General features: G+C 51.7%; 60 protein-coding genes and 1 riboswitch (2 of these 61 cut by a window edge). Of the genes, 11 read left to right on the plus strand and 49 right to left on the minus strand.

Annotation, left to right across the window (positions count from 1 at the left end):
* Window positions 1-261: the beginning of a nucleotidyltransferase-like protein gene (locus MHI43_RS27930; RefSeq protein ID WP_015737450.1), read on the minus strand. 621 nt of this gene lie to the left of the window's left edge; only the first 261 of its 882 coding nucleotides appear in the window; it begins with the start codon at window positions 259-261; the stop codon falls past the left edge of the window.
* A 185-nt stretch (window positions 262-446) separates the two neighbouring features.
* Between MHI43_RS27930 and MHI43_RS27935 the strand changes: the two genes are divergently transcribed.
* A complete protein-coding gene (locus MHI43_RS27935) occupies window positions 447-812 on the plus strand; it encodes a YgzB family protein (protein ID WP_006212663.1) in 366 nt (121 codons plus the stop codon).
* Window positions 813-943: 131 nt separating this feature from the next.
* Here MHI43_RS27935 and MHI43_RS27940 read toward each other — a convergent pair whose 3' ends face one another.
* From MHI43_RS27940 to MHI43_RS28035, 20 genes are all read right to left on the minus strand, one after another.
* On the minus strand, window positions 944-2659 hold the full coding sequence (locus MHI43_RS27940) for a glycosyl hydrolase family 18 protein (RefSeq protein ID WP_036663887.1): 1716 nt from the start codon (window positions 2657-2659) through the stop codon (window positions 944-946).
* A 115-nt stretch (window positions 2660-2774) separates the two neighbouring features.
* Window positions 2775-3194 (minus strand): Fur family transcriptional regulator, encoded by a 420-nt coding sequence (locus MHI43_RS27945; protein WP_015737452.1) that lies wholly within the window; start codon window positions 3192-3194, stop codon window positions 2775-2777.
* A gap of 87 nt (window positions 3195-3281) precedes the next feature.
* Window positions 3282-4601, minus strand: a complete 1320-nt coding sequence (locus tag MHI43_RS27950; RefSeq protein ID WP_036663886.1) for a DUF4097 family beta strand repeat-containing protein — start codon at window positions 4599-4601, stop codon at window positions 3282-3284.
* Between the two features lie 57 nt (window positions 4602-4658).
* The gene (locus tag MHI43_RS27955; protein ID WP_015737454.1) at window positions 4659-5276 is read right to left on the minus strand and encodes a hypothetical protein; all 618 of its coding nucleotides are present in this window, start codon (window positions 5274-5276) and stop codon (window positions 4659-4661) included.
* 196 nt (window positions 5277-5472) lie between these two features.
* Window positions 5473-6186: an MgtC/SapB family protein gene (locus MHI43_RS27960; protein ID WP_015737455.1), complete on the minus strand. Its 714-nt coding sequence runs from the start codon at window positions 6184-6186 to the stop codon at window positions 5473-5475.
* A gap of 49 nt (window positions 6187-6235) precedes the next feature.
* Window positions 6236-6694, minus strand: coding sequence for a GNAT family N-acetyltransferase (locus MHI43_RS27965; RefSeq protein ID WP_015737456.1), 459 nt, complete (start codon window positions 6692-6694; stop codon window positions 6236-6238).
* Window positions 6695-6911: 217 nt separating this feature from the next.
* Window positions 6912-8351, minus strand: a complete 1440-nt coding sequence (gene gatB, locus MHI43_RS27970) for an Asp-tRNA(Asn)/Glu-tRNA(Gln) amidotransferase subunit GatB (protein ID WP_015737457.1) — start codon at window positions 8349-8351, stop codon at window positions 6912-6914.
* 30 nt (window positions 8352-8381) lie between these two features.
* The gene (gatA, locus tag MHI43_RS27975) at window positions 8382-9839 is read right to left on the minus strand and encodes an Asp-tRNA(Asn)/Glu-tRNA(Gln) amidotransferase subunit GatA (RefSeq protein WP_009594131.1); all 1458 of its coding nucleotides are present in this window, start codon (window positions 9837-9839) and stop codon (window positions 8382-8384) included.
* A gap of 20 nt (window positions 9840-9859) precedes the next feature.
* Entirely contained in the window at window positions 9860-10147 is a 288-nt protein-coding gene (gene gatC / locus MHI43_RS27980) for an Asp-tRNA(Asn)/Glu-tRNA(Gln) amidotransferase subunit GatC (RefSeq protein WP_009594109.1), read from the minus strand.
* A gap of 174 nt (window positions 10148-10321) precedes the next feature.
* On the minus strand, window positions 10322-10702 hold the full coding sequence (locus tag MHI43_RS27985) for a hypothetical protein (protein WP_009594088.1): 381 nt from the start codon (window positions 10700-10702) through the stop codon (window positions 10322-10324).
* Window positions 10703-10913: 211 nt separating this feature from the next.
* A complete protein-coding gene (locus tag MHI43_RS27990; RefSeq protein WP_015737458.1) occupies window positions 10914-11690 on the minus strand; it encodes a hypothetical protein in 777 nt (258 codons plus the stop codon).
* A complete protein-coding gene (locus tag MHI43_RS27995) occupies window positions 11687-12610 on the minus strand; it encodes an ABC transporter ATP-binding protein (RefSeq protein ID WP_015737459.1) in 924 nt (307 codons plus the stop codon). The genes MHI43_RS27990 and MHI43_RS27995 overlap by 4 nt, the downstream gene beginning before the upstream one ends.
* On the minus strand, window positions 12607-12801 hold the full coding sequence (locus tag MHI43_RS28000) for a PLDc N-terminal domain-containing protein (RefSeq protein WP_015737460.1): 195 nt from the start codon (window positions 12799-12801) through the stop codon (window positions 12607-12609). Before MHI43_RS28000 ends, MHI43_RS27995 begins: the two co-directional genes overlap by 4 nt.
* Window positions 12802-12836: 35 nt before the next feature.
* Entirely contained in the window at window positions 12837-13046 is a 210-nt protein-coding gene (locus MHI43_RS28005) for a hypothetical protein (RefSeq protein ID WP_009594077.1), read from the minus strand.
* The gene (locus MHI43_RS28010) at window positions 13043-13381 is read right to left on the minus strand and encodes a YxlC family protein (protein ID WP_015737461.1); all 339 of its coding nucleotides are present in this window, start codon (window positions 13379-13381) and stop codon (window positions 13043-13045) included. The genes MHI43_RS28005 and MHI43_RS28010 overlap by 4 nt, the downstream gene beginning before the upstream one ends.
* Window positions 13365-13910 (minus strand): RNA polymerase sigma factor SigY, encoded by a 546-nt coding sequence (sigY, locus tag MHI43_RS28015; RefSeq protein WP_175320796.1) that lies wholly within the window; start codon window positions 13908-13910, stop codon window positions 13365-13367. Before sigY ends, MHI43_RS28010 begins: the two co-directional genes overlap by 17 nt.
* Before the next feature lie 248 nt (window positions 13911-14158).
* Window positions 14159-14350, minus strand: coding sequence for a hypothetical protein (locus tag MHI43_RS28020; protein WP_015737463.1), 192 nt, complete (start codon window positions 14348-14350; stop codon window positions 14159-14161).
* Window positions 14351-14530: 180 nt separating this feature from the next.
* Window positions 14531-15169, minus strand: coding sequence for an MBL fold metallo-hydrolase (locus MHI43_RS28025; protein WP_015737464.1), 639 nt, complete (start codon window positions 15167-15169; stop codon window positions 14531-14533).
* 2 nt (window positions 15170-15171) lie between these two features.
* The gene (locus MHI43_RS28030) at window positions 15172-15738 is read right to left on the minus strand and encodes a thioredoxin family protein (RefSeq protein ID WP_015737465.1); all 567 of its coding nucleotides are present in this window, start codon (window positions 15736-15738) and stop codon (window positions 15172-15174) included.
* Window positions 15739-15741: 3 nt separating this feature from the next.
* Window positions 15742-16353 (minus strand): DedA family protein, encoded by a 612-nt coding sequence (locus tag MHI43_RS28035; protein WP_009594089.1) that lies wholly within the window; start codon window positions 16351-16353, stop codon window positions 15742-15744.
* A gap of 163 nt (window positions 16354-16516) precedes the next feature.
* Between MHI43_RS28035 and MHI43_RS28040 the strand changes: the two genes are divergently transcribed.
* Window positions 16517-16831, plus strand: a complete 315-nt coding sequence (locus tag MHI43_RS28040; RefSeq protein WP_015737466.1) for a hypothetical protein — start codon at window positions 16517-16519, stop codon at window positions 16829-16831.
* A 241-nt stretch (window positions 16832-17072) separates the two neighbouring features.
* Here MHI43_RS28040 and MHI43_RS28045 read toward each other — a convergent pair whose 3' ends face one another.
* The 5 genes from MHI43_RS28045 to yyaC form a co-directional block, all read right to left on the minus strand.
* Entirely contained in the window at window positions 17073-19232 is a 2160-nt protein-coding gene (locus tag MHI43_RS28045) for an O-antigen ligase family protein (protein WP_036663884.1), read from the minus strand.
* 366 nt (window positions 19233-19598) lie between these two features.
* On the minus strand, window positions 19599-20789 hold the full coding sequence (locus tag MHI43_RS28050) for an SAM-dependent methyltransferase (RefSeq protein WP_200868620.1): 1191 nt from the start codon (window positions 20787-20789) through the stop codon (window positions 19599-19601).
* A 27-nt stretch (window positions 20790-20816) separates the two neighbouring features.
* On the minus strand, window positions 20817-21650 hold the full coding sequence (locus MHI43_RS28055; RefSeq protein ID WP_235201828.1) for a DUF6483 family protein: 834 nt from the start codon (window positions 21648-21650) through the stop codon (window positions 20817-20819).
* Between the two features lie 199 nt (window positions 21651-21849).
* Window positions 21850-22641, minus strand: a complete 792-nt coding sequence (locus MHI43_RS28060) for an alpha/beta hydrolase (RefSeq protein WP_015737470.1) — start codon at window positions 22639-22641, stop codon at window positions 21850-21852.
* 106 nt (window positions 22642-22747) lie between these two features.
* Window positions 22748-23287: a spore protease YyaC gene (gene yyaC / locus MHI43_RS28065; RefSeq protein ID WP_036663880.1), complete on the minus strand. Its 540-nt coding sequence runs from the start codon at window positions 23285-23287 to the stop codon at window positions 22748-22750.
* A gap of 178 nt (window positions 23288-23465) precedes the next feature.
* On the opposite strand from yyaC, the gene MHI43_RS28070 reads away from it, so the two are divergent.
* Window positions 23466-23693, plus strand: coding sequence for a DUF1128 domain-containing protein (locus MHI43_RS28070; protein WP_015737472.1), 228 nt, complete (start codon window positions 23466-23468; stop codon window positions 23691-23693).
* Window positions 23694-23799: 106 nt separating this feature from the next.
* Here the strand turns inward: MHI43_RS28070 and MHI43_RS28075 are convergent, their stop codons facing one another.
* Window positions 23800-24519, minus strand: a complete 720-nt coding sequence (locus MHI43_RS28075) for a pirin family protein (RefSeq protein ID WP_036663878.1) — start codon at window positions 24517-24519, stop codon at window positions 23800-23802.
* 65 nt (window positions 24520-24584) lie between these two features.
* The gene (locus MHI43_RS28080) at window positions 24585-25589 is read right to left on the minus strand and encodes an asparaginase (RefSeq protein WP_036663877.1); all 1005 of its coding nucleotides are present in this window, start codon (window positions 25587-25589) and stop codon (window positions 24585-24587) included.
* Between the two features lie 281 nt (window positions 25590-25870).
* On the opposite strand from MHI43_RS28080, the gene MHI43_RS28085 reads away from it, so the two are divergent.
* The 3 genes from MHI43_RS28085 (at window position 25871) to MHI43_RS28095 (ending at window position 27153) form a co-directional block, all read left to right on the plus strand.
* Window positions 25871-26128 carry a GlsB/YeaQ/YmgE family stress response membrane protein gene (locus MHI43_RS28085; protein ID WP_015737475.1) on the plus strand — a complete coding sequence of 86 codons (258 nt, stop codon included), beginning with the start codon at window positions 25871-25873 and terminating at the stop codon, window positions 26126-26128.
* Window positions 26129-26176: 48 nt separating this feature from the next.
* A complete protein-coding gene (locus tag MHI43_RS28090; RefSeq protein WP_009594054.1) occupies window positions 26177-26587 on the plus strand; it encodes a YtxH domain-containing protein in 411 nt (136 codons plus the stop codon).
* A gap of 134 nt (window positions 26588-26721) precedes the next feature.
* Window positions 26722-27153, plus strand: coding sequence for a DUF5665 domain-containing protein (locus tag MHI43_RS28095; protein WP_036663874.1), 432 nt, complete (start codon window positions 26722-26724; stop codon window positions 27151-27153).
* A 99-nt stretch (window positions 27154-27252) separates the two neighbouring features.
* On the opposite strand, the gene MHI43_RS28100 is transcribed toward MHI43_RS28095, so the two are convergent.
* From MHI43_RS28100 to MHI43_RS28150, 11 genes are all read right to left on the minus strand, one after another.
* A complete protein-coding gene (locus MHI43_RS28100) occupies window positions 27253-28230 on the minus strand; it encodes a magnesium transporter CorA family protein (protein ID WP_036663872.1) in 978 nt (325 codons plus the stop codon).
* 121 nt (window positions 28231-28351) lie between these two features.
* A complete protein-coding gene (locus MHI43_RS28105; RefSeq protein WP_009594120.1) occupies window positions 28352-29122 on the minus strand; it encodes a sigma-70 family RNA polymerase sigma factor in 771 nt (256 codons plus the stop codon).
* Window positions 29119-29568 carry an anti-sigma B factor RsbW gene (gene rsbW, locus MHI43_RS28110; protein WP_015737478.1) on the minus strand — a complete coding sequence of 150 codons (450 nt, stop codon included), beginning with the start codon at window positions 29566-29568 and terminating at the stop codon, window positions 29119-29121. The genes MHI43_RS28105 and rsbW overlap by 4 nt, the downstream gene beginning before the upstream one ends.
* Before the next feature lie 32 nt (window positions 29569-29600).
* Window positions 29601-29924, minus strand: coding sequence for an STAS domain-containing protein (locus MHI43_RS28115; RefSeq protein WP_009594079.1), 324 nt, complete (start codon window positions 29922-29924; stop codon window positions 29601-29603).
* 112 nt (window positions 29925-30036) lie between these two features.
* Window positions 30037-31716, minus strand: coding sequence for a response regulator (locus MHI43_RS28120; RefSeq protein WP_036663869.1), 1680 nt, complete (start codon window positions 31714-31716; stop codon window positions 30037-30039).
* Window positions 31717-31736: 20 nt separating this feature from the next.
* Window positions 31737-32609, minus strand: coding sequence for a protein-glutamate O-methyltransferase CheR (locus tag MHI43_RS28125; protein ID WP_036663867.1), 873 nt, complete (start codon window positions 32607-32609; stop codon window positions 31737-31739).
* 60 nt (window positions 32610-32669) lie between these two features.
* Window positions 32670-36329: a response regulator gene (locus tag MHI43_RS28130; RefSeq protein WP_036663865.1), complete on the minus strand. Its 3660-nt coding sequence runs from the start codon at window positions 36327-36329 to the stop codon at window positions 32670-32672.
* Entirely contained in the window at window positions 36326-37501 is a 1176-nt protein-coding gene (locus tag MHI43_RS28135) for a SpoIIE family protein phosphatase (protein WP_015737482.1), read from the minus strand. Before MHI43_RS28135 ends, MHI43_RS28130 begins: the two co-directional genes overlap by 4 nt.
* A 251-nt stretch (window positions 37502-37752) precedes the next feature.
* Window positions 37753-38094 (minus strand): general stress protein, encoded by a 342-nt coding sequence (locus tag MHI43_RS28140; protein WP_009594092.1) that lies wholly within the window; start codon window positions 38092-38094, stop codon window positions 37753-37755.
* An 87-nt stretch (window positions 38095-38181) separates the two neighbouring features.
* Complete coding sequence (locus MHI43_RS28145; RefSeq protein ID WP_015737483.1) at window positions 38182-38715, minus strand: hypothetical protein; 534 nt, start codon at window positions 38713-38715, stop codon at window positions 38182-38184.
* 56 nt (window positions 38716-38771) lie between these two features.
* Window positions 38772-39293, minus strand: coding sequence for a DUF948 domain-containing protein (locus MHI43_RS28150; protein WP_036663863.1), 522 nt, complete (start codon window positions 39291-39293; stop codon window positions 38772-38774).
* A gap of 278 nt (window positions 39294-39571) precedes the next feature.
* Between MHI43_RS28150 and MHI43_RS28155 the strand changes: the two genes are divergently transcribed.
* Window positions 39572-39736, plus strand: coding sequence for a DUF1328 domain-containing protein (locus MHI43_RS28155; protein WP_036663891.1), 165 nt, complete (start codon window positions 39572-39574; stop codon window positions 39734-39736).
* A 122-nt stretch (window positions 39737-39858) separates the two neighbouring features.
* On the opposite strand, the gene MHI43_RS28160 is transcribed toward MHI43_RS28155, so the two are convergent.
* The 3 genes from MHI43_RS28160 to MHI43_RS28170 all read right to left on the minus strand — a co-directional run bounded on the left by MHI43_RS28160 (window position 39859) and on the right by MHI43_RS28170 (window position 42704).
* Entirely contained in the window at window positions 39859-41364 is a 1506-nt protein-coding gene (locus MHI43_RS28160; RefSeq protein WP_036663862.1) for a DHA2 family efflux MFS transporter permease subunit, read from the minus strand.
* A 56-nt stretch (window positions 41365-41420) separates the two neighbouring features.
* A complete protein-coding gene (locus MHI43_RS28165) occupies window positions 41421-41870 on the minus strand; it encodes a MarR family transcriptional regulator (protein WP_036663861.1) in 450 nt (149 codons plus the stop codon).
* 255 nt (window positions 41871-42125) lie between these two features.
* On the minus strand, window positions 42126-42704 hold the full coding sequence (locus tag MHI43_RS28170; RefSeq protein WP_015737487.1) for a hypothetical protein: 579 nt from the start codon (window positions 42702-42704) through the stop codon (window positions 42126-42128).
* A 188-nt stretch (window positions 42705-42892) separates the two neighbouring features.
* On the opposite strand from MHI43_RS28170, the gene MHI43_RS28175 reads away from it, so the two are divergent.
* On the plus strand, window positions 42893-43237 hold the full coding sequence (locus MHI43_RS28175) for a hypothetical protein (protein ID WP_009594133.1): 345 nt from the start codon (window positions 42893-42895) through the stop codon (window positions 43235-43237).
* A gap of 108 nt (window positions 43238-43345) precedes the next feature.
* Here MHI43_RS28175 and MHI43_RS28180 read toward each other — a convergent pair whose 3' ends face one another.
* Window positions 43346-44221 (minus strand): cation diffusion facilitator family transporter, encoded by an 876-nt coding sequence (locus MHI43_RS28180; RefSeq protein WP_036663860.1) that lies wholly within the window; start codon window positions 44219-44221, stop codon window positions 43346-43348.
* Window positions 44222-44443: 222 nt separating this feature from the next.
* On the opposite strand from MHI43_RS28180, the gene MHI43_RS28185 reads away from it, so the two are divergent.
* On the plus strand, window positions 44444-44632 hold the full coding sequence (locus tag MHI43_RS28185; protein ID WP_009594046.1) for a hypothetical protein: 189 nt from the start codon (window positions 44444-44446) through the stop codon (window positions 44630-44632).
* Window positions 44633-44753: 121 nt separating this feature from the next.
* On the opposite strand, the gene MHI43_RS28190 is transcribed toward MHI43_RS28185, so the two are convergent.
* From MHI43_RS28190 to MHI43_RS28205, 4 genes are all read right to left on the minus strand, one after another.
* Entirely contained in the window at window positions 44754-46379 is a 1626-nt protein-coding gene (locus MHI43_RS28190) for an ATP-binding cassette domain-containing protein (RefSeq protein ID WP_015737489.1), read from the minus strand.
* Window positions 46380-46824: 445 nt separating this feature from the next.
* The gene (locus MHI43_RS28195) at window positions 46825-47856 is read right to left on the minus strand and encodes an MBL fold metallo-hydrolase (RefSeq protein ID WP_015737490.1); all 1032 of its coding nucleotides are present in this window, start codon (window positions 47854-47856) and stop codon (window positions 46825-46827) included.
* 234 nt (window positions 47857-48090) lie between these two features.
* Complete coding sequence (locus MHI43_RS28200; protein ID WP_015737492.1) at window positions 48091-49122, minus strand: cytochrome d ubiquinol oxidase subunit II; 1032 nt, start codon at window positions 49120-49122, stop codon at window positions 48091-48093.
* Window positions 49119-50471: a cytochrome ubiquinol oxidase subunit I gene (locus MHI43_RS28205; RefSeq protein WP_015737493.1), complete on the minus strand. Its 1353-nt coding sequence runs from the start codon at window positions 50469-50471 to the stop codon at window positions 49119-49121. The genes MHI43_RS28200 and MHI43_RS28205 overlap by 4 nt, the downstream gene beginning before the upstream one ends.
* A gap of 356 nt (window positions 50472-50827) precedes the next feature.
* Here MHI43_RS28205 and MHI43_RS28210 point away from each other — a divergent pair, with 356 nt between their 5' ends.
* A complete protein-coding gene (locus tag MHI43_RS28210) occupies window positions 50828-51958 on the plus strand; it encodes a virulence factor (RefSeq protein WP_015737495.1) in 1131 nt (376 codons plus the stop codon).
* 119 nt (window positions 51959-52077) lie between these two features.
* Window positions 52078-52257: riboswitch (Lysine riboswitch) on the plus strand.
* Between the two features lie 113 nt (window positions 52258-52370).
* The gene (locus MHI43_RS28215) at window positions 52371-53822 is read left to right on the plus strand and encodes an amino acid permease (RefSeq protein ID WP_015737496.1); all 1452 of its coding nucleotides are present in this window, start codon (window positions 52371-52373) and stop codon (window positions 53820-53822) included.
* 73 nt (window positions 53823-53895) lie between these two features.
* Here MHI43_RS28215 and MHI43_RS28220 read toward each other — a convergent pair whose 3' ends face one another.
* Together MHI43_RS28220 and MHI43_RS28225 are read right to left on the minus strand one after the other, a co-directional pair.
* A complete protein-coding gene (locus MHI43_RS28220; RefSeq protein WP_015737497.1) occupies window positions 53896-55038 on the minus strand; it encodes a transglutaminase domain-containing protein in 1143 nt (380 codons plus the stop codon).
* 107 nt (window positions 55039-55145) lie between these two features.
* Window positions 55146-57274 carry the 3' portion of a YcdB/YcdC domain-containing protein gene (locus tag MHI43_RS28225; RefSeq protein ID WP_341283186.1) on the minus strand. 259 nt of this gene lie beyond the right edge of the window, so only the last 2129 of its 2388 coding nucleotides appear in the window; its start codon lies off the right edge, out of view; the stop codon is at window positions 55146-55148.

Genomic DNA, 57274 nt, shown 5'->3' on the forward strand with positions numbered 1-57274 from the left:
TACTTTGTGCGTGCCCCTCAGGAGTTCCCGATGCAATTCGTCCAAGCCGATGCTTAACACCTGACAGCGTTCCCCGCCTACGATAGAATGCTGGATGGGAGGCTCATCAGGCGTTCCGTCATACACGACAACAATATTGACCTCAAAATCGTGAACTAGTGATCCTCGCTGCATTTTGTCCGAATTACGGTATGCTATCGCTCCTACAGCTTCCTCATCAACCGTATTTCCATAATAAAAAGAAAAGTTGGTTAATTCCACGTTTCCCTCCATACATTCCTTGGCGAATTTCAGCCATTTCAGTTATAATGTAATTCTACATGTCCATGTAAGTTCCTTCTTTTAGGAGATAAGATCTTATAAGATGACAAACGGAATTCAAGATTTCATTTCTTGTTTCGCCTTATTCCATAAACAACTATTTGAATGGACAGGAGTTTTCGAGCATGATCTTTAAGAATGCAAAAATCAACGCCTTCCGCACATGGGGATTGCTGCTGACAATGCTCGGCATGGGCCTTATGGTGCTTGGCACAGCCGGTATCGTATTCTTTGGACAAGCAGGCAAAATATTTGCCGGTATCGGATTGGTGTTTGGCCTGATTATGATGCTGGGAAGTCTCGGCATTTACTTTTGGGCAGGCATGCTGTCCACGAGCGCCGTCCAAATCCAGTGCCCGGAGTGCAATAAACTGACCAAAATGCTGGGCAAAACCGACCGCTGCATGTTCTGTCATACGATTTTGACGCTGGATCCAAGCCAAGCCAACATCACAGCAGAAGAGCTTGAAGCCCAGCAGACCAAATCCTAACAAGGATTTGCAGAACCTGCTTATTATGTAGGATTCGCAACGCTTAAGACGAATAAACACAAAGAACCCGGTTATCCTCGCGATAACCGGGTTCTTTGTGTTTAGGATGAGAATGATAAGTTCATGGATCCCTAATCGTGTATCGTCTTAAGAACATGCCAGGTTTCCGGGACGGCAAAGCTTCGATTCCAGGAAGCAATGCCGCCAAGCTCCAGCTTTTTGGCCATTTTGACCCGGGATTGCAATGAAGTGCCGTCTTCCATCCATATCTTCTTAATGGACTCTCCCTCCGTGAATTGGACATAATTCTGTCCGGTCCCGGCATCCAGCGAGCCTTTCACCTTCTGCTCCTTCAGCAGGGCCTGCAGCTTCTCCATACCAATCGCTTTGGAGGACACCTTCGTCTCTCCCGCTTCGCTCGTTTCCGTCCAGACCCTTGTATATAACGGTACGCCCAACACCAGCTTGGATGGCGGTACTGCATCCTCTTCCATGATTCGCCTTACCGACTGCTCAGCCCATGGCAGTGAGGAGACCGATCCAGCTTTCGGACTGGTGGCCCAGTGCTCGTCGTAGGCCATCACCATCATGTAATCAACGGTTTCGCCGAGTCGTTTCCGGTCGAGAAAGAGCGACCACATCTCGCTGTTCGATTTGGGCGTAACATCGATGGACACAACCAAACCTCTGGCTTTGGCCAGCGGCTTCATTTCCCGCACGAATTGTACGACATGATCTTTATCCTTGGTGTAGACATTTTCAAAGTCGATATTGATACCGTCGAGATTGTATTGCTTGGCATAAGCCAGCATCTGTTCAATGATATGGGATCTTCTATCGAACGTAGACAGCGCTTCAGTTGTCAGGTCAGGGTCAAAGCTGTTGTCCATAAGACCCCAAACTTCCTTGTTCCTGTTATGCGCCCAACTCACATAATGCTTAACCGCTTTGGACTTGACTGTTCCTTCTCCGTCCACGATGCTGAACCAGGTCGGACTGACCACGTTGACACCGGGCAGTTCGCCAATGCTATCCGTGCTTGGATTCTTGGTGTAAACGGCTTCCCATACCAGGTTGACCGACTTGTCCTTCCATTCCAGCTCAGCCCGCGAAGGGGTCTGCTTCAGAGCCGGAATTTCCTTCAGTTCCCCAAGCTCGATCTGCTCTTTAAGAACATATCCGGTATACCCGTTATCCGCCTGAACGAATAACCATCCCTCCTCTTCGCGCCATACCCGAATCCGCTCACCGGCCGGCATGTCCAGTACAATCGGGGACTTCTTCTCCCCGCTCTCGCGCAGAGCCACGGTGTCCTCAGGTTTACCGGGAGCCGCCTTCGCAAGCTGAATCGCATCCCCGGCGCGCATCAAAATGATCGCGCCTGTTACCGAGTCTTCGTGAACGGCCACGCCATAATGCTGTTTGAGCGGCTTCAGCGGAACATAAGCAATGCCGTTAACCAGTTCAGGCGCATACGGCAGGGTCACCGTTTTGCCGTTCAGTTCCCCCTTCGTGCTATCCATCTTCATGCGAAAAACCGATTCGGAAGTCGTGATAATAATGGATTCCGTTTCCTGCTCGTAACGGATGTTGGCATCCACGCTCTCCTGAATCACCGTGATCGGCAGCAGCAGCTCTTCGCCAGACCCCAGAGCAGGATGCTCCTTCAATTCGCCCTGAACGAAAATCGGCTTGTCCATTCCGCGCCAGTCCGGTACGGTATAGGTCTGGTTCGGAAACAACGTGGTGACAACCCACCAAACCCCCGCCGCAATCAGCATCAGCCCCAGATAAAAAGAGCTTCTGTTTGTACGCCTCTTTTTTCCCCGATATCTTCTTCTTGCCAAACTGCTCCCCCATTTCACTTTCGCACCCAATGCCATCGCGAAAAAATAAGCCCTTAAAAATAAAAACGTGTGGAATGGTTCATTCCGCACGTTCATCATCTATAACAACCGGCGTCTATTGACAGGACTTGCAGAGCCCATACAGCTCCATTCTCAGTCCTTTTACTTCAAATCCGGTGCTTTTCTCAGCCTGCACTCCCACATCTTCGAGGGACGGATAGCTGAAATCTTCGATTTTGCCGCAACTTTGACAGATGACATGATGATGGTCGGAGACGTTGGCGTCAAAACGACTCGAATTGTCTCCGTACGTCAGCTCACGCACCATGCCGGCTTCAATAAACATTTTTAAATTGTTATATACTGTGGCTACGCTCATACTAGGAAAATTAGGTTCCAGAGCCCGATAAATTTCATCCGCTGTCGGATGGCCCATAGATTCCACCAGATACGTTAAAATCGCATGACGTTGCGGCGTGATACGGACACCGGTCGTTTTCAGTTGTTCCAGCGCATGCTGTACGGACGTTCCCATGGTTGCCCACCGCCTTCAAGGTTAACTGGTTTTTACAAAGCTTAGATCGCTCTTACGCTTTATTGTACGGCGTTTCTTGGATTGTTGTCAATCCGGCAGAGGCGTCCAGCCCCCGCTGTTCCGGCCTTCCTCCTGTTCCGGGTAGCTCCGGTAAATGTTCAGGTTACTGTTACCTTCAATCCGAATGGAATGCTCGCCGGTGCCGGATTCCCCGGAAATGGTTTTCTGCTCGATCTTAAGATTAGGCAGCGTGGTCAGAATTCTTCCATAACTAATCGTCCCTTCAAGCTTGTAATCGCCCTCTAGAGGAACGTGAAGATTCATCTCTCCAACCGCGCTATATACATTCCAATCGCCTCCGATCCGAGGGGAACGAATGGCTACTCCGCCATTAAGGGACTCGGCGCTTAATTGCGACTCCGCGCCGCTGATCAGAATATTGCCGTTCCTCGTCTGGACCCGGATATGATCCGTCGTTCGTTTTACCGTCATGTTTCCTACTTGCGTGGTCAAGTCGGTCTCGCCCGTGATGTCGACGGCCAGCATATTCCCGCGGTTGGTGGACATTTTAATATTACCGATAACGCCGCGCGCGGTTATTTCGCCGTTCAGCGTTTTGCCTGTGACATTCCCGTAGACCCGATCCATCGTGATGGGCCCATTCCCGCTCTCCAGCAAAATATTCTCAATCGCCTCCACGCGGTTTAAGGTAATCGCTCCGTTCATCGTCCGTATCTCAAAATTGAACCGGCGATCATCCGGGACCTCGATATTCAAATTCATTCGGGGCTGCCGTTTACCCGATTCTCCATAGGCTTTTCCCTTGGACCGAATCGTGATCGTCTTGCCTTCCCCGACCTCGATCGTCGACTGCTCGGCGATCGCCTCCGCTACACCGGGCTGCTCTCGGTCGACCCACACTACCGCTTTGACCCGGATATCGTCGACATCCTGTCGCGTGATGGAGATATCTCCGTTCAAGTGATCGACGATGATCTTCTCGGTGTCGAGCTCCACCGGTATATCCAGTGCCGGCTTCTGGAACCGGTTATCTTCCGCTTCGCTGTAATCCACGCCCGCTGCCGTCAAATTCAGGCTCACCCGGTTCCAGAGATGAAGGAAATGCTCCTGCTGGGAAATCACGAATACGGACGCCGTAACGGCGACTGCCAGCAGAATTCCCCGAATATCCGGCCGAAACCGAAATTCCCTGCGCCGGCCCAGGGCGCGGGACAGCGTATACCTGACTATATATTCAACGCCGAGCAGGATAAACAGCAGCGGCCACCAACGCTGGAGCATGAATATATAATCCGTCCCTCTCCACTCGTCAAGCAGCAGCAAAGCGCCCGTACTGACAAGCAGCAAGGCGGCCGTATATCGCCCAACTCTGATTTTATGTTTCATCCGTCTCCTCCCCTCGTCTGATTACGCGGCTTTCACCCATGTGCCGCTGTACGTGTACTATAGGGATTCTCTCTTGTCTTTATGATGCCTGAGAGCTTCCCGGATCCCGGCCCAAATCCCGATAACGATGAGCACGACGGCGGAGGCCTCCGCACCGTAGTCGCGAATCCCCTGCTGCAGCCAAGGCGGCTTCTGGTGAAACAAAATGAGCAGGGACCCGGTAACAACCAGCATCAAGCCAAAGGCGATTCCCCGTTCGCCGCGGAACAGATGATTCGCCCCGTTCCCTCTTCCGTCACCTCCGGAAGCAGCGGCTGCCTCGCCGCGTCTTTTTCGGGAAATAATATATTCGGCTGCCTGCAGCACGTCATACACGTTATAGAAATAACCGACCGGAATCAGAAGCCCCAGCACGACAAGCAGCGGAACGTTGATCTGCATGCCGATGGAAGAGAAATATAGAAGCGCCGATATATCCAGCAGCAGCAGCATGATGAACGTGATTCCCTTACGGTACATGCCGAGGTACAGATGACCCAAACCTGGAATGAGAGCGGCTAATAAAAGCGCGTAGAGTTTCCGTCTTTTTCGCTGAAGTCCAGGATGCCGCTTCATCCGAATCGAGCGCCTTTTTTTCTTGCGGACTGCGGTTTGCATTTCGGTGGTTGGATTCATAACCTTCTCGCCTCCTTCCAAACATCAAGGGACTGGCGTTGTTTACCGATGTTTTTCTTTGATAGTACCCCAATGCGAAGCCGAAGTAACTGGCAAAAAACTGGATAGGCCGTTCAGGAGAAGCTGATAAGCCTACAAAAAAACGGCCCTGCCGGTAATTCAGCAGATGCCGTTTGGTTATGATGATGGAAACCGGTTACTCAGCCGTTACCATCGTTACGTGGCCGATTCCCCGCAACTGCCGGGTGATCTCCATCGGTTCGAATTTGCGATCGGTCAAAACCTGCAGCGAGATTTCGAGGCCTAATACCGCAGGCTGCAGCTCCCCGTATGCCGCACTGCTTCGTTCGTTAACGATAAGCTTCTTGATCACGAATTCCTGTTCCTCCAGAACAGCGGATATGTCATCCAAAATATTCGGCGTATTCGCTGCATGGACAGTAATCAGATGCAGTTTGCTGCCGCGGATGTAACGCTGCTCCAGCTTATTGAAGACAACCAGATTAAGAAGAATCAGCACCGTCGATACGATCGAGGCAAAATAAAAGCCGGCACCAATCGCTAACCCCACGGCCCCCACAACCCAGATGGATGCAGCAGTGGTTAGTCCGGTAATGGATTTACCTGTAAACAGAATGGTACCGGCACCCAAGAAACCGATCCCTGTAATGACGGCCGTTGCCAAGCGCGCTGGATCAATCCGAACGTTAATCTCGTCTACAAAGTCGGAGAAGCCGTAAATGGATAACAGCATAATAAGCGTAGAACCCAAACATACCAATATATGCGTGCGCAGTCCTGCAGCATGGTTGGAACGTTCCCGTTCGAAACCGATCAAGCCGCCAAGCAGCATAGCCAGCAGCAATCTTAATAAAATGGATACATTATCTATCACCCAAGGATTATTCAAAAGAACGATACTCCCCTCACATCTGCTTCAATCGCTTATGCTTGATCATTCATTGTATATGAAGATGGAACTCGGTCAATTCCACACCCGGAGCTACCTCAAAAGCGTGATTTTTAACAAACCCGAATTTCTCGTACAAGGTTACCGCAGGTGTATTACGAGTCCCTGTCGAGACCACGAACATGGGCGCCTCCTTATAAGATTCCAACACGTGGCGAATTAAACTCCCCGCGATACCCTTGCGAAAATGACCGGGATGGACCATCATCCGCGATATGGTAACCTGATCCTCTTCGGGCTCTACCGCTATGGCTCCGATAAGATCCCCTTCTTCATTTATATAACCAAAAAAGGTTTCCCCGCTCGCACGGATCGTCTCAAAGGTGTCCAGCAGCGGAGGAATTTCGGAGAATCCGATCAATTCGGCTTCCAAAGGGTACGCCATGTGCTGCAGGCTCCATATCTGCTGTACGGTATCCCGATCCTCCAAGGATAGTTCCTTAATCATCCGTTCATCCCCTAACCGAGTTATTGTAAGAAAAAAGTCATCGGCGTTCTCTCAAAGAAGACAGGCCGCGTTTAACGGTATCTTTTCTGGCGATATCAGGCAGCAGCCTCTCCGAAGTTCATACTTTCTGATATCTTAAAAAGGAACTTGCCCCGATTTCGGGACAAGCTCCACATCTTCTAAAAACATGATTCGAGGAAACCCCCGGATCGTTTAATTATCCGTTCAGCACCTCAACCAGCAGTTTGTTGGCGAGGGCCGGGTTGGCTTTCCCTTTGCTCTCTTTCATCACTTGACCAACCAGGAAGCCGATCGCCTTCTGTTTGCCTGCCTTGTAATCCTCCACGGATTGCGGATTGTTCGCGACCACCTGCTCGACGATGCCTTTGATCGCACCTTCATCGCTGATTTGGACAAGTCCCTTTTCCTCAACGATTTGCGCAGGCAGCTTGCCGCTTTCCAGCATCTCCTTAAAGACGGTTTTCGCGATTTTGCTGCTGATGGTCCCCTTCTCGATCAAGCCGATCATCTCGCCCAAGCCTTGGCCCGTAATCTTCACTTCAGACAGTTCCAGATTGTTCGAGTTCAAATAACCCAGCAGATCGCCCATGATCCAGTTGGATACGGATTTGGCATCCTTCGTGTAGCTCAAGCTGTCCTCAAAAAAGTCGGCGAGCAGCTTGGATGACGTAATGACCGCAGCATCATAGTCCGGCAAGCCGTACTCGGAAGCATAGCGGGCCTTGCGAGCATCCGGAAGCTCGGGGATCGTCGCGCGAACCGCCTCTTTCCACTCTTCGCTGATATGCACCGATACCAGATCCGGGTCCGGGAAATAGCGGTAGTCGTGCGCCTGCTCCTTGCCTCGCATGGAGAAGGTCTTCGCCTGGGCTTCGTCCCAGCGCCGCGTTTCCTGTACGATCACGCCGCCTTCATCAAGGATTTCCGCTTGACGGAACTGCTCATATTCCAATCCGCGCTGCACGCCGCGGAAGGAGTTCATGTTCTTCAGCTCGGCTTTCGTTCCGAATTCCTTCTGTCCCCATGGACGAAGGCTGATGTTGGCGTCGCAGCGAAGCGAGCCCTCTTCCATCTTCACGTCGGATACGTCGCAATACTGCATAATCGCGCGCATTTTCTCCAAGTAAGCCTTGGCTTCCTCTGGCGTTGAGATCTCCGGTTCGGACACGATCTCAACGAGCGGCGTTCCGACCCGGTTAAAGTCGACCAGCGATGCATAACCTCCGTCGACATGCGTGAGCTTGCCGGCATCTTCCTCCAGGTGCAGGCGGGTAATGCCGATCCGCTTCGTCTTCCCGTCCACCTCAATATCGATCCAGCCGTTTTCGCCGATCGGCTGATCGTACTGTGAAATCTGGTATGCTTTCGGGGAATCCGGGTAGAAATAGTTCTTGCGGTCGAATTTGCTGACATCGCCGATGGTGCAGTTCAGCGCCATGGCAGCCTTTATGGCATATTCCACAGCCTGGCGGTTCAATACGGGCAGTACGCCGGGATGGCCAAGGCAGATGGGACATGTATGCGTGTTCGGCGGAGCTCCGAACGCAGTGGAGCAGCCGCAAAAAATTTTGGAATGGGTATGCAGCTCTACGTGAACTTCCAATCCGATAACCGTTTCATATTTAGATGTAGACATCGATTGTTTCCCTCCTTCTCTGCCGCCGGTTTACAGTTCAGGGCGCCGTTTATGATGATCTGTATTTTGCTCGTAGGCATGCGCGACGCGCAGCACGGTCGACTCATCAAAAGCTTTCCCGATAATTTGCATTCCTACGGGCAGTCCGTCCGCGAATCCGCAAGGGACGCTTACTGCCGGCACTCCCGCCAGGCTGACAGGAATCGTCAGGATATCGTTCAAATACATCGTCAGTGGATCATCGACTTGCGTCCCCAGCTTGAAAGCCGTAGTCGGAGCCGTAGGTCCGATGATGACATCATATTGCTCGAATACTTTATCGAAGTCCTGCTTGATGAGGGTGCGGGCTTTCTGCGCCTTCAAATAATAGGCATCGTAATAGCCCGAGCTGAGCGCGTAAGTCCCCAGCATGATGCGGCGTTTCACCTCATCCCCGAAGCCTTGGCTGCGGGATTCGTGATACAGGTCGATCAGGCTGCCTGCATTGTCGGAACGAACGCCGTAACGCACGCCGTCAAAGCGGGCCAGATTCGAGGAAGCCTCCGAAGAAGCAAGCAGATAATACGTAGCGACCGCATAATCGGTATGCGGGAGGGAAACTTCGTCCCAGGTAGCGCCCAGCGATTCAAGCACCTTCAGCGCGTTCAGGACGGTTTCCTTCACTTCGGCATCAACGCCCTCGCCCAAATATTCTTTAGGCACGGCGATGCGCAGACCGGCAACGTCTCCGGACAACGCGCTCAGATAGTCGGGCACGTCCACTTTGGCGGATGTCGAATCCATCGGGTCATAACCGGCGATGGCTTGAAGAACATAGGCAGAATCTTCTACGTTTTTCGTCAAAGGCCCGATCTGATCCAGCGATGAAGCGAAGGCGACAAGGCCAAACCGGGATACGAGTCCGTAGGTCGGCTTAAGTCCCACGACGCCGCAGTAAGAAGCCGGCTGCCGAATGGAGCCGCCGGTATCCGAGCCCAGCGCGAAGTAAGCTTCGCCGGCAGCTACGGCCGCAGCCGAGCCGCCGCTCGATCCGCCTGGTACACGGTCCAAGTCCCATGGGTTGCGTACGGGATAAAAGCTGGAGTTCTCATTGGAGCCTCCCATTGCAAATTCATCCATGTTCAGCTTGCCGATCGTTACGGTGTCCGCCGCGCGCAATTTACCGACAACCGTCGCATCGTAAACCGGCGTGAAATTAGACAGAAACTGACTTGCACATGTGGTGCGAAGCCCTTCCGTTACGATATTGTCCTTAATTCCGACAGGAAGTCCGAACAACAGTCCGCGCGTCTCCCCAGCAGCCAGCTTGTCGTCCAAAGCCTTGGCCGATGTACGCGCGCCTTCCTCGTCCAGCGTAATAAATGCCTTTACCCGATCCTCACGTTCGGAAATACGGGTAAACGCTTGGTCGACCAGATCGGTTACGGAAAGCTCCTTATTCTGCAGCTTATTATGTATCTCCGATAACTTGTAATCAAACAGACTCAAGTGTGTATCCTCCCTCCAGGCTATTCCAAAACAGCAGGTACTTTAATTTGATCGTCTTCTTCATCCGGTGCGTTGAGCAGCACTTTCTCGATCGGCAGGCTCTCGCGCACTTCGTCTTCCCGCATGACATTGCTGAGGTGCAGCACGTGCGTAGTCGGCTCAACGCCGTCTGTATCCAATTCGTTTAATTTCTCGGCATATTGTAAAATCGCATTCAGTTGGCCGGTAAACATCTGCTCTTCTTCAGGCGTCAAATTTAATCGGGCCAGCTTTGCTACATGCTGAACATCCTTATCGGTAATGCTCATGGCTTTGTGTCCTCCTTCATGCCCCTATCCAGTTAAAGGGGTAAAGTCTGTCTCGATAACTTTTCTCATTATATTGTAGAAGCATGGAAGATTCAATCCAATGGCTTGAAGCGTGGAGCTTTCTGGAACTGCTTGCCCGTCACTTCAAAAAAGAGTCGGCCTCAGCCGACTCTTCTAGATCCAAGCGCGAAGATTCACCTGTTTGATGAAGTCCGCCTGGGACATTGCTTCCTTGGTTTCCTCTTCCTCTTCAACACTTTCCAACTCGCCGTTCATCACTTGACGAAACAGCTTCTCATTATATGTCGACAGGGCGAAATCGATGAGCGCTTCCCGCTCGACCCGCTCGGCTTCCTGTTTCAACACGATTGATTCCAGCTCTACATCATCCGCCGGAACAAAAAAATTACGGTTGAGGCTCGGAATCCGAATGACGTAATCGAACGCATTGTCCGGATTTCGGTCATACGCGATGATATAACCGTATTGACCGATTGGAAGATTCTGCTCAAAGGCATCCGCAACGATTGTGATCTTTTCCCCTAAACGCAGCATCGTCTACCTCCTGAGTTGTCTATCCTTTTTCAAGCGATAAGAAAGTATAAACTTCTACAGCTAATCATCCTTATTTCCCAAGAAAACTTCCGCTATATGCGGTCTGTCTTCCGAAAAGTAAGTCGATTGCCATTTTCTTATCTTCATAGTCTACTAAAAAAAGATAGAGATGTCCATGTGATTCAGATAAAACCTGAATCTCCCATGGAAACTAGGATTGCGGGGACAATGGGCTCCGTCTGAGCAGCCTCGCGGCAACGATAATCGACAGCACCATGAGCAGTATCGCCACGATGATCGGAGACCAGACGCTGCTCACTTCGCCGACAATCCGCTCCGCGGCCATGCTGCTTAATCGGCCCGGGTTCCATTGAAGGCGGGAGGGCAGCAAACCGGACAAGAGCGAAAGCGCGCCGGCCACCGCCAAGCTGATGAAAGCAGCAGCAGGGCCGCGGAGGACGGCGCCGAGCGGCAAGGCAAGCGTTACGATCCAAGCCAGCCATACGACATACAATCCCCCGCCGCTGGCCACCGCTCCCCATTCCAAGGGACCGATGAGCAGATGCGTATAATACGCTGCGCCGCCAAGCCCAAGCGCAAAGGATGCGGCTATCAAAGTCATCATGGCGGCCCATTTGGCAGCCATCATGGGAATCGTGGATACCGAGCGGGCAAGAACAAGCTCAGCCGTGCCGGTGGCCCTTTCCCCAGCTACCGTGTTCATCCCCGCAAGCACAAGCACCAGCAGGCCGATGACGCTGAACTGGCTTAAGGCTGACGCCATCACGCTCTCGGCGGACGGGACGGTAAATAACGCCGCTGCTTCCGGCGGCACTTCTCCGGCCATGGTCAGGATTTCCGGCAAATAATAGGTCGATACCGGCTGCATAATGCCAAGCAGCAGAAAAACGGCGGGGACCCAAATCCATTTATAGGTCCGGCCGGACTCAAGCATCTCTTTTTGATAATAGATCCAGAACGGCTTCATGAGCCCACCACCTTCATAAACATATCCTCGAGCGTAGACGTGCCGGCTTCAAAACGAAGCAGCTCGATTCCGCCGTCGGCAAGCTCTTGGATTAAAGCGGCACGCGCCACCTCCATATCCGTCACCATCAGCTTGGCGCCGCGTTTGCCGAGCTCGATCTCTTGCACATAAGGACGGTTCGCGAGACTGTCGAGCCAAGCAACTTCCCGCTCCCCCGGTTCAACATCAATCGATAAGACCGGCTGGCGGTATTTCGTGCGTAGTTCGCTAAGCGCGCCCTTCTCCGCAATCTCCCCGTCTACCATCAGTATCATGTCATCGCAAATTTCTTCCGCATCATGAAGCACATGGGTCGAGAACAGAACGGTGACTTCCCCCCGCAGGCGGTCGAGCAGGTCCATAACCTCCCGGCGTCCGATTGGGTCCAGCGCCGATACCGGCTCGTCCAGCATGATCAGCTCCGGCTCGTGCACAAGCGCCTGTGCGATGCCAAGCCGCTGCTTCATTCCGCCGGAATAACCGGATATCCGGCGTTTGGCAGCCTGCTGCAGGCCCACCATCTCGATCACTTCCCGACTTCGCCGAAGGGCCTCTTTTCCGGATAATCCCGACAGCTTGGCGCTAAACGACAAATATTCCATACCTGACATCCAGCTATAAAACTTCGGATACTGCGGCAAGTAACCAATCCGGTGACGCCAACTGTCCGTATGGCCATCTCCCGATCCATATCGGATCTCGCCCCGGGTCGGAGGAATCAATCCTGCCAGCATTCGCAGCGTTGTCGTCTTCCCTGCGCCGTTCGGTCCCAGCAGTGCCGTACAGCCTCCGCGCTTCAATTCAAACGAGATGCCTTTAACCGGCATGATGCTTCCGATGCTTTTGGTCAGTTCATGAATGCTAAGAAGTTTCTCCGTCAAGCCTCTCGCCTCCCCGCAATAAAATAAGCAATGCTGCCAAGAATGTTACCCAGCAATATAATCAACACCCACATCCATCTCGGCCCACGTATGTTTGCCGGCTCTGCCCGAAACAAAGATATAAGACCCGTGACCGCAAGAATCGCTTGCAGTGCAAGAATCGGCCAGATCAATCCCCAGTTAATATCCATAACAATCCCCCATGTTCCATATTTAATGAAGAAGCTTAAGACTCGCTGCCGTCTTTACGAATGACGAATATCCAGTAAAAGAGCAGCGGCAACGGCATCGTCGTAGACCCCCATATCCCCCAGAACCAAGCCATCTTGCCAAGCCCCCGCTTCCTTGCATCCAGGAAAAGCCATGTCCCTTGGATCAGCACCAGCACAACGGCAAGGACGATCACTACCAGCGGGCTCTCGTTCACTTCATTCATCGGATTCCCTTCTTTCCGGCAGATCTCAGACTCTTGGAAAATACAAGGACGGAAATTCCCGCGACCATGCCGAACCCGTGAATAAACAGCAGGATCATCGGCGCTGCCAAGGCAGCCATCAATCCCCCACCGACGATAAAGAGCGCAACCAGAAGAAAGAGAAGCAACTCGTATTTCATCCGCTTCCGTTTGCGTTCCAAGGTATGAACGGCCAACGCATGCAGTCCTTCCAGGGATGGGGATGGCGCATCTTCAAACAATTGATCCACCCGCTTCATTTCCTGGTTCAATTCTTCAATCCATTTTTCATCCTCATGTTCAGGTCCTCTGACCATCGTCACCCATCTCCTTTCGCAGCTGTTTAATGCCGTAGGCGGTCCGCGATTTCACCGTTCCTTCGGGAATGCCGAGCATCGTTCCGATTTCCTCGTAGCTGTAGCCGTAATAGTGCTTCAGCAGGATGGCAATCCGATGATCCTCGGATAATCGGGACAATCCATCCAGCATATCCGTCCAGTCTTCTCCCCGCCGCTCCATCTGCCAGCGCATCCGCCTTGCCGACTGAACCGCCTCCTGCTCCAGCCATTTCTTCTCCCGTTTCTTTCGCCGGGTATTATCGATGAACAAACGGGTAGCAATGGTAATCATCCAAGAGGAGAAGGACGAAGTCCCGTTGTAACGGTTCATATTCTCCATGCATCGAACGATGGTATCCTGCGCGGTATCTTCGGCAAGCATCGGGTCCATCGTCACTTTCAGCAAATATTTATAAAGGAAGGAGTAATGCTGCTTGAACAGCAGCGCCATGGCAGCAGCATCTCCTAACTGCGCTTGTCGTATCAAATCCTCTTCGCCAGGGATCATGATTGAAATCATCACCTTCTTTCGCCTTCGCCTGTAGTACGAATAACTGCAGCCAATCGTTCAAACGGTTATTATATTTATCGTGTACCAAATGATGTAATTTATATAGATGCCTCCGGATGCTTCAGAAATTTCTTATGGTATCCGTAAAAAAACAAAAAAAAGCAGCCGGTTGACCCGGCTGCAGTCTCCAATCGGAGGATCATTGTTTCTCACTTCATAATGAGGGTGTCATGGTAGCGGTCCACCTATTGATTCAATCTGATACCCTGCAGCCGATGATGCCATGGCTGCTGCGCGATCCCTTCATCCTTCACCAGCCTGTCCCAGACAACGGATGAAATATCCGTCTGGCCCCGCCGGCGGAACTCCGGTTGCCGATCAATCGCTTCGCTTCTTGTAACATTCCCGTTCAGCAGCGATAGATGATCTTTTCTCACTGGCGCTTCCCCCTAATCACGTCCATGCCAAAAAAACTCCCCATAAAATAAAAGAACGCAAACCGGGATAAATTCCACAGTCTGCGTGCTTCGCAATGGGTAACATTTAATTAACCGTATTGTATCAATCTTGTCTATATTTGTCCAGACAAAGTTTCCCGATTTATGTCGGATGTTATCCTACCTGCTCGCAGGAACATAAGGATTCCGCTGCTTTTCATAGCCAATGGTTGTTCGAGGCCCGTGGCCGGAGTACACAACGACCTCATCCGCAAACGTATACAGCGTGTTCTGAATGGAATCAACCAAATCGCGTTCACGGCCGCCCGGAAGATCCGTTCGCCCAACGCCTAGACGGAACAGCACATCGCCGGAAAACAGATCATTTCCGCATTTGAAGCTCACGCTTCCCGGCGAATGGCCCGGTGTATGAAAGACCTTGAAGGTATGCCCGATCAGTTGCAGCTCCAGTCCATCGGCCAAATCGTACTCCGCCGGCTCGGTGGACAGCGGTCCGGTGACCTGAGGCCACATCAGCGAACCGTTAAGCTTTGGACTGGCCAGCCATTCGCTCTCCAAGGTGTGGAGATAAACAGGACAGTCCTTCAGCTTGCGGATCTCCTCGACGCCCCCCATGTGGTCAAAATGCGCATGGGTCAGCAGGATCGCTTCAATCTCCAAATCCGCTATTCGCTTCACGAGCGGCCCCGGGTTCATGCCAGGATCGATAATGATCGCTTTGCCTTCTACAGGCCCTGTCAGTAAATATGCATTCGTCTGAAGCGGTCCTAAATTAAAGGTCTCAATATGAAGTGTCATGATTAAAACCCTGACATCAGTTCACGCAATTCCTTAATGATGGCAGCGTGAAACTCATACCCTTCCCCGTAGGCTTGAATGATGCTTTGCCGCGTGACGGCAAGGTTGTCCTGATAGTCCGTTGCTTCACGATCCGGATTGTTCTGCTTGAACTCAATCATAAACTTCTGAACATGCGCCGGACGCGGTCCCCATGTGCCGAGGACATGTCCCCCGGTATCCGAAATGATCACAACCGGAATGGAACGGGCGCCCATGGTCAGGAACTGATCCATGACGTCCAGATTCTCTTCCATAATCAGCACTTCCGTCTCAATCCCCGCGGTCTCCATCGCACGGAATACGACAGGGATATTGCGCGCAACATCGCCGCACCAATCCGCTGCCAGAATGAGGACCCGTAGATCATCCCTGAAATTGAGGCTTTCAAAAAACGCTTTATCCTCTTCATTCTCCCATTTAAACTGCTCGTAGCCTGCCTTGAACGTATCCTGGTTCTTCTGCATGCCGTCCATGAATTGCTGCGGAGATATGCCCGTACCCAAATGATTTGCCATATTCATACTCATTCGTTATTTCGACCTCGCCTTCGCTGATTTTATCCATTTTATCAAAAAATAAAGAATCATGACGGCTAATGCGCCCAGCAGAATTTCCCGAACGTAAGGCCCTGCCTTCTCGTCGATATGCTCCCACTGGTCGCCCAGAAGCAATCCGAGGTATAAGAATAATGCCGTCCACGGAATAACCGCAAGGGTGGTCAACAGCGTAAACCTGCCCACATGCATTTTGGATATGCCCGCCGGGATGGAAATCGCATGTCTTACCACCGGTACAAACCGAGCCGTAAATATAACGCCGGTACCATACTTGCCGAACCATTCCTCGGCGTAGTCGATATGCTTCTTCTTAATCAGTATGTACTTCCCGTACTTCTCCAGAAAGGGTCTGCCCCCGTAACGGCCGATCCAATAAATGAATAATTGGGCGAGCACGCCGCCAACGGTACCAAAAATCATGGCACCGATAAAATGAACCTCACCCATGGAAACCAGATAACCGCCATAGGCGAGTACGATCTCGCTTGGGATGACCTCCACCATTAATCCGAGCATGATTCCGAAATAGCCCAGCTGCTGGATCCATTCAAACAGTCGGCCCACAGCCTCGTAAAAGAATTCCACGCTTGTCCCCCGCCTTCCTACTGCGTTGATTTCTAGTACTAGCCTATTCTAACACAGCCCGGGACATGCCTTCTACATGCCTTATAATGCGCCCAATTATGGGCGGTGCAGTGACTTTCGCCCGTTTCGGGACATATGGTGAAGCAAAGGAGTGAGTTAAAGCATGCATTCTCCCCATGCCAAACGACCGGGCAGCAAGCCCCCCTCCCCGCGCGGGATACGGCGGGCCTGCAGCAAAGAATTATACCGTACGACCAAGCGGCTCAAGCTGTACCTTCCTCCGGAAACCTTAAAGCAAGGAGAGGAATTGTATTATCGGAAGGTCATCGGAAACCTGATCTGGATTCACGAAAACTACAGCAACAAAAAACTGCTGTGCGACTGGTGGGAAAAAGACGTCTGCAGCGAGCTTGCCGAGCTCTGGCAGGTTCCGGAGCGCCAGCTGGCCTCCGCCTTTCGGGATGCCTTCGGGGGATGACATGGCCCCCCTCTTCCCCCTGTCACACCGTGAGAAATTACGACAAAAGGCTGCATTTGGATCGTCAACCGTAGATTGATAGGTCGGTCCATTCTACACCGTTCGTTCTAAGGCGAACCAGCAAAGCGTCGTCAACGCCATGCCGCCCTTCATGGTACCGCGTAATGTGGGGCAAGGTAAGTCGCCGCAATCGGTTGCGATTCGGCATGATTCGCCATAGGCTGTGCGGGGATAACGGATATCAGGGCTGCCTTGCGGCATGCTCCCGTTCTCCCCATGTCATCGTGTTATCGAAGCGGTTGGCCTGCCGAGCCGCAAGCACGGACAGATGAAAGCCACGGTCATTTCGAAAAGGATCAAGCTCATGAAGGGCAGCCGCAAGGAAGCGATAGCGCTTCAAGGTATCCCATCCGGCCCGGGCCGCCTCAACCGCTCCGGCGGAGTCTCCCGCCCTGCGGTGCCAGTCCGCAAGGGCGGCCAGCTTCAGCACGGCCCGGGTTTGCTTGACCGGATTGAAACGATCCAGTTCGATGCCCCTTTTGAACCATGCCGCCGCTTCCTCCGATTCGCCTCTTAGGGAATAACCTTCTGCCAGCTTCCAGCTTAAACCCGGGTGATTCGGCGCATGCACCATGCTTCGTTTCAGCAGCGGAATCTGCTCGCTTGGGGGAAGCCATGCCGAGAGCTTTATGGCCGCATCCGTATTGGCGGGGTTCCACTTTAACGAGGATCGGAGGAGCAGGATCTGCCGGCCTGGCGGCTCTGATACGGCCCATCGCTCTTGAAGCTCGCTGATGCCCAGCGCCGCGGCGAGAAAAGTCCAAGCCACGAGCGGGAGAATCGCCATAACCCTGAGCCGTCGCAGCAGGGAAGGGGCCCGCCCCCCTTCATAGCCGGCTTGCAGTTGATTCCATCGTTTGAACGGCCGGGTTAGCCGAGTTGCCATAGATCCATGCTGCGGCGCCTCATCGGGGGAACCCCCGGCCAAGCCCATTACCGTAAGCCACAATAGGAGCAGCCATACCAACCCGAAGCCCCAATCGAAATCCACTGACGCATGTCCGATCAGCACGAGGGCGGGGGGCATGAATCGGGAGCTTGCCGCGATGAGCCTCGCAACCATAAAGATAACCAAAATAAGGACAAGCAGCAGCCCAATGATTCCCGTATTCAACAGGATATCCATATATCCATTATGCACCTCGGCACCCACATAGGGCTGGGACTGAATGGCAAGGTAGGATTGCCGCCACGTCTCCCCTCCCCGTCCCAGCCACGGCGACGACCGGGCCAGCTGCCAGGCGTCGCTGTACATGAGGCGGCGCGCGCTGAGCGTTGCCGCGCCGCCCAGGGTCCGATCCTGCACCTGGAGCAGGATCACGACAACCGCTGCGGCTGCCAGCAAGGCCGCAGCTCCCAGGGCCCCGGGCGCGGCGTAACGCCGCCCGGGCCCCCCGCTGTGCCGCCAGCGGCACAGCAGCAGGCCGGCGAGGACGCCGCCGGCCCAAAGCCCGGCCAGCCACAGCAGGCCGGGCAGCACGGCTGGCGCCAGCCTGGCATCCGCCAGCTGGCGGTACAGCAGCGCCGCGCTCGCCACAGGCGCGGCGGCAGCCACAAGGAGCGGCGCCAAGGCACGCCGCTCCTTGGTGAAGCCGGCCGCGCACGCAAGAGCGGCCGCGAGCCAGGCGCCGCGCGACTCCGTCAGGAGCAGCGCGGCGGTATAGGGCGCAAGCGGCAGAAGCGCAGCCGCTGCGCGGAGCGTGCCCGTCCGGTTCCGCAGGACCGACGGCAGCGCGAACAGCCGCTCCAGCAAAAAGGCGGCCATCACCGCCCCGAACGTGTTCGGGTACTGAAGCAGGCCGCCAAGCCTCGCGCCGGTCGCGCTAATGTCCGCATCCGCCGTATGATAGATCCCATACGGCAGCTCCATAAGCCCGTATACGGCAAGCAAGGCGCTGCCGCACAGCACGGCGCCCAGCAGATGCCAGCCGGCATGCATGATGCGTAAGCCGGGGCCTGTACGGCACGCGCGCCAAGCAGCAATGGCAAAAGAACCATAGCTTCCCCACAGGATGATCTCCTTCATCGTGCCTTCCAGAGAGAGGGGGCGCCCTATCCCGTGAATGACGTAGATGAGAAGGATTGCGCAGATGCAGCCAAGAACCACCCGCAATTCTCTGTCCGAAGGAACCGCCTCCGGCAGTTTTCCCATGCCATGATTCTTCCAGCCTTGAACGGCACCGTGCCAAACGGCTCCCGTCATGAGCAGCAGAAGCACGCCGAAACCTGCTCCGATCCAAAATATATCCTCGTCAAAAAACATTCCGCTCCGGATACTGGCCGCAAGCCCCAGCCCGATCAGCATCATCCCGCAAACACGATGCAGGGTATTCGATGCCATTACACCACGCCCCGTTCAAGAAAGAATGCGTAACCCTTCTCCGTTTCTGCCACTTGCACGCTCCCGCTCCTCCGCGTGCCGAACATGAAACCCGCCTAATAGCCATTGTGGACAAGGACGGTCGGCGTTATTCTTGATTCAATGTTGGCGATCACATCTGTTGCTGTAAGGGCCACACGATTCCCTGGATTAAGGCTTTGATTGCCATCGCAAGAAAAACTTCTATCGACGACGCACGTTCTTAGAAAAATGACCGCGTTTAGATGTTGATTTTGTTGCGATAACCGGAAGGCCGGCTCCGAAGTTCCTATTTTCCATTAAAAAAGCGATGAACGTGCGCGCTCGCACGTTCATCGCCAATCCGGTTCAACGCGATTCCATTTCCGTATTCGGGAGCAGGTCCTTGCAAGCCCGTTCAAGGTACGGCGAGGCGCTTAAAAAATCGCGAAACGCAGTATACTCCTGCCATAGTTTATTCCGGTCTCCGGCAGAACCGCTGACCGCACGGATCAAAATATTCTTGGGCGTATGTTCCATATCGATAAACTCCAGCAGCTGCGTCTTGTATCCCATCAGGTCGAGAAGCTTGGCCCGAATGGCGTCCGTGGCCAGCGCCGAGAAGCGTTCCTTCAGTATGCCGTGGGACAGCAGCGGCTCCATGACTGGGCTCTGGACTTGGGCGAACAGCTCGTGCTGGCAGCAAGGCACCGACAGAATCACCGAAGCCCCCCAGCGGACCGCTTTTTCCAGCGCCGCATCGGTTGCGGTGTCGCATGCATGCAGCGTGACCACCATATCCACCTGCTCCAGTTCGTCATAATCCGCAATGTCGCCGACAAGAAACCGCAATTGGGTATAATTCAGTTTTTTCGCCAGCATACTGCAGTGTTCGATGACATCCGCCTTGAGATCCAATCCGACAATATTCAGCTTTCTGCGCGCGGTTACCGCCAAATAGTGATACAAGGCGAAGGTCAGATAGGATTTGCCGCAGCCGAAATCGACGATCGTAAGCGGACGGTCCTCCGGCAGATGAGGGAGGACATCCTCCACCATCTCCAAGAAGCGGTTGATCTGTTTAAATTTATCGTATCTGCGGGCAAATACTTTGCCATCCTCGCTCATGATGCCCAGCTCCACCAGAAACGGAACCGGCTCTCCCTCTTCAAGAATGTAGGTCTTTTTCCGGTTATGCGACAAATCCGTTTTGGTCTTCGAAGCGGATTTGGTCAGAATCGAAACCTTGTATTTCTTCGAAATCAGAACCTGATAATCCGCTTCCGGCGTATAGATCATCGCTTGCCGGAATACATTTTCGAACATATCCAACAGTACGGCCTCCGCCTCATTCGCCGGCACATTCTGATGGGTGACCTTGGTTGCGGAATAATAGGCGAACTGATAGTGCAGCTTGTTCTTGAGCACTACGGGCTTAACCGTTACTTTGCTGTAGGTCATGCCTTCCCGCTTGCGAAGCTGGCTTAGCGTAGCCGTAATCAATGACGCTTCTTCCATGATGTTATGAATCAATTTTCTTAATGCATCCAAAAGGTACATCTCGCTTTCTTTTATGTTATAGACAGGTTAATCGAGGCCGGGAAACGGTGTGTCTCCGTCCGCCGCCGCATGCGGAAAACGGCGGCGGAGCTCGTCCATTCCTTCCTCGACTTCCTCCAGCGGAAGCCCGCCTTTTGCCAAATCCTCGGGCCGTTTCTGCTGCAATCTTTGATAGAACCTTACGCCTTCGTCATATTCGATCTTACCGCTATCCAGCAGCTGGTACAGGGTATTTTCCGCTTCCGCGAACATCCCCTGCTGCTCCGTATAAGCATAATAATCCAGCATCGCCGTTTCGGGCCACGCGTAAGCCCTTAAACGTTCTTTCAGCAGACCGATCCGTTCCGTCAACCCGATCAGTTTCGGATCCGCCCCTTGTAGGGCTGACTTCAAATATAACTGAAAGACCTTGGTATAGAGCATAACGGCTTCTTCTTCGCGCTCAAGCTCGAGCAGCAGCGATGCTTCCTCTTCCATCAGCCTTGCGGCACTCTGCAGCTTGTCCGCTTCCAGATAACCATGATTGCGAAAGAGCTGCTCGATATCGGCTGCGGACAAGGAGCGAAGCAGCCCTGAATTCAGCCGGAACTGCCGTTTAAAAAGCTCATCCAGCTCCCATAAAGCTTCGGTGTGCTTGCGCTCCTGCTTGAGCGAAAACACTTTGGCTATCATCTGTGTCATATCCTCAATAAGCCGCACAAGATAATCCCTGCGAAACATGCACTCGCCCCCAATCTGCATCCGTGCCGGATGCAGCGAATTGTTGACCTCATCTTTAACCTTCCGGCAAATTCCCGCTGCCGAGGAACTTAGGAACGGCATGCCAGGCAGCTTCGGTGAATCCCCTGCAGGCGCATTCATGCCGGGTCTATTCCAATCCGGATCACGATTAAATTGTAGGCTATCCGGGACCAGAATTCCAGTAGCCGCCCTCCTGCCCGTTCACGCTTTGTTCAGGCGGGGTCCGGAAACGATGGAGGGTCCACTGCAACTGCAGCCCGCAATGCAATAAACGGATACCCCGCAATAGGAGTATCCGTTTATTATAAACGATATGGATTTATTCTTGCTCCAGCCGTCCCATGAAAGAGGAAATGACTTCGCCGAGCTTCTCGGGCGTCTCCATCATACTCATATGACCCGCGCCCTCGATCACGATCCGGGTTACGTTGTCATGGTCTGTGGTAAAGGTGCGCTCCGCCGGAATCAAGCCGTCCTTCTCTCCTGCTACAAGCAGGATCGGCAGCGTGGATGCCGAGAGCACATCGCGCCGGTCCGGACGCTCGCGCATGGCCAGCGCCGCCCCTATCGCACCTTGCGGCGGCGTAAGGTAACCGATCTCCTTCGCCCGCTGAATGCATTCCGGCTTGGTTTCCTTCGTATCCGGAGCAAACAGGCCCGGCACCAATCCGTCAACAAAAGCCGTAATGCCCTCCCCTTGGATGGTGCTGACCGCTTTCACCCGTTTCTCCTTCGCTTCATCCGAATCCGGATAGCCCGTAGAATGGATCAGGCCAAAGCCGTTCAATCGAGAAGCGTAACGCTGGGCGAAGGAGAGCGCTATATATCCTCCGAGGGAATGACCGAGCAACGCCGCCTTCGGAATATCGAGCTCATCCATCAATAGCAGGACGTCGTCCGCCATTTGTTCGATGGTATACGATCCCATCGGTGCATCAGACCGCCCGTGACCCCGGAGATCCGGTACAATGACTCTGAAACCTTGAAGATATGGCAGTACCTGTTCCCAATAGGCGGAGCTTCCGCAGAAACCGTGAAGCAGAATGACCGGCTCACCTTGTCCCTGATCCACGTAGCAAATCGTGCTGCCGTTGCATTGTACTTTTTCCATAGCGATACCCTTCTTTCTATTCAGCGATGCCCTAGGATAGACACCCATTATTTTATAAAGAATGAACTATTATTAAACAAAAACAACCCCGGTTGAAACGCGTGTCTTACGGCCTAAGGCCAAAGGCCGCAGCGGCTTGCTTCGCTATCTGCTCCGCCATTCCCATGACCTGGTAAAGGGACGTCACTTGGAGGGTCCAATACGGCTTCGGTCCATGAACGTTCACGACCGCTGCCACGCTGTAGTCTCCCACTGCCGGCAACTTCCCGCCGACGGATTGGGCCGGCGCCAGCGGACCTTCGCTTGCAAAGAAATAACCGACGGAAGAGGATTGTCCCAAGCAAGCATCAATGGCAATAACCACCTGATCCTCGGGTATGCCTTGAAGCTTTGCCTCAAGATTGAAAGCATCACAGGGTTCGGGCAGCGTGCCGATCACCTGCGGAAAACCGTATTCCACAAGCCGGCTTCCAGTCAACGGACCGAGCGCATCACCTGTGGAACGGTCGGTGCCAATACATAAAAATACGATGCTGCCCAGCGCATGGCGCCGCGAAATCCCCAGAAAAAAAACGGCCAGTTCATGGCCCGACATCTTGGCTTTGGCAGCATGCACGCTTGGCGTCTTGCCGGCTTGTTCGCTCATGACGGACCTCCTTGATTAAATGGTTCGATGATTAGCATCGCTGACGGTGAAGCGTTTTTTTCTGATTTTAACCTATCTTCCTCACCGATGGCAAAAACATTGGTCGAGCCGCACGCTAACATGTTACAATACAGGGATGAAAATCGTAAATCCGCCTAAGAGAGGATGGTGTTATTCCATGGATTTGAGTGAAAAATCCCAAGCCAATGTCGAGTATATGATCGAACAGATTAAAACGAAGCTACGGATGGCCACAGGCGCTGCCATGCAGGCCTCTGCCTTCTCGGTTAACCAATATGATGATATTTATGATCTGTACGATATGGTCATGAATAAACAGAATCTTAGTATTTCGGAAGTGGAAGCCGTTGTATCCGAGCTTGGACAGCTCCGCGGAAACCAGTAGGACTGTATCTTCACGTACTTTGAGTGTATTCTTTAGAAGCGCTTTTGTCATGACAAAAGCCCCGGGTACTTGCGAATCTCGCAAATCCCGGGGCTTTCTGTTTACGTTATGGCATATCGATAAGGACCATTTCCGAGCTCCCCTCACTGGAGTTCCCCCGGAAGGTCAACTCATGACGACGCTGTATCCTTGCCGCATCGCCCGCCTTAATATCGAATACGCCGTCTTCCGATGATATTTCGACATGACCGCTTATGACATATAGATGCATTCTACGATCCCCGGCCAGACTGTACGTCAGTTCTTGTCCGGTCTCCAGTATGCTGCTGTACATCACAACATCCAGCGACTGGGGCAGGCTCGACTTACCATTGCCTGAACCGATGATCGGAAGCATCTGGTTCAATTGCTGTTCTTTTGTAAAATTGCTTTGGTGGTGACTGGTCTCAAGGCCCGGCTCCGCGGGCAGAAACCACATTTCCAGATAGCGTACGTCCTCCGAAGAGGAGGCATTCCTCTCGGCATGGTACACGCCGGAGCCTGTATTCACGACATGAATCGTACCGGGCGTAAGCTCCATGAGCTTCCCTGTATCATCTTCATACGTCAACGTGCCTTCCAGCACCAAATGCACAATCACCAAATCATGATGAAACCTTCGATCAAACCCCTCCATCGGTTGGAGCACGTATTCATTATGCGCCAGAAGGCTTCCAAAGTGCTCGTTATGCGGGTCTATATAATCACCAAAAGAAAAGCTGAATTCGCTGTGAATACCGTCTTCATGGGTAGTATGTCTTTCCGCTGCCGTCATGATTTTAATCATGGCCGGTCACCTCCGCCTTTTTTACTATTCAATACCCCGGCGGTTTCCGGTCTAATCAGTCGCCTTTAAGCGTGGAGCAGCTTAAATCCGGTTTCTACCCTGCCTACTCGAAGACCCTCATCATTATATAAATCCTTAGGATATGCAGCTTTCAGCCGTTCGATGGTCGCTTTGCTGCCATAGCCGATTTGTTCCAATATGGACTCCGCGATCCAGCCCCATTCTTCCTCGGAGCCGTCCGAAATTTTGAAAGAGATGCCGAGCCGCTCCTTCTTAAGGCCGAAACAGTACACCCCCTTGAAGCCGCCCTTGGCCACAATATTAGGATCTTCCAGAAGAAGGGTATCCACTTTGTGTTTACCCGCCACCATATAAGGGGCTGCATGCATGGCCTTCGTGATTTGCATGACTGCCTTTCGCGTCGGCTCGTCCTCTATGAGGTCCGGGCATGCAAGCTTCATGTAGGCTGTTGCCAAAGCGCGGAGCGGCATGGCGAATACCGGCAGTCCGCATCCATCGGTTCCCAGTTTAACATCGCCGGGAGCCAATCCCGCCAAATAGGCGACCGTCCGAAGGATTTCCTGCTGCAGCGGATGTTCCCGCTGATCGTATCCCTTCAACGGATATCCCGCCATCTGGCAGTAGGCCAGCATGCCATAATGCTTGCCGGAGCAGTTATGGTACCATTTACTTTTATCGCCGCCGCCTCGCAAAAGTGTTTCTTTGCTTCCTTCGTCCAGCGGCCAGCTGGATGCGCACACCATGTGGGTTTCGCTAATGCCCGCCTTGCGTGCAAAACGCTCCAATACTTCCACATGAGCCTGCTCCGCACGATGCGAAGCCGTCATGATCGCAATTTCCTCATCGGACAGTCCGTAATGATCGGCCAGCCCGCCGCGAATGGAAGGAATCGCCTGCATCGGCTTGGCCGAGGAACGCGTAAATGCGACATAATCCGGATCTCCCGCATAAGCCTCGACCTTACCTTGTTCATTCACAATACATATATGTCCATTGTGGACGCACTCCAAGATGTCCGCCCGATATTCCTTCACCAATACAGTGTCCATGTTGAATAACTCCTTCTATTTACCGTCTGTTACGTATGATGCCTTGAGAAGCCTGTATGCTTGCATCTTCCCGAGATCACGCTTATTCGAGAATGATTGCAAATCTGTATTCAGTATAGTACAAAAAACTGCAATTGACAGCAGGATACGTTCCATAGAGGACGGACATTTCATTTATCTCCCGTTTTGCACGTCTCCTGTTTCATGGTGTGGCCTTGCGTTTAATTACGAGATAAGCAAGCCCACTCGAAACACATTGCTCTGAAAAAGGAGGCGATCGTATGTGGGGAATCATCATCAGCATCGTGATGGCAATCATCATCGGGATAATCGGGGATGCGCTGGTCGGTCATGAAATGCCGGGCGGAATTATCGGTTCCATGATCGCAGGTTTCATAGGCGCATGGCTCGGACCGTGGCTCTTCGGAGCATGGGGTCCTGTCATAGGCGGATTTGCCATTGTGCCCGCAATCATCGGTACGGCCATCTTTGTATTCCTGCTCGGTCTTGTTGCCAAGTTGTTTAGACGCACAGCCTGATCCTCGTGTTTATATTCATTTTTATATTAACTAAAAGGAGTGAAAGTTATGAATAACGCAGAACAAGAATATCCAGTACAAAGCGGTTCCACATTCTTCAAAGGTGCTTTTATCGGTGCCTTGGTCGGAGCGGCGGCAGCTCTGTTGTTCGCTCCAAAGCCAGGCCGAGAGCTTCGCGGGGATTTATCCGAGAAGCTGAGCATGGTGTCGGATAAAACCAAAGAAGTCGCTTATACCGTAGGCGATAAAGCTTCTGAACTGGCAAAAACGGTAGGAAGCAAAGCCTCCGATGTCATGGCCACCGTGAACGAAGGCCGCCAAAGCATTATGTCCAGCGTCAAGGAAGCATCGGCAGACGTGTCGAGCGAGGTTTCAAGTGCTTCCAAAGATGTGAAGGATAAAGCGATGGACACCTCTTCCGAAGTCAGCCGTGAAATGAAAACGACAACGAATTATTAATTCGTAGGGTCACGAATAGCCAGCTGACGCAGCTGGCTATTTTTGTGCCAGATCCGGCACGTTGTCTTATCAACATCGTATGGATTCCGAAGTGAAATGAAACGGCGCATCTGCCTGGAAAGCGGGGATATTTCATGAGTAAAGCAAACCCATATCATGGCGGCTCCGGCTTCTCAACCCGAAGCGGCAGTCGTTCGACACGAAACGAGGAACAACGAGTGCAATCCGAATCATCCAGGGAAAGACACTCGAAAGAGGCGGATGAGGTGCAGGAGCATCCCTTTGAGCTTAGGCACGAAGTGAAGAAATTGAACACGCGACTGGACAAAATCGCCGCCACGCTGGAGAAGTCCGAAATGAAGGACATGATCGATAATTACATGAATCCCAAGAAACGCATCATTGCCAACCTCACTGCCGGCCTGGCCCGGGGGTTGGGCTTAACCCTTGGCACGGCTCTCGTGCTGGGTCTTCTGGGTTATATTCTCAGCTTCTTTGTCAATGTGCCGATGATAGGGGATTTCATCTCGAACCTGCAGGGATATATTGAACAATCCAAATCCTAATTCGTCTCTTTTACCTGAACAAGCCCGGTACCTTTAACGGTTACCGGGCGATTGTGATGAGTTATTGCTGCACTTCTTATGCAAGCGTGTACTTCGTACTCAAATATTCCTGTTTTTGGACTTTACTTGAAGCAGGTCCCCCGTCCATCCCTTCGCACGCATCCAAAGGTACATCCCTCCGGTCCAGAGCAGGGTGAAGCCAATGACTGCCGTGAAGCCCCAGAACGTCTTAATGCCGGGCAAGTTCTCGAAATTCATGCCCCATACGGCTCCGATCACGGTTGCCGGTGTGAATACGACCGTAAAGATGGTCAAGGTCTTCATGATTTCATTGCCGCGGAACGCCGAGATGGCATCATCTATGGATACCAGCGTATCGATTTCGCGCTCATAGTGATAAATCAGCCTTTCCATTCGTTCTACTCGATGCAGGAGCTGTTGAAACGAGCGGCTGGCATCCAGCTCGCCGTGATACCCCTCCTTCGCCGCAGCGATCAGCTCCTGAAAAGGAATAAACAGGTTGCTCCATTCCAGCAGCTCAAACCTTGACGAGAGAATGTTATCCATTAAAGATCTTCGGTTGCGTGTACGCATATCCTTTTCGACAAGACGCAGGTTATGTTCGAATTGATCCATTCCTGCATGGTAATAATGCAGAATGGCCCGGGCTAATACAAACAGGCCGTCTACGGGCCGCTCGCATTGATGAAGCATCGAGGCTCTATCGGCCTTGGCCATCACGCTGCGGGTATGCTCATCCAAATTAATGGTGATCAGCACTTGAGCATCCACATAGAAATAGAACTGTTCCGACTTATGATGCTCGTGTTCATTCGTAACCTTATAAAGCATGGACCCCATAATGACCGCCTCCACCCCATCCTTGAAACGAACGGATAAGTAATTCCGGTCCTTTAACGACGGTGCCAGATTAAACCATTCGGCTGTATAAGGATAGCGTGACCGAAGCTCGCCGATCCAGGAGGATTGCCAGTTATCGGTTCGGACATCGTGCCATTGCCACCCCCCTGCAAAATCATAAATATCCTGACCTTCTGTCGTATCCGGCCCAAGCATGATTTCCTTGCCACTCCCTTCGATAAATACGGATATTAGGTTCAAAAAAGGCACGCATTCCCGTGATGGAGGAAGCGTGCCTTATGTTGCTATACGTCTGTCTCTACGAAGCTTGTCCATATCAATACGAAGAATTGGACATGATTTGCTTCAGTTTTTCCGTTGCCCGCTTCTGGATACGCGAGACACTCATTTGCGACACGCCTAACCTTTGAGCGATCGCTCGTTGGGACTGCCCCTCCTGAAATGCCAGCAGCAGCACCTTCTGCTCCTGCTCCTTCAGCTGGCTCATCGCCTGTTGAAGATCCATGCGCTTCTCGACGGAATCAAAGTCATTCACGTCCGAACTGATCAGCTCTCCAAGCGTTGCCCCGGTTTCTTCCTGAGACAATGGGGAATCCAATGATACATAATGATAGCATTCCCTTCCCGCCAACACTTCAACGGTTTCCTCAACGGAAAGATCCAGGTAGGATGCAATCTCATTCACATCAGGAGATCGTTCAAGCTTCACCATTAATTCATCAATCGCTTGCTGGACCAAGGCCCCCTTCTCCTTGATTCGTCTTGGCACTTGAATGTACCATGATTTATCGCGGAGGAAGTTTTTCATATGCCCGATCATACTCTTCATGGCGTAGGGCTCAAACGGAATCCCCAGGCTAATGTCGTATTGCTGAAGCAAACGGATTAATGCCATTTGACCAACCTGATATAAATCCTCATACAGATCGGGCCGATTCCGGGCAATTTTGCCTGCTGCCATCTTGACCATCGGTTCATATTTTTTAATCAGCACCGTTGCGATATCGTTATCCTTCGTCTGCTGATACTGTTCTATTAAATGAACTGCTTCATCTCTGGACTCTTGGGGAGTCGCCTTATCACTCATACTGGCTCCTCGCTTCTTGCGAGCCGCTTCGTCAGCGTAACCTCGGTTCCCTTTCCAGCCTGGTTTGTCACGCTCACCTCGTCCATAAGCGCCTCCATCAGGTAGAAGCCAAGTCCTCCGATTTGGACCTCGCTGAGATCTTTATCATGAAGTGTACGATCGCCAACCGCCCCCACACTGTCGAAACTCTCCCCTTCGTCTCTGACCGTAATGGATAGCGACTCGCCGGTCACTTGAAATAAAACCTCTACCATTCCGCCTTCCTGGCTATAAGCATATAAAACCGAGTTGTTACAGGCCTCCGACACCGCAACCTTCATATCTTCGATCTCTTCATAGGAAAAGCCCATCTTGGAAGCTATCCCGTATAGATTCAATCTTACAATATCCACGTATTCAGCACTGGCAGGCAAATTAAGTGTTATTCTTTGTACATCTGAATTCATTCTTTTCGATCCTTTCCTATTGGGAATTCTTCTTACGACTGAAAGAACTTCGCAATACCCGTCATATCGAACAGCTTTTGAATTTGCGGCGGAACTTCCTCAACTGCAAAGCGTGCTTCCATGCCATGTCTGGCTTTCAGTATCGACAGAAGAATACCAATGCCCGTACTATCAATATATGTCATGTCCTTCATGTTGACGATCAAGTCTACTTCGGAATTGCCGACAAGAGGCTCCATTACCAATCGAAAATCCGGAGCGACGGACAAATCAAGTTCACCGCTCAAAAATACAGTGCATACGCCCTCGTTCATTTGGGTCTTGGCATTGAACTTATCATTCGTTTTTGTATTCATAGACACTCTCTCCCAATAATTTGTTTTCCCTTTACATAACCCGTTATCTCGCTTGTTGAAACAGGTTAACGAGGGATAAAGACACGCTAATATATGGAAAACGATTCATTCACTAGCCGTTGATGATCCGGACTTGGCTTGGGCTGATGTCCCACCCGTCCGGCTCTACCGGCATATAACGGGATATCAGGTGCTTTACACAGCTGATTTTGACCGGTTTGCTGATATATTCATTCATGCCGGCATCAAAGCAGCGCTTCTGAATCCCGTCCATCACATTGGCTGTCATCGCAACGAGTACGGGAGCGTCCGCTTCCGGCTTCATCTGGCGGATGAGGCGAGCGGCCTCCAAACCGTCCATGACCGGCATTTGCAAATCCATAAAGATCATGTCGTAAGCTTTAGGCCCGGCAGCCATCTCAACGGCCTGCCTGCCGTCTTCGGCCATATCCGCAATCATTCCCATCTTTTCAAGCATGCTCTCCATCAGCTTTCGATTAATCGGATGGTCGTCCACGATCAGAATGTTCGGCTGTCTTCCCCCATGCACCCGATATTTGTCCGAATGTTCCTCTTCCCGTAGCCGAGGATGCTCCTCCTCATGCGTGTGAACGCAGATCGTGAATACGAAGGTGGCTCCCTCCCCTTCCTTGGAGTCAACCTCGATCTCTCCGCCCATCATCTGCACAAGCGATTTACAGATCGCTAGCCCCAGACCTGTTCCGCCGTAGCGTCTGGTCATCGAGGAATCCAGTTGAGAGAACGGCTTGAACAGCCGGTCAAGCTTCTTCGATGAGATACCGATTCCCGTATCTTTTACCGTGAATTCAAGCGTTAATCGATTCTCTTCAGCCTTGGCAAGCGAAACAACCAAATACACGCCGCCCTCATTCGTAAATTTTACGGCATTGGATACCAAATTCACCAACACTTGACGCAGGCGCCCCATATCGCCGAATACCATCGAAGGGATTTGATCCTCGATATAATACGTAAGCTCCAGGTTTTTCTTGGAGGCTTCTCCGGAGAACAAACCGAACACTTCCTGAACGCAGGACTTAAGATCAAACGGATATTCCTCCAGCTCCATTTTGCCGGATTCCATCTTGGAGAAATCCAGAATGTCATTAATGATGTTAACCAAGGCATCCGCACTGTTGCGGATAATCGTGGCATATTCACGCTGTTCATCCTGAAGCTCGCTGTCCATCAGCAAATCAATCATCCCGATGACGCCATTCATCGGCGTTCGGATCTCATGACTCATCATCGCCAGAAACTCGGTTTTGGCTTTGGCGGCAATCTCGGCTTCTTCCTTGGCCAGCACTAGCTCTTGATTAATCTTTTCCAGTTCCTGAGTCTTCTGGTGTAATTGCGCGGACTGGATCTTCAGCCTGTTATTGGTCCGATACATATCGACAAAACCCTCGATCTTGGATTTCAAGATTTGAGGGATGAAGGGTTTAACCATATAGTCGATTGCACCGGCGGAGTATCCCGCAAAAAGATGCTCCGCGTCCTTGCTGTTTGCGGAAATGAATATTATCGGAATATCCTTGGTTTTGTCTCTCGCCTTGATCAGCCTTGCCGTTTCAATGCCGTCCATGCCGGGCATTTGGACATCAAGAACAATCACGGCAAAATCATACTTCAAGAGATATCGCAAAGCCTCTTCGCCCGAAGTAGCTTTAATGAGCGTGTATTGTTCGCTGTCCAGAACAGCTTCGAGTGCAAGTAAGTTTTCAGGGCGGTCATCTACCAACAGAATATGAATCGGTTCGTGAAACCCCATGAGATCCTCCTACAAAACTTCTATTTAATCTTTCGATAAATTTTCTCGACGCGGTCCAGTGTTTCATAAGCTTCGCTATAATTCGTAAAGTGTATGGACTCTTTGGCGCCCAGGACGAGAATACCGAAATGGCTTAGACTCTCGTGAAACAATCCGTGCACGTGATCCCGCAGCTGGTCATTAAAATAAATCATGACATTCCGGCAAAAAATCACGTTAAACTCGTTAAAGGAACGGTCCGTTGCCAAATTGTGCTCGGCAAATATCATGTTTTTCTTCAAAAACGGCTGAAAAATAACCGAGTTGTACTTCGCGGTATAATATTCGGAGAACGAGCGGGTACCGCCCGCCTCCAAGTAATTCTTCGTATATTGCTTCATGCGTTTGATATCGAATACGCCTTCCTTGGCCTGCTGGAGCGAACGCGAATTCATGTCCGTCGCATAAATCCGGGATTTTTCATACAACCCCTCTTCATGAAGCAAAATGGCCATGGAATACACTTCTTCTCCGGTTGAGCAGCCTGCATGCCAAATCCGTATATACGGATACGTACGAAGCAATGGAACCACCGACTGCCTGAATGTCAGGAATAGTTTCGGATCCCTGAACATTTCCGTAACAGGAATCGACAAATTATATATGAGCCGCTCAAAACATGAACGGTCGTGCAGTACTTTGTCTTGGAGGGCAGAAATCGTGGAAACACCCTCTGCATGAACATGATGCCAGATTCTCCGCCTCAACGAAGGAATGGCGTAATTTCGAAAATCGTAACCATAGAATCGATGAATGCCATCCAAAAGAAGTTCAATCTCGATTTGTTCCAGTTCACGCTCGCTATTCTCTGTCAACAACAGTTGTTCTGATTCCATATGGTCACTAGATGACATTACGCTTGCACCGCTTTCCGAGTGTTTATTTGCTACTTGTACTTTACCCACAAAAGCGGCTTACGAATACAACCAAACCCTCATTAGGGAAAGAAGTTGCTCTGTCTGAATCGGCTTCTTCATATAATCGGAAGCACCCGCTTCAATGCATTTCGCGCGGTCCTCTTTCATGGCTTTGGCCGTCAGGGCAATAATCGGCAATTTGTCGAATTCCGGCATTTCGCGTAAGCGGCGCATCGCCTCATAACCGTCCATCTCCGGCATCATCATATCCATTAACACCAGATCGAAATCCGGATTCTGCTGAAGGAGCTCGATCGCTTCCCGGCCGTTCTCGGCAAAGGTTACTTCCATATTGTATCCCTCCAGCACGCTGGAGAGGGCAAACACGTTGCGGATATCGTCATCCACAAGCAGAATTTTTTTGCCCTCAAACAGTTCTTCCTTGTTGTGCAACTTCTGCAGGATTTTACGTTTGTCCTCCGGCAAATCGGCCTCAACCCGATGCAGGAACAGCGTCGTTTCATCCAAAAGCCGTTCTGGTGACTTCACGTCCTTAATGATGATGGACTCCGCATATTTGCGAAGCTGCATCTCTTCCTTCGAATCCAAATCCTTGCCGGTGTAGATAATAATAGGCAGATCCACCAGGTTCTCGTCATCGCGAATTTGGTCAAGCAGTTCAAAGCCTGTCATATCCGTCAGCATCAGATCAAGCACCATGCAATCATAGCGCTGCTTACGCAGCTCGCTGAGCGCCTCGGCGCCTGTGGATGCCGCCGTAATCGACACATCGTCATGGCCGATCAATTCGATAATGGAATTCCGCTGAATATCGTCATCCTCGACAATCAAGAGATGTTTCATCGATTTTTCCGCATAGGATTGGATATGCGTAAACGCGTCCTCCAGCGCTTCCCGGCTTGAAGGTTTCTTCAGGTAAGCGATCGCTCCCATCATTAAGCCTTGCTTCACTTCATCCACAACGGAGATGACATGCACCGGAATATGGCGGGTAACCGCAGAGCTCTTCAGCTCGCCCATGACGGACCAGCCGTCGATTACCGGGAGCTGGATATCCAGAATGATGGCATCCGGTCTGTACGACTTGGCCATCTCCAGTCCGATGTCACCCTGCAGTGCGACCAAAGCCTTGAAGCCGCGGCCTCTGGCCATATCGAGCAGGATTCTGGCAAACTTCACGTCATCCTCAATGATGAGCAGCACTTTATCCGTCGGCCCGAGCTGGTTACGATCATCGTCTACCTGTATGGCAGGCTGAACCTCTTTCGTAACCATCTTGGCTTTCGGTACGATCAGAGAGCTCTCAGGCGGTGCCTCCATCGCTGCGGCCGCTTCCTTCGCACCGTCAGCCACTTCTGGATGGCTTGCCGGCAGGAAGAGGGTGAAGCAGCTTCCTTTGCCTTCCTCCGATTCAACCGTAATGCCCCCGCCCAACAGGCGGGAAAGCTCGCGGCTGATGGAAAGGCCAAGCCCGGTCCCGCCGTATTTGCGGCTAGTGGTACCGTCTACCTGCTGGAAGGCTTCAAAGATCAGATCCGTTTTGTCTGCCGGAATGCCGATTCCGGTATCTTTGACAGCGAAGGCCACATAGTCCGATTCGGCATTTAGGTAAACCGGAAGCTTGTCCTTGTCGGCCTTTTCCACCTGCAGCTCGACAGAGCCGCTATTCGTAAACTTGAAAGCATTCGATAACAGGTTGCGCAGAATTTGCTTCACGCGATGACTGTCCGTCACGATGCTTTGCGGGATATCCTCTTCAATATGCACGCCCAAATTGATATGCTTGCGCGATGCCACCGCGGCGAAATTCTGCTCCACGAAAGCTTCGATATCCGGAAGCTGGACGTCTTCATAGTTGATTTCCATTTTCCCGGCGTCCACTTTCGATAAGTCGAGAATTTCATCAATCATTTTGAGAAGGTCGGAGCCCGACATGTAAATCGTCTGTGCATATTCAATCTGCTTGGAGCTTAGGTTCCCATCCTTGTTCTCAGACAGAAGCTGCGACAATATCAGCAGGCTGTTAAGAGGGGTGCGCAGCTCGTGGGACATGTTCGCCATGAACTCCGACTTGTATTTGGTTGTAATCGAGAGCTGCTTCGCTTGCTGCTCGAGCTGCACTCGCGCCTTCTCGATTTCATCGTTCTTCTCTTCCACTTCCTGCACTTGCTCCTCAAGCGCACGCGTCTTGGCAACAAGCTCGGTATTGTAGTGCTCCAGCTCTTCCTGCTGGCGCTGCAGCAGGTCCTCGGAACGCTTGAGGGCATTGGTCTGCTCCTCCAGATTCTCGTTGGTACGGCGAAGCTCTTCCTGCTGCGTCTGAAGCTCTTCGGATTGAACCTGAAGCTCCTCGGTCATGGCCTGGGATTCGCGCAGCAGCTGCTCTACCCGCAGTCGGCCTGTGATGTTGTTCAGAATGATCCCGAGGGACTGGCTTAGCTGAGACATCAACTGCTCCTGCAAAGATGTCGTTTCCTCGAACGAAGCCAACTCGACGACGCCCAGCACTTCATTCTCGAACAGAATCGGGTAGATCATAATGGATACGGGCTTGGAAGCTCCCCAAGCGGATTCCACCTTCATGTAGTCATCCGGCGCGCTTTTCAGTACGACCGGTTTCTTGTCGAGCGCCGCCTGGCCTACAAGCCCTTCCCCGATCATGAACGCAACCTTCGGCTCTTCTCCGCCTTCATGGGCATAGGAGCCTTTCATCTCCAATTTGTTCGGATGTTTGTCTTCCTGACGGATATAGATGGCTCCGTAATGAGCTCCCAAGATCGGCGTGAATTCGCTGATGAACCGCTGGCCGACCTCTTCCAGGGAATTGATTCCTTCCAGCAGCTCGGTGACTCTGGCCATGTTAGAGTTCAGCCAGGATTGATCACGCTGCGCCTGGAGATAGGTCTCCTCGATGCGCTGCTTCTCGATGATGTCTTCGGACAAGTCTTTGAATACTCGAGCTACGTCCCCAAACTCGTCCTTGGACGTAACCTTGATACGGCGGATGGCCTTCAGCCTGCCTTCGCCGAAGCTCTTCAGCATCATGGAGACCACGTTGATGCCCCGGGTAATGCTTGGGAGAATCCATAGAATGACCAACATTCCGATAAGAAGCCCGCCGGCCATGATGTAGATGAATATTTGCACGGAGCGGTCGTAAGCGGCTTTCGCTGCGGCTATATCATCATTGATCTTCTGATTCTCGTAGCTGCTAAGCTCGTTCAGGCTGATCAGCATCTCCTCCTGGACTGATTGCCCGGTGGAATTACGGAGTGCGTTGGCCCCATCTGCGTCGCTGGTAGAGAGCAGTTCCAGCGTCTTGTTCTGATACACGATATATTCGTTAACCGCACGCTCGATCCGGACCAGCAATTGCTGTTCCTCTGCGGTATTTACGCTTTCCTTGATGGCCCTAAAATACTCCTCCGTCTGCGCCGTCATCGTCTCGATTTCCTGTTTGGACACCGTATACGTAGACGGATCGTTGCTCAGGATCATATTCGTAAGCTCTCGCGCCATATTGTTGACTTCTCCGCGCATGCCGCTGGAGTTTCGCACCTTCTGGTAACGCTCCTGATAGATTTGGTCCATCTGGTTGTTCATATAACTGATCCGGTCGTACCCGATCAGGGTCAATACCAGCATAAGCGCCAGTAATGTTGTAAACCCAATGACTAACTTGCTCTTAAGCTTCATTGATTGGTTTCCTCTCCTTTTTTAAGAGATATCCAAACCAGGCATTTATCGTCCTCTCGCTCCTGCGATGGATCATCCACAAAATACTGTTCCTTCATTTCGTCTTCTCTCCAATGGTGAGGGCCGCCCAAATGCGTCTTCAGGTAATCCAGTTTCTCGTCATGTCCGCCCTCTACCAGTTCGAGCAGGCCATCCGTATACATAACCAAATGACCTTCGCCTTCATAATGAAAGCTTCTTGGCTCCATGTCCTCGATCCGGTCGAACAAGCCAACCGGGCAGCAACCTTGATCCAGCGTCATGACCTCGCCGTCCTCTTTGAAGAACAGAGCCGGGGGATGTCCTGCGTTGACATAGTCCACCCGCTTCAAACGAGTGTCCACGACAAGATAGATGGCCGTAAAATAGTACTGAATCAGCTGTTCGCCCAGGTTCAACTGATTGAATCTGCGATTCAATTCTTGAACCACCTTCTCCGGTTCGACATAAGTCGTCACCGTATCCTTCAGCACCGAAGCGATGAACATGCAAAACAGGGACGAAGTAATCCCGTGTCCCATCATATCCAGCAGAATCACGCCATAACGTCCGTCACCTAGCGGAAACCATGCATACAAATCTCCCGCAAGCTCTGCCGAGGGCTGGTACAGGGCATGAATCTCCAGCTGTTCATCTTCGATGGGCGAGCTTAACACGGCATTCTGAACCATGGCCGCAAGCTTCAATTCCGCCTGGACCCGCTGTTCCCTTTCAATATGCCAGTCTTTCTCGTGCTTCAACCGAAGCGCGAGGCGTATCCGCGCCATCAGCTCCACCTTGTTGATCGGTTTCGTGACGTAATCGACGGCACCGGCATCCAGCGCTTCCGCCAGCTTCTTCGAATCTCCGACGGCGGTGACCATAATGATCGGTATATCTTTCAAATGCTCGTATTGCTGAACAATACGGCAAGCTTCTATTCCATCCATCTCAGGCATCATCATATCGAGCAGCACCAAATCGATATCAGCCCTACGGGGATTCGGATCATGGCTGCGATCGCCGATCCCCAGGTGTTCCAGCATTTCCAGGGCTGAAGATGCAGATAGTGTATTTTGATAATTTTCCTTCTTCAAGATTTCTCGAATAATAATGACGTTAGTCGGATTGTCATCTACGATTAATATTCTCATTGCCCTCTCCTTTAACGTTACGGCTTATGCGACAGAAATCCTTTTCCTACTATTATACTATAATAACCCAATGATCATTTGCCATAGAAAAAGGTTCTCAAGCTTGAATCTTCCACTTTTAATAGATATATGGAACATTCTTTTAAAACATAGATAAGGAATGAGACGTCAATAGTCTCATTCCTTATCTATGTTTTAAGTCCTATAACTCCTATGTCGAATCAGCGCCAGGCTGAACGTTCAATGCTACCTCAATCCTTCTTAGCAATCACGAGCACTTTGCCAAGGTCCAATTGTTTCTCGTAAAATCCCGCCTCGGCTTCGGTAAAGCCAAGCGATACGATTTTGGCACGCAGCTCATCCCCGCGGGACCGGAACAGATTCGCCAGGGCATCAAACACGCCTTCTTCCTTAATGCCTACATTATTGGCATCGGCTGCTTCCACAATCCGGCTCGTCTTGTCCGAATCATGGGCCAATACATAAATGTGATCCAGATCGTAACCGGACTGCCGTAGATTCTGAACCTCCTGAACCGCTTGCGTCCCGTTTTCCACGACTTTGGCATATGACTTCGTATTGGTGAATTCCATTGTGAAAACCTCCCCTAATAGTGTTAAACCTCAATTTAGGTTATAGTCCATTGGTTATTAACCGTAATTCTCAAGGTTGAAACAAATTTATTCACTATAATCGAAAAATAAATCGACGCCTTCAATTTCACCGGTATCCCGGTCAATGTATACCTTAAGCGCATGATGGTTCTCAAGGTATACATCTCCGTCCTCCGCCTTAAAATACGGCTTACCCAGGGATGACCGGACATGATCGGTTGACATACCTATATGCTGGCCTTCAACCTGAAAGGACTCGGCAGAGGGCTTGACATGAACATATTCCGTGTAGCCGTTACGGACTCCAACTTCCATATCTTTATAAAGAAGCTTAGTGGTTCCGCTCAGCCCGTCCTGCTCGATTCGTGCAGGCGTTCCCAGCTTGCGGACGATATCACGCTTGGTATCCGCAAGCGATATCCCGTTTAACGTCCCATAGCCCTCTGAAGAGTTGTCGCCGGTGTGTGCTTGTCCAACATCCGCAGCGGCATGAACTACAGGCGGTTGCCATATCTCGGCAGCAGGCTGCTGCGCTGCCGCAGCACCTCCACCTCCGGAGTAAACCATGAGCCCGACCATCAACAGTGCGACATTCCACATGCGACCTCCTCCTTTCATCATCTTGCCGTGTTATACCCTGGCTTGGCTTAAACCTGTTATCTGGCTTTTTGACGACGGAAACTGTTCCACAGGCCAACTGCCGTGTCCACGTAGGACAGCCAGTTCCGGCTGCGGGATTTTTCTTCCGCTTCCGTCTTCTGATAGACGGCGTCATACGACTGGAACGTGCGATCTTGTGCCGTCAAAGGCACTTCCATGCGGGCGGGCTGCTCTTTCTTCTGCTCTATCCGGGATTGCTTAAAACGGCTAACCATGCCGGCGGATATTTGCTTCACCGCATAAGTGACTTCGCTTAAAGCTTCTCCCAGGTTTTTGACGGTATCCATAACCGGATCAATTTGTTTCATCTTATGCTGAACATCCACCGTAATATCGTTCGTATTTCGAATGGTCTGCTTCACTTCATAACTCAATTCGTCGACCGTCTTTTGTACTTCCTGAAGCGTTTGTGTTACCTTTTCGAGCGATTGCGTGGCCGCCTTCAATGTCTTGATCAAAAAGAATACGAGAACCGCAAATGCCACGGCAATAATGGCAACACTGATTTGAGTTAGCATACGTTGTCCCTCGCTTTCAAGTTATGTTTGGTTTCGGATACGCAATAGTTACCCTATCCCCCACCTCACGAAACAAAGGGTTCCTTGCCATCCATGCCACTGTTCTCCAGCTTGTTTCATCCCCTGCCGCCCCGGTTAAAGAACACTACGAAGGGCGCTGCGGCAACGCCGATGGCCCCTACCGATCTTCAAATTGGATAAGAGCTCCTTACTTGGAGCAGCATGCGATGACATGCCATATATCCAATAAAATCGATGAAGAAAGCAGGGTGAATATGATGTTAAAATGGTCCGTAATTTTTCTGGTGGTTGCACTGATTGCAGGGATCTTCGGCTTCTTCGGCATCGTTGAGGCTGCAGCCAGTATCGCGAAGGTTCTGTTCTTCGTCTTCGTTGTCCTGTTTGTGATCTCTCTCTTTACCGGACGCAGACGAAGTATGTGACGGCGTCACATGTTGTTAAAGCCCGTGCATTGAATATACACATAGGAACGTGAAAAAGGGTGTCCCTCCGTTGTTAAACGGATGGGACACCCTTTTTATGGCGTGCTTGAATTTGAGGCGGCTTAAGCGTTCGTTGCTGCAGCCTCCCGGCTTCCGGCTGCCTTCGGCTCTTCCGCCGGCTTCGTCTTCTTGATGAAGAAAGCCAGAATCAAGGAAACCACGCTGATCCAGGTGGCAATAACAAAGGCATAGTTAATGCCATAAATCGTTGCTTCGTTGCCCAGCTTAAGCAGGTCGGCCTGATTCTTCGGATCGAACAGCCCCGACTGCATCAAGGCTTCTCCTCGGCTCTCCGCCTGGGTGGACATGACGGTAACGAGAATCGCGGTACCGATCGAGCCGGAAACCATGCGGAGTGTATTCGACATGGCCGTACCATGGGCGTTCAAGCTCCGCGGCAGCTGATTCAATCCCGCGGTCTGAATCGGCATCATGAGCATCGACATACCGAACATGCGGGCCGTATAGATAATCATGATCTGGCCGTAAGACATCGTTTCGGTCAGATTACTGAACTCCCACGTCGTAATGACGGTAATCGCCAGACCGATAACAGCCAGCCATCTTGCGCCAACCTTATCGAATATCGCGCCCGTGATGGGTGACATAATTCCCATCAGAATAGCGCCGGGAAGCATGAGCAGACCAGATTCCACCGGCGTGAACCCGCGAATCTGCTGCAGATAAATCGGCAGCAGGATCATCCCGGCATACATCGCCATCGTGACGATGACATTGATCAAGGTCGTTAACGTAAACATGTTGTACTTAAATATACGGAATTCCAGCATCGGATTGTCGGCCTTCATTTCCCGCCATACAAACAGGATGAGGGCAACCGTGCCGACCGCAAGGGTCGTCACAACCGGCGTGCTGGACCAGCCGTCGTTCCCGGCGTCACTGAAACCGTAGAGCAAGCCGCCGAAGCCGAGCGTCGACAAAATGATAGCGATCATGTCCAGCTTGGGCCGGCTGACCTCGGTCACGTTTTTAAGGAAGAAGACCCCGATTAACGTAGCGATAACGGAGAAAGGCAGGATCATGTAGAACAGCACCCGCCAATCGTAATGCTCCACGATATATCCGGAAAGCGTAGGACCGATCGCAGGAGCAAAAATCATGGCGATCCCCATCATCCCCATGGCTTTACCGCGGTTCTCGATAGGGAAAATGTTCAGAAATACGACGGTCATAAGCGGCATGAGAATTCCTGCACCCGCTGCCTGAACGAGGCGTCCGGTTAGAAGGAATGTGAAGTTAGGGCTGATGGCACACAGCAAGGTGCCGATCGTAAACAGCGTCATGGCGCTGATGAAAAGCTGCCTGGTCGAGAATCGTGCGATCAGGTAGGCGGTAACCGGAATCAGCACCCCGTTTACCAGCATAAAGCCTGTGGTCAGCCACTGGGCTACCGTCGGTTTGATGCTTAAATTTTCCATGATGCTCGGCAGAGCAACATTCATCAAAGTCTGGTTAAGAATGGCGACAAAAGCGCCAATCATTAATGCGGCAATGATGGGGCCTTTCTTGACAGGCTCGCCGGGGCGAGCAGCAGTATGGGTATTCATCGGAAGCTTTCACTCTCTTTCTAAGTAAGTTCGTTCATATCAATAGCATGTTTGTTCTATGTGGACAGCTGACCTTGGATATACTCAACATTCGTCAAAATTTTGCGGTACAGGGAACTCAACTGCTTAACCTCTTCATCTGTTAGAAAACCATATAACAAATCGCTCAGTTCGGCGCGTTTATTGGCCAACTGCTCGATCAGCTCCCGCCCGAGCGGCGTAATCTCCAGATGAATGACCCTGCGGTCGGTTGTATCCCTTATGCGTCGCGCGAATCCGCCTTCGATCAATTTATCGGATATGCCCGTGACCGCACCGCACGTCACATGAATGGAATCCGCCAAGTCAGACAATCTCAAAGCACCCTGTTCGTGGAGCTTCTCCAAGGCGGTGTACTGAGTTCTCCCCAGCTTAGGGAACCCCTCCTTCTGCCATTCATTCTGCACAGTCCGAAGCATCTTCTTAAATAGCATCTCCAACTCCAGAATTTCATTCCGCATGGACATGTATTTTTTACACTCCTTTAATGGTCCAGCACTCCTTCAATAGAGACACCCTCTCCTTCGCCTCTAAATACTTTAGTACTAAAACATTTATTTCTAAACATTTACTGATTATAGTAGGGTATCATTTCAGTGTCAATGTTTACATATATATTTTTTTCATAATTATTTTCTGAAAATAATGCTGTCTCATGAAAGAAAATGCAAAAAGACCCAGACATCATTTCCTTGTCTGAGTCTTTAGCCGATTCTCTTGTTTTACTTAAACAACGAAGGAATCGACATCCAATCCATCGTAAAGTTCAATTCCAGGCCATCGGACAGAAACTTAACATTCTTCACGGTTACCAAATCCGGCAAATAGTCCTTCAGCGAAATTTGAATGGGGTCAAGCCGGAACACATTCAGCGGAATCTCAACGCCACGAATCGTTGTCGATTCATGCGTCAGGTGAAGATAGCTTCCCTCGGCTGACATCTGGAAGCGCAGGACGGCTCCAAACGGCAATACGCCCCATTTTCCGTTCATGCGGGCTGTCATGGTGGTACCGTTCATTACGAAATCGGCACCGGTTATATCGACGCCAAGGTTATGCGTGCTCATATATTTCACCATGTTCTTCTTGCTGAGTTCCCCGACTTCCTCCGTGCTTAGTTTCATGCGGGTATCCCGGTTCGACACCATGGTCATCAATTTGTCCTTGAAATCAACGGATCGATAGCGCATGTCCAGGGATTGCGTAGGATAAACAAACCAGACTGCCGCACCGATGATCACAAGCAACAAGACAAGTATTCCCAATAGGAATCGCCCGGTTCGTTTCTTTCGGCGTACCATCCAAAGATCCCTCCTCCCTAAGGATTTCCCTGCTGGAGCAGGGCTTTTCCCATCCCCAAAGTATATAGGAATCCTGGAAACTTGTCACGATTTGAGAATTGTACCCAACTTTCTTGGTTCAAAACATCCAAATGGTGGTTATTACGATATTGTCAAATACTACTTCGGTCCCAAGGAGGAATCATTCCATGAAAAAAACACTAAGCATTACTGCAGCCCTAGCACTCACCCTGTCCCTAACCGCCGTAGCAAGCGCGGATCCGATTAACGGTACGGTATCCAACACTTCAGGACCGGCTCCGATCTCGGTGGAAGACCCGATCATCAAACCTGAAGAAGTCGTGATCGTACCGACGCCGATGATTGAGCTTACAAGCAAAACTTACTTCTACAACGCTCCAAACGGCGAAAAGCTTGGTGCCTTGGCTCCGCAAAAGCTCGACACCACCGGCAATCGTTACGATGTCATGCTTGGCGGGGAATGGGTTGAAGTATATACATGGCTCGGTAAAGCTTGGATTTATGTAGAGTAATCGTGTATGGCTATCGGGCTTCATGATCCTTCATGCACCCCGGCATGTTAAATGGCAGGTCAAGAGAATCTTGGCCTGCCATTTGTATACCTGCACATTCGGTATCCCTTAGGAGGATCCCTTAGGCTCCACATGAATATGGACGCTCATAATATTATGAATCTTCTCCATCTGCTCTTCGATTCGGTCACTGATCTGATGCCCCTCCAAAACGCTGATATCCGGGTCTACCTCGATGACGACATCCACCAATACATGATTGCCGTGGATTCGGGCTTTCATATCCTTGATTCCCTCGACACCGGGCGTACGGGCAATCGTGCTGCGCAAATCCGACAAACGGTTTTCATCAAAGCCGTCCGTGAGGCTATAGGTACAATCCCTGAATATTTCCCAAGCCGTTTTGCAAATAATGACGCCAACCGCTACGGCCGCCACGGTATCCAGCCAGGGCAGGCCGAATTGTGCGCCGATGATGCCGACAGCGGCCCCAACGCTGACGAGCGCATCGGACAAGTTATCCTTGGCCGCTGCCATCAGCGCCTGGTTATCGATGCGCCGCGCAAGGTTCCGATTGTAACGATATACGCCCAGCATCGCAACGGCACAGATGCCGGCTACGCCGGCAGACCATAAATTCGGCACTTCCTTGGAGCCTTCAAAAAAAGAACGGACGGCTTCAACCAGCACTTGGATGCCCACGACCGCCATGATGAAGGAGGCCACCAGCGCCGCGATCGTCTCCGCCCTCAAGTGTCCGTACGCATGATCGGAATCCGGCGGCTTCTGGGAAATCCGCAGCCCGATCAATACGGCGAGCGATGCCACGATATCCGTCAGGTTGTTGAAACCGTCGGCGAGCAAAGCACTGGATGCAAACAAGTATCCGCAGAATATTTTAAACGATGACAATACGAGGTAGGCCGCAATGCTGATCCAGGCCCCTCGCTCCCCTTGTTTGATGTTATCATAGGCATTCACTATACGCGTCTCTCCTTTGCTTGCTCCGTGCAGACTTCAAGCGATATCCATCATTATCCATATTTAATCCTAGCAAAGGTCTTTCGTGTGGGTCTAGAGAAACATAATTGCTTCGATCAAAGAACCATGGACGTAGAAAATGGTATTAATCATTGTTACCCTTGCCGGACGATTTAAAAACGAATAAAATGAGGACAAGCGAACACGAAGAGGAGGGTGATTTCTATGCCCGAGAATAATGAGCCACGCAAAGTGAATTTGGCTGATGCGATCAAGCAAAAGCTGGAACAAAAGAAACAGCAAAATACATCCGCGAACAAGCCGGGACAATTCCAAGCCGGTTCAGCGCAAAAAATGAAAAGCCAAAACAACAAAAAACCAAACAACCAGCGTCGTCGTACCGGCGGTTCGTAAAGAGCCGATCCGTAACGCACGCCAAAAAATGCTGCACCTCCCATACCTGGGAGGTGCAGCATTTTTAATGAACAAAAGGCGGGATGACAGCTTGTTGCCATCATCCCGCCGCTTAATTTCTTTAAACTTCAACCGGGTACATGCTTTCGCGAAGCCCCTTGATCTCTTCACTCTCCAGATACTCGTCATAACTCATGCTGCGGTCGATGATGCCGTTAGGCGTAATCTCGATAATCCGGTTGGCAATCGTCTGAATGAACTGATGGTCATGCGAGGTGAACAGAATCGTTCCGTCGAAATCGATCAAGCCGTTGTTGAGTGCCGTGATGGACTCCAGATCCAAGTGGTTCGTCGGCTCATCGAAGATCAGCACGTTCGCGCCGTTCAGCATCATTTTGGCCAGCATGCAGCGAACCTTCTCGCCTCCGGACAATACGCTCGCTTTCTTCAGCGCTTCCTCGCCCGAGAACAGCATGCGGCCAAGGAATCCGCGCAGGAACGTTTCGTCCTGATCCTTGGAATATTGGCGCAGCCATTCCACGAGGTTGATATCAACACCGTCAAAATAGGCAGAGTTGTCTTTTGGGAAATACGCCTGGGTTGTTGTTACCCCCCAGCTGTATTCACCGGCATCCGCCTCGGTTTCACCGGTTATGATCTGGAACAGCGTCGTTTTCGGCATCCCGTTCGGTCCAACAAATGCGATTTTGTCGCCTTTGTTTACAACAAAGCTGACATTATCCAGCACTTTTTCCCCATCCATCGACTTGGTGATGCCATCAATCGTAAGCAGCTGCTTGCCCGCCTCGCGTTCAGGTTTGAAATGAAGAAACGGATATTTACGGTTCGAAGGACGAAGATCCTCCAACGTGATTTTGTCGAGCTGTTTCTTACGGGAAGTCGCCTGCTTCGATTTGGAAGCATTCGCCGAGAAGCGTTGAATAAATGCCTGCAATTCCTTGATCTTCTCTTCCTTCTTCTTGTTGGCATCCCGCTGAAGTTCAAGCGCCAGCTTGCTGGATTCATACCAGAAGTCGTAGTTGCCGACATACAGCTGAATTTTACCGAAATCGATATCCGCAATATGCGTACACACCTTGTTCAGGAAGTGACGGTCATGGGATACCACGATAACGGTGCCTTCATAATCCATCAGGAAGTTCTCGAGCCACTGAATCGATTCCAGGTCCAAGTGGTTGGTAGGCTCATCGAGCAGAAGGTTATGCGGACGGCCAAACAACGCCTGCGCCAAGAGAACGCGCACCTTCTCGTTACCGCTCAGCTCAGACATCTTCTTATCGTGCAGCTCACGTGGAATGCCGAGACCGATCAGGAGCGCCGCCGCATCCGGCTCTGCATCCCATCCGTTCAGCTCTGCAAATTCGCCTTCCAGCTCACCCGCACGCATGCCGTCTTCTTCGGAGAAATCGGATTTCGCATACAGCTCATCCTTCTCTTTCATGATGTTGTACAGCCGGGCATGACCCATTATAACCGTCTCCAGGACGGGATACTGATCGTATTCATAGTGGTTCTGCTTCAGAACCGCCATCCGCTCATTCGGTGTCATATGAACTTCGCCTTGGTTCGGTTCAATCTCACCGGAGAGGATTTTCAGAAATGTAGACTTACCCGCCCCGTTGGCGCCGATGAGGCCGTAGCAGTTGCCCGGGGTGAATTTTATATTGACATCTTCAAATAGTGCTCGTTTGCCATAGCGGAGCGTTACGCCGCTTGTACTGATCATTAAGCATTACCATCCTTTATCACTATTGGTTTCAGCACATTATAGCATAAGTACGACGGTTATCGAAGCTTCTGGACGATATAAAACGGTTTTAAACAAATATAACCTCCTGCATGGGCCATTTCATGCTGACCAGCCACAGGAGGCCGACGATCAAAGATTACCTTTCTCCAAGTTTCATAGAACCGAGGCGTTTCTATTAATTTAGAAGAAACCAGTCGGACCGGATCCGCTGTCTTACCATAGACTTCACCGGGAATCGATTGACGATCTCGTGCGGTTGGCTAAGAAAAGCGCTGCTGCCGCAAGAGCGGTCGGTATTTTGCCCAAAACGATGACGATTAGAAGCAACTAATAAATGGGCCCGAAAGGTTATACGACCTTTCGGGCCTTTTTAGGCAGTCTGTAGTGTGTATGCCGATCGGAATCGCTTCTTGGGTTTCCGTTACGAAGTCACGCTTCTTCGTTCCGGCTGAACCTTGAAGGTTTCCCCGTACTTCAAGACGCGAATCCGCTCCTTGGCAATCCCGAGCCGCTTTCGTTCCGCTTCCATCCGGTCCAGCGCTTCCCTGGCCGTATCATCGGCCAGCTTGAAGGTCCCGTAATGCATCGGAATCATCGTCTCCGCCTTCACGTCCTGAAACGCCTGCAGCGCCTCTTCCGGATTGACGTGCTGAGACGTCATGAACCACTCCGGCTCGTATGCCCCGATCGGCATTAAAGCGAGGTGAATGTTGAACCGTTCGCCGATCAGCTTAAAACCCTCGAAATAACCGCTGTCTCCGGCAAAATACAAATTCGGCGGAAGCAGTCGGGTGCCGTCCTCTGCGACGGGTTCGTTAATGCATGGCGATTCATCGGAAGAACTCGAATCCGTCTTTCCATCCTGCAGCACGGGCTCCATCACGAATCCTCCCCAATGGGACGTATTCGTATCAAACGGTGTGCGCCGCGTCCAATGCTGTGTCGGCACGAAGGAGAATTTCACGCCTTTTATGGCGACCGATTCCCACCACTGCAGTTCGATCACGCGGCGAAAGCCTTTATTGATCATTTTCCGACGCAGACCAACCGGTACAATGATGGTGGTATCGGCACGGTACAGCTTACGGATCGAGGAAACATGCATATGGTCATAGTGGGAATGCGATATCAAAATGACATCGATCGGGGGGATCTCATGAATGGGAAGTCCAGGTTCCCCAAGGCGCTTATTAAACCCCATTCTCCGCGCCCATACGGGATCAGTCACAATATTCATGCCTTCGTATTGAATGAAGAACGTGGCGTGCCCGATCCAGGTAACGGAGGTTTCGTGCCGGTTGCTATGCAAATACTGAAGATCCGGCGTCAGGTTCGGAATGCAGTAGGAATAATCCTTCTTCTTCTGACGACGTTCGTCGCGCCACTGCTTGAACTGTTTAAGCGTTTTGTCCGTGCTGACGTTATCGATATTGTTATAGCGAATTCTTGGCATGCAGCCTCCTCCTTCCATTACCCTGTATTTTACCCGTATTGAGCTATCCGCTCAACTTTGCGCTTTGTTGTTCTTTTTACACCGAATGATTCTTGGCGAAACAGCCCGGATTTATTTTGTCCATCCCTCAATCCGAAGGGTCTTTATACTTGACGACGTAAATCGCCATAAAGGCTACGGCAGCCAGTACCGTGAGCAGCGGTGCTATGAAAATGCCGAAGTCCTCCACTTGCCTCACCCCTTCTTCGCGGATTTGCCGCGAATGTAGTTCGCATCGAACAGAAACAATCGCATCAGCAGGATCAGGGAAGGCACCAGCACGCAGAAGCCGAGAATAAACGCGGTAATCAAAGCGATGGCCATCGTATCGTTGGTGATGCTCTCATGAATGTGGATGTAATCATAGAGAATGTACGGCAGATGCGAGCGACCATATCCGTACCAGGCAAAAGCGAATTGAAGGATGACCATGATAAATGCGATGCCAAGGCGGGTGCGTTTCCACACGAGGTATACCGCGATCACGAAGCAGACGAACGACGCGATAAACATCCAGGCGATATCCAGCATTTGCCCAAAATGGACCGGATTCTGATGGTTGATCTGGAAAAACGCGAAAACCGAAGCCAGGATCGTCGGCCCGCTCCACCCCAGTGCATAACCCCGGACCACGCCGAACGCCGCCTCATCCCCGGCACGCTGCGCGTAATAGGACAGGAACATCGCCGAGATGTACAGAACGCTGACAAGGGCAAGCAGAATGACCGACCACGTGTACGGATTCGTGAAGAACGTGTACCAGTGAAGCTCCACCTTCCCGCCGTCCATATAGATGATGCCGCCTTCGGAGATGGCCAATATCGTCGACAAGGCGGCAGGAATGAGCAGCCCCGTCGCTCCGTATAGTCCCATGTATACGATATTGTTGCCCGTCTGGCTGCCATACGTATGATAGGCGTAGTAAGCGCCTCGGATGGCGAGCAGCACTAGCGCCAAGCTGCCCGGGACAAGCAGCGCGGTACCATAATAATACGCGGCATCGGGAAAGAATCCGACGAGCCCGACCACAAAAAAGATCAGGAACACATTGGTCACTTCCCAAACGGGGGACAGATATCGCTGGATGATATTGTGGATCTTGTTCTCATGTCCGGTAAGCACGCTATAGAAGCTGAAGAATCCGGCACCGAAATCAATCGAGGCCACCAGCAAATAGCCGAACAGGAACGTCCATAGAACGGTTATGGCTACCATGGCATAGCTCACTTGCGGTCTCCTCCTTCGATTTCGAGTCCCAGCAGCCGGATTTCCTCTTCCGCGCTTTTATTCCGGAACAATTGGCTCAGCACGCGGATTGCGGATACGGACAAGACCAAATACAGTAGAATAAACAGCACCAGCATCCAGCCGACGCTCGATGAAGTGGTCGCCGCATCCGATACCTTCATATATCCCCGCACAATCCACGGCTGCCTTCCGATCTCGGCAAGGAACCAGCCCAGCCATATGGCTGACATCGATAAAGGCCCTAAAGCCAATATACTGAGCAGCAGCCACTTTGGGTAAGGCTTTTTGCCAGGAAGTTTCCTTCGGAACATATACAGGAGAGGAATCAGGACGATCACGGCGCCACTGGTCACCTTCAAATCAAAAAAATAATGCACGGACATCGGCGGTCTCTCGTTCTCTGGAAATTCATTCAGGCCGATGACCTCCGTACTGGGGCTGTTCCCTGCCAGTATGCTAAGCGCGTACGGAATCTTTAACGCATACTTGATTTCGTTATTCTCATCCAGAAAGCCGCCGTAAATGAGCGGGGCTTGTCTCATCGTTTCAAAATGCCACTCGGCTGCCGCCAGTTTCTCGGGCTGGAATTTGGCCAGGAATTTGCCGGAAAAGTCACCGATCATCACGGTGGCCACGGCAAAAACAAAGGTGGAAACGACGGTAAGCTTCAGCGCTTTCTTAAAATAGACGTGCCTGCTTCCCCGAAGTAAGCTGAAAGCCGCGATGCTGGCCAGCGCCGCTGCGCTTGTCGTAAACGCCGACGCCAGCACATGGCTCACCTTGGTCGGCGTCGCCGGATTGAACATGGCCACGAACGGATTCACGTTCGTAAATACCCCGTCCACCAGCTCAAAGCCCTGCGGCTGGTTCATAAATGCATTCATGCTCGTGATAAAGAATGCAGAAGCGGAGGAGCCGATCGCCACGGGAATTAGCAGCAGCAAGTGGGTCCATTTGTTTTTGAACCGATCCCACGTATAGAGATAAATGCCAAGAAAGATCGCCTCCACAAAAAAAGCGAAGGTTTCCATGAACAGCGGCAGCGCAATGGCTTTACCGGCTACGCGCATAAAGGTGGGCCACAGCAGGCTGAGCTGCAAGCCGATAGCGGTTCCTGTCACGACGCCAACAGCCACGGTAATCACATATCCCCGCGCCCAGCGCCTAGCGAGCAAGGTATAATGGTCGTCCCCCGTCCGAATCCCCCTCCATTCCGCCAGAGCCAGCATAATGGGAATCCCGACGCCGATGGTTGCCAGAACAATATGTACAAACAGGGTCAGTCCGGTCAGTATCCGGCTCATCAGTACTGGATCCAGTGATGACATCAGGTTCACTCCTCGGGTGTGTTATCCAAAATGATGCATGTAGCGCAAATATCCTTTCACGGCTCCGTACAGCATAATGGCCGCCACGATAAAACATAGAATCGCAAGCTTTTTCTCCTGCTTCCTGTACATCGACAGCCTAGCCTCCCTTATGTATTTCGGACTTCCTGCAAGGGGTGCCGCCCTTCGCCGTAATTCTTTGAAAAACATGAATGAATTCCATCCAACATTATCAGTTTTACAAACCCTTCCTCTTTTTATCCAAAGTCCGGTCAATTTGTTGGAATCCTGTGCATGATGTTTTTTCCGGCATGGAAAAGAGGTACAATAAGAGGATAAGGAGGCGATAAAAACCCATGAAAATTACATTCATTGAACCAACCCCGAGCCCGAACTCCATGATGCTTCATCTTGACGAAACCCTGGAGTCCGGAATTCGCAGAACATATACACTAGACAACGAACGGTCGGCTCCTCCCTGGATCAGACAGCTGCTCCATATCCCTGGCGTAAAGAGCGTGTTCCACACCCTCGATTTCATCGCGCTCGACCGTAAAGGCAACGCCGATTGGCCTTCCATTCTGGGAGCCGTTCAAGAAATATTCGGCCAGGAGGGACTCGCCGCCGGACTCAAGGAAGGCGCGGATGATATCGCATTTGGGGAAGCCCAGGTGTTCGTGCAATATTTCCGCAATATTCCGATGCAAATTCGTGTCAAAAGCGGGAATCAGGAAGAACGTATCGGTCTGTCGGAGCGCTTCTCCCAAGCCGTAGCCGCCGTAGGGACTTCGACGCTTATCAAGGAACGCAAACTCAAGGAGTACGGCGTACGCTACGGCCAGCTGGAAGACATCGCCCGTGACGTGGAGCAGGAGCTGGAAGCCGCATTCCCGCAGGAGCGCCTCGATAAGGTCATTGCCCAGGCGATTGCCCACGGTGCCAGCGACGAGGATTTCGTCGAGCAGCGCCGGAAGCTGACGGACGAGGAAACCGAGGCCGCGATGCAGGATGAGGACTGGCGCGTACGTTATGCCGCGCTGGATGCGCTGGAGCCGACGGAGAAACACATTCCGCTGCTTCGCAAAGCGCTTCGGGATCCGAAGATGCAGATCCGCCGGCTCGTCGTCGTGTACTTGGGCGACCTTCGGACGCCTGAAGCGATGGAGCTCCTGTATGAAGCCATGCGCGACGAAACGCCGGCCGTTCGCCGTACCGCTGGAGATACCTTGTCCGATATCGGCGATGCCGCCGCTACCCCGGTCATGGTCGAATCGCTCAAAGACAGCAGCAAGATCGTTCGCTGGCGTGCAGCCCGCTTCCTGTATGAAGTCGGTACGGAGGAAGCGCGTTCCGCCCTTGAAGAAGCTGCCAACGATCCGGAATTCGAAGTAAGCCTGCAGGCGCGAATGGCGCTGGAGCGCATCGAATCCGGCGAAGAAGCTGCCGGAACCGTCTGGCAGCAAATGGCTAAACGGAATCAATCGTAATCGCTCGGCGGAAACCGCCTTGAACCGTAAAAATTAACCATTGCTTCTGACATGGAATGTGATTTATACTTAGGACTCTCTTGTTAGAAATTGAATATACAGATAGCCTCATCATTCCAAGATGAGGTAGAGGTTGCAGACATGATCAGTAGTTGTGCCGAGGCAAAGAGAAGCCGGTGAAGCACAGTGAAAGGCATGAATGCCGAAGTGCAGGGTATCCTCTTGTATCCTGTGCTGGGGCCGTTGTCGAAAGAGACGGAACTGTCACGGGGATTTCCCCGTGTTGTGCTATCTTCATGGAGGGTATGATGCGGATACGATCAAGACCGCAGGTATAGGACCTGCGGTCTTTTTGTTCTAACAGGGTATATTTTAAATATCATTTCTTAATGTATAGAAGGAGTGTTCGACCTTGAATCGCAAAAAAGCACCGGCTGCTTCGCTTAAGCAGAGCTTTAAAGCCCGTCATATGACGATGATCGCCCTTGGCGGATCAATCGGTACGGGCCTGTTCCTGGCAAGCGGAACGGCCATCGCCTCTGCCGGTCCGGGCGGAGCGCTTATCGCGTATGCCGCCGTAGGCCTCATGGTTTACTTTCTGATGACCAGCCTGGGCGAACTCGCTACGTATCTTCCGGATTCCGGCTCATTCAGCACCTACGCCTCCCGGTTTGTCAGTCCCGCCTTCGGATTTGCCGTCGGCTGGAACTTCTGGTACAACTGGGCCGTTACCATTGCCGCCGAACTCGCGGCGGCGACGGTTATAATCAAGTTCTGGTTCCCGGACAGCCCGTCATTTCTGTGGAGCCTTCTGTTCCTGGCGATTATGTTCGGCTTAAACATTCTATCCGCCAAAGGATACGGCGAATCGGAATATTGGTTTGCTATCATTAAAGTAGCGACTGTCATTGTTTTCCTTATCATCGGCGTCATGATGATTTTCGGCATTCTTGGCGGCGAAGCGGTCGGATTCAGCAACTTTAGCCTAGGCGACGGGCCGGTACACGGCGGATTCTTCGCGCTGGTCGGCGTGTTTATGGCTGCAGGCTTCTCCTTTCAGGGAACCGAGCTGATCGGGGTAGCCGCTGGCGAAAGCGAGAATCCGAGAAAACATGTGCCCAAAGCCATTCGTCAGGTTTTCTGGCGCATCCTGATCTTCTATATTTTCGCCATTTTTGTTATCGGCATGCTGATCCCGTACACCCATCCGAGCTTGCTTCAATCCGGGGTCGACAATATCGGTGTCAGCCCATTCACCCTGGTGTTTGAGAAAGCCGGCCTTGCGTTTGCGGCTTCCGTAATGAATGCGGTCATTCTCAGCTCCGTGCTGTCTGCCGGCAACTCCGGGATGTATGCCTCGACCCGCGTCCTGTATGCCATGGCGAAGCAGGGCATGGCTCCGAAATGGCTGAGCCGCCTGAACAGCCGCGGCGTGCCGGTTGCAGCCCTGATCGTAACCTCCGCCGTGGGCATGCTGGCGTTCCTGGCCTCCTTCTTCGGCGATGGCGTCGTTTACGTGTGGCTTCTTAACGCCTCCGGGATGTGCGGATTCATTAACTGGCTGGCGATTGCGGTGAGTCATTACCGCTTCCGCAAAGCCTACGTTGCCCAAGGCAAGGACCTGAAGGATCTTCCCTTCCGTGCGCGCTGGTTCCCCTTCGGCCCCATCTTCGCTTTCCTGCTCTGTCTCGTGGCCATTATCGGTCAAGGCAATTTCAGCGGGGAGATCGACTGGTTAACGATCATTGCCACGTATGTCAGCATTCCGTTGTTCCTCTCCATCTGGTTCGGCTACCGCTTGATTAAGAAGAGCCGCATCGTGCCATTGGATGAGTGCGATTTGAGCACGGATGCCAAATCATAATAAAGACGAACATGCAAAAAAACAGCTTCCTCCCGTTGTTGGGAGGAAGCTGTTTTTCATTTGGCACGGACGTCTACCATATGATCTGCACTCTAAGATCACCCGTGTTTTCAAAAGCATTGTGATAATACTTGATGGACCCCAGATTGTTCTTTAACTGCAGCTGCTGGAGCACGCTCACAAGCTCTCGCTCGCTCCCGTCAAACCGGAATACCAGCTTACGGCTGCCTTCCGCCTTCGCTGCCTTCACCAGCGGCTGAAGCTGAAGGTGGGAGCTGACGATGGCGCGGGCATCGTATAACTGATACTCCAGATCCTTCTTAATCGCTTCATATGATCCCGCTTTCGAACGATCCTTCGCGGCCAGCCCGGCCAGCGTGTTGCGGTAAAGCGTATTCGCCTTCGGATAGGATTTCACCCAGGTATGATCCCGGCCCATCTGCTCATCCGTTCGGAGGTAATACGTGTAGGATACCTCGTTGTCACGATCAGGAACGGGATCGTTCCACGTCGTGTCCAGGTGGTACCATTTGCCGTCCAAAAGAACCAGATTCCAGGCATGGAGCTGGCCCTCTGGATTGTCGGAGGCGTAAGCCGTACCCTCCACGATTTTGTTCTGAATCCCGGCTTCCTTCAGCAGCTTATGCGTTAATAGAGAATAACCCTGGCATACCGTGCTCCCCGTGTAAAGCCCGTCATAGGCCGTATATTTCGTAAGCGTCGTATCGTATTTCAAGTTGCGGACAACCCAATCATGGATGGCTTTCACCTTCTCATGATCATTCATGCCCGGCTTGATGATCTGCTTCAAAATGCGGTCGGTATGCTGGTTCACGTAGTTCGTCTGCTCCGCGGTCTCGCGATAGCTCAACCGGACGGTAACATTGGCGGAACTGGATGTTCCACGATAGTCGTAGCTATAGCTGGCAATGGTGTAATGGATATAAGGATCACTGGCCATCGCCTGATCAAGTGCGTCTTTTAGCTGCGATTTCAGCGATTTGGTCTCGCCCTGGTAAACAAAACGCACCGTCGATTGCCTGTCGCTCATCGCTGTCAGCAGTTTCTGCTGTATCGCATGGACCGACTTCACGACCGCTTTGTTGGAAGTGGCATAGACATCACTGAGATTAGCTGGTTCTGGTACTGCTGCAACGGTTACCGCCAAAGTCCCTATGAACAGTAATTTAACGATCGTTCCTCGGCTTCGTTTCATCGGTACACCCGCCCTTCATCTTCCTCATCCGTATGCACCATCATTGTAACACATAACATCAGGGCTTAAGGGTTCTAGTTTTGTCGACCGGGCACGAATATTAAATACTACCAATAGAATGAGGACAAGAAGGAATCGCTTCGTCCCGCCAGCTTCGACATACGGACCAGAACCTCAGCCGCTTCCGCGCGCGTCACTTCGCGATTAGGCAGGAACTTGCCATCCACCGCCGGAAGAAGTCCCAGCTTGAGCGCGATCAGGGCTGCGCCTTTGTTCGTCACGGCGTCGGCATCGGATATCCCCTGCACATCGGTTGGAAGAATAAAGGCTTTGGACAGCTTCTCGTAATTCAAAATCCGGGTCAGCGAGCTTGCCAGTTCATCCCTGGTCAGCTTACGGTCCAGCTGCAGCGGGCTGTCCGGGTCATACGGAATCCAGTTCTGCCCGATCAGCACTTGGATGGCCTGGTAATACGGATGGTCCGGCTGCAGGCCCGCGTACGGATCCATGGTGGATCTTCCGTACACCTGCTCGTAGGACGGGCTAACCGAAGCCGCTACCAGCTGATACCATTCTCCAAGGGTGATCTGACGATCCGGGTACACCTTGCCGTCCTTGTCCGGAACCAATACCCGATATTTCACCAGCTCCTTGAGAGCCGCTTCGGCTGAATGCCCCGCCGCGTCAGTCACTGGCGGAATATCCTTCCGGTTCATTTCCGGCATGATATCGCGCCATTCTCCGCTCTTGGCATCGAGCGGTACCTGCATGCCGCCTAAAGCCTGCTGTTTATGTGTCGGATAATAAATCAGCTTGATGAAAGGCTTGGTGATTTCATTATTGGCAGACAGGTAACCGCCGTAATAGCCGTATTTCAGCTTCAGGTCAATCTCCTTCAAATACTGCGCTCTTGCCTGCTCCTCGGTAATGGCCGGCTTTACGTCCGTTGGCAGCTTGGAGAGGACGCCTTCCGAATTCACGCTAAAGCCCTGGATTTGCCCGTTGGCCTCAATCGTGAGGTTCAGGGAATCGCCCATGACGCGAATATCGCCGACATAGCGCTGGAATGAAAATTGATAGTTGAGGGTTTTCGTGTCCTTACCCATTTTATCAACCGATGTCAGCTTCCATTCCTCGGAAGCATTGGGCACCAGCTTGATTACCGTCTTGAAAGCAAGATCCTGCGCAGCCTGCTGCGAAATCGGGTTCTTCACTTCCGCAGTTTCGGTCCGGTCATAACGATATCGGTTGTACGAGTAGATCTGTCCGGTCTTGGCGTCCACCTCGGCGGATACCATCTCTCCTCCGCCCATGGCGGAGATCGCATGTTCGCCCCATCTGATGTTCCACGTCTTAACCTCTTTGTTGTTCCATCTTGTACCCAGACTCTTGGATTCTGTCTTCAAGCCTGACGGCAGCTTGATCTGCGACTCCACCCATCGGGCTGCCGCATCACCGCCGGCGAATGGACCCGCGATCGGCTTAAAGGTTTCTTCGGTTGCCGGAATCGTGCCGTCCTCAACGGAGACAAGCCCGCTCTCTTCCCCCGTGAAACTGATGAATTTGCCGGTATTGGCATCCATTGAATAACCTGACAGATCATTAGGTATGTAACCTAAAAAATATTCGCCTTTGGCATTGTTATATAAATTTTCCGGCACATAGGCCAAGGATACTTGGAATTGATCTTCAAACAATTTGCGGATCGAGGCCTCGTTCAATTTCGGCGTAGATGAAGGAAACTCCTCACTGACTTGATTGCGGGAATATTGAATCGTATTGCCCTGTCCATCCAGCGTGATCGTAATGCTGTTCACATCCGATTCAATTCCGTTCACCGAGGTCTGGAAATAAAAATCAAACCGGGGCGGACTGAACAAAACAGCTTGCATACCGAGATACGCTTCATTCTCCTTAAGCTCGCTTGCCTTCACGTCCGACACGTGGGTGCTGATCCATTTCAGCGCCTTCTCCTTGGCTGCTTCCCGGGTTAACGCCGGTTTGTCGCTATCCTGCTTCAACAAAGAGTTAGGGAGATAGATATGAATAAGTTCACCCGTAACCGCATTGACCTGGGCATTGAAGCCGGAGCTTGAGTTCCCTTTGGTCAGCACCAATTGCAGATCCCATGCAAGCGCACTTGATCTCATGTCGTCATTCTCCAGGAACTGCACGTTCGACACCTTTACATTCTTGAGTTCAGGAAAAGCCTTCTTCACGATTTCTTCCGCCTGTT

The organism is Paenibacillus sp. FSL H8-0457, assembly GCF_038051935.1.
GTDB classification, from domain to species: domain Bacteria; phylum Bacillota; class Bacilli; order Paenibacillales; family Paenibacillaceae; genus Paenibacillus_AQ; species Paenibacillus_AQ lautus_A.

Bases quoted from the DNA above. Each gene is read 5' to 3' on its own strand.
- MHI43_RS27935 (WP_006212663.1), top strand. From the start codon at position 447: ATGATCTTTAAGAATGCAAAAATCAACGCCTTCCGCACATGGGGATTG.
- MHI43_RS27945 (WP_015737452.1), bottom strand. From the start codon at position 3,194: ATGGGAACGTCCGTACAGCATGCGCTGGAACAACTGAAAACGACCGGT.
- MHI43_RS27950 (WP_036663886.1), bottom strand. From the start codon at position 4,601: ATGAAACATAAAATCAGAGTTGGGCGATATACGGCCGCCTTGCTGCTT.
- MHI43_RS27955 (WP_015737454.1), bottom strand. From the start codon at position 5,276: ATGAATCCAACCACCGAAATGCAAACCGCAGTCCGCAAGAAAAAAAGG.
- MHI43_RS27965 (WP_015737456.1), bottom strand. From the start codon at position 6,694: ATGATTAAGGAACTATCCTTGGAGGATCGGGATACCGTACAGCAGATA.
- gatB (WP_015737457.1), bottom strand. From the start codon at position 8,351: ATGTCTACATCTAAATATGAAACGGTTATCGGATTGGAAGTTCACGTA.
- gatC (WP_009594109.1), bottom strand. From the start codon at position 10,147: ATGAGCATTACCGATAAGGATGTTCAGCATGTAGCAAAGCTGGCCCGA.
- MHI43_RS27985 (WP_009594088.1), bottom strand. From the start codon at position 10,702: ATGCTGCGTTTAGGGGAAAAGATCACAATCGTTGCGGATGCCTTTGAG.
- MHI43_RS27990 (WP_015737458.1), bottom strand. From the start codon at position 11,690: ATGAAGCCGTTCTGGATCTATTATCAAAAAGAGATGCTTGAGTCCGGC.
- MHI43_RS28000 (WP_015737460.1), bottom strand. From the start codon at position 12,801: ATGGATATTAACTGGGGATTGATCTGGCCGATTCTTGCACTGCAAGCG.
- MHI43_RS28005 (WP_009594077.1), bottom strand. From the start codon at position 13,046: ATGAATGAAGTGAACGAGAGCCCGCTGGTAGTGATCGTCCTTGCCGTT.
- MHI43_RS28010 (WP_015737461.1), bottom strand. From the start codon at position 13,381: ATGGTCAGAGGACCTGAACATGAGGATGAAAAATGGATTGAAGAATTG.
- sigY (WP_175320796.1), bottom strand. From the start codon at position 13,910: ATGATCCCTGGCGAAGAGGATTTGATACGACAAGCGCAGTTAGGAGAT.
- MHI43_RS28025 (WP_015737464.1), bottom strand. From the start codon at position 15,169: ATGACACTTCATATTGAGACCTTTAATTTAGGACCGCTTCAGACGAAT.
- MHI43_RS28030 (WP_015737465.1), bottom strand. From the start codon at position 15,738: ATGAGTATGAATATGGCAAATCATTTGGGTACGGGCATATCTCCGCAG.
- MHI43_RS28040 (WP_015737466.1), top strand. From the start codon at position 16,517: ATGCATTCTCCCCATGCCAAACGACCGGGCAGCAAGCCCCCCTCCCCG.
- MHI43_RS28045 (WP_036663884.1), bottom strand. From the start codon at position 19,232: ATGGCATCGAATACCCTGCATCGTGTTTGCGGGATGATGCTGATCGGG.
- MHI43_RS28050 (WP_200868620.1), bottom strand. From the start codon at position 20,789: ATGTACCTTTTGGATGCATTAAGAAAATTGATTCATAACATCATGGAA.
- MHI43_RS28055 (WP_235201828.1), bottom strand. From the start codon at position 21,650: ATGAATGCGCCTGCAGGGGATTCACCGAAGCTGCCTGGCATGCCGTTC.
- MHI43_RS28060 (WP_015737470.1), bottom strand. From the start codon at position 22,641: ATGGAAAAAGTACAATGCAACGGCAGCACGATTTGCTACGTGGATCAG.
- yyaC (WP_036663880.1), bottom strand. From the start codon at position 23,287: ATGAGCGAACAAGCCGGCAAGACGCCAAGCGTGCATGCTGCCAAAGCC.
- MHI43_RS28070 (WP_015737472.1), top strand. From the start codon at position 23,466: ATGGATTTGAGTGAAAAATCCCAAGCCAATGTCGAGTATATGATCGAA.
- MHI43_RS28075 (WP_036663878.1), bottom strand. From the start codon at position 24,519: ATGATTAAAATCATGACGGCAGCGGAAAGACATACTACCCATGAAGAC.
- MHI43_RS28080 (WP_036663877.1), bottom strand. From the start codon at position 25,589: ATGGACACTGTATTGGTGAAGGAATATCGGGCGGACATCTTGGAGTGC.
- MHI43_RS28085 (WP_015737475.1), top strand. From the start codon at position 25,871: ATGTGGGGAATCATCATCAGCATCGTGATGGCAATCATCATCGGGATA.
- MHI43_RS28090 (WP_009594054.1), top strand. From the start codon at position 26,177: ATGAATAACGCAGAACAAGAATATCCAGTACAAAGCGGTTCCACATTC.
- MHI43_RS28095 (WP_036663874.1), top strand. From the start codon at position 26,722: ATGAGTAAAGCAAACCCATATCATGGCGGCTCCGGCTTCTCAACCCGA.
- MHI43_RS28100 (WP_036663872.1), bottom strand. From the start codon at position 28,230: ATGCTTGGGCCGGATACGACAGAAGGTCAGGATATTTATGATTTTGCA.
- MHI43_RS28105 (WP_009594120.1), bottom strand. From the start codon at position 29,122: ATGAGTGATAAGGCGACTCCCCAAGAGTCCAGAGATGAAGCAGTTCAT.
- rsbW (WP_015737478.1), bottom strand. From the start codon at position 29,568: ATGAATTCAGATGTACAAAGAATAACACTTAATTTGCCTGCCAGTGCT.
- MHI43_RS28115 (WP_009594079.1), bottom strand. From the start codon at position 29,924: ATGAATACAAAAACGAATGATAAGTTCAATGCCAAGACCCAAATGAAC.
- MHI43_RS28120 (WP_036663869.1), bottom strand. From the start codon at position 31,716: ATGGGGTTTCACGAACCGATTCATATTCTGTTGGTAGATGACCGCCCT.
- MHI43_RS28125 (WP_036663867.1), bottom strand. From the start codon at position 32,609: ATGTCATCTAGTGACCATATGGAATCAGAACAACTGTTGTTGACAGAG.
- MHI43_RS28130 (WP_036663865.1), bottom strand. From the start codon at position 36,329: ATGAAGCTTAAGAGCAAGTTAGTCATTGGGTTTACAACATTACTGGCG.
- MHI43_RS28135 (WP_015737482.1), bottom strand. From the start codon at position 37,501: ATGAGAATATTAATCGTAGATGACAATCCGACTAACGTCATTATTATT.
- MHI43_RS28140 (WP_009594092.1), bottom strand. From the start codon at position 38,094: ATGGAATTCACCAATACGAAGTCATATGCCAAAGTCGTGGAAAACGGG.
- MHI43_RS28145 (WP_015737483.1), bottom strand. From the start codon at position 38,715: ATGTGGAATGTCGCACTGTTGATGGTCGGGCTCATGGTTTACTCCGGA.
- MHI43_RS28150 (WP_036663863.1), bottom strand. From the start codon at position 39,293: ATGCTAACTCAAATCAGTGTTGCCATTATTGCCGTGGCATTTGCGGTT.
- MHI43_RS28155 (WP_036663891.1), top strand. From the start codon at position 39,572: ATGTTAAAATGGTCCGTAATTTTTCTGGTGGTTGCACTGATTGCAGGG.
- MHI43_RS28160 (WP_036663862.1), bottom strand. From the start codon at position 41,364: ATGAATACCCATACTGCTGCTCGCCCCGGCGAGCCTGTCAAGAAAGGC.
- MHI43_RS28165 (WP_036663861.1), bottom strand. From the start codon at position 41,870: ATGTCCATGCGGAATGAAATTCTGGAGTTGGAGATGCTATTTAAGAAG.
- MHI43_RS28170 (WP_015737487.1), bottom strand. From the start codon at position 42,704: ATGGTACGCCGAAAGAAACGAACCGGGCGATTCCTATTGGGAATACTT.
- MHI43_RS28175 (WP_009594133.1), top strand. From the start codon at position 42,893: ATGAAAAAAACACTAAGCATTACTGCAGCCCTAGCACTCACCCTGTCC.
- MHI43_RS28185 (WP_009594046.1), top strand. From the start codon at position 44,444: ATGCCCGAGAATAATGAGCCACGCAAAGTGAATTTGGCTGATGCGATC.
- MHI43_RS28190 (WP_015737489.1), bottom strand. From the start codon at position 46,379: ATGATCAGTACAAGCGGCGTAACGCTCCGCTATGGCAAACGAGCACTA.
- MHI43_RS28195 (WP_015737490.1), bottom strand. From the start codon at position 47,856: ATGCCAAGAATTCGCTATAACAATATCGATAACGTCAGCACGGACAAA.
- MHI43_RS28205 (WP_015737493.1), bottom strand. From the start codon at position 50,471: ATGTCATCACTGGATCCAGTACTGATGAGCCGGATACTGACCGGACTG.
- MHI43_RS28210 (WP_015737495.1), top strand. From the start codon at position 50,828: ATGAAAATTACATTCATTGAACCAACCCCGAGCCCGAACTCCATGATG.
- MHI43_RS28220 (WP_015737497.1), bottom strand. From the start codon at position 55,038: ATGAAACGAAGCCGAGGAACGATCGTTAAATTACTGTTCATAGGGACT.